The following is a 57,118-nucleotide window of genomic DNA, read 5'->3' on the forward strand; positions in this document are numbered from 1 at the left end:
GCTGTCCACCTCCAGCACGCCCCAGACGACGCCGTCCAGCGAGATGGGCACGTTCAGCAACGACACGATGCCGTGCTCCTGCAAGACGTGCAGGTAGCGGAACTCCGTGCTGGCGGGCAGGTCGTCGATGCGCACGGGCTGGCGGGACTGGAAGGCGCGCCCGGCGGGCGACGCGATGTCGGCCCCCAGGGCCAGCCGGCCGACCACCCCGGGCTTCCAGCCGATTCCGGCCTCGACCAGCAGGTCGCCCTTGGTCAGGCGGTACCGCATCGCCTTGCTGTGCCCGATGCCGATCCCGCGCGCCGCCTGGACGCACGCCACCTGGAGCAGGGCGGTGAGTTCCCGCGTTTCACCCGCCATGCGGCTGAAATCGTTCAGGATGCCCTGATAGCGCCGGATCCGAGCGGCGTCCGGTTCCTTGGACGCGGGATCGCGGTCCTGGGCTGTGTCATCCGGTGTGGTCATGGTGCTGTACAACCCCGGCCGTGGGCGGCTGTTCCGGCGGCGGACGATCCCTAGCCCGGCCCCATGTCCAGCGGATACTCGCGCAGAGCCTCGTACACGGCGGCCCCCTTGCCCAGGTGGCTGCGGTACAGCGTGAAATGCTCCATCCGGATCGGGCCGGCGCGGAACAGGCCGCGTTCCTCGATGAAGCGGCCGATGCGGTCCTTGGGCGCGTCCTTCAGGCGGGCGAGCGTGATGTGGGGCGAGAACTTGCGCTCCTCCGCCGGCAGGCCGCAGCGGACCAGCGCCGATTCGACCTTGGACTGCAGGTGCGACAGGGCGTCGCTGCGCTCCACCCTGGCCCAGAGGACGCGGGCGTTCCGGCCGCTGCCGAACACGCCCACCCCGTCCAGCGTCACGTCAAAGGCCGGGGCCGAGATCTGCGACAGGGCGTCGTCGATCTCGGCCGCCTGGTCCTCCGGCACCTCGCCGATGAAGCGCAGGGTCAGGTGCAGGTTCTCCGCCTCGGTCCAGCGCGCGCCGGGGACGCCGCCGCCCAGCCCCGCGAGCCGCTGGCGGACATCCTCCGGAAAATCGAGCGCGACGAAGAGACGGATCATGGGGCCAGCGTGCCTTCAGGGGCCAGTCTTCAAGGGCATGGGTCGGGGTAACGCTCGTTCACGGCGTTCAGGTCCTTCAGCACCTCCTCCGACAGGGTGACGTCGATGGCGGCGATGTTGGACTTCAGGTCCGCCATGGTGGTCGCGCCGATCAGCGACGAAGCGACGAAGGGCTGGTGCAGCGTGAAGGCGATGGCCATCTGCGTCGGCGACAGGCCGTGGCGCCGCGCGACCTCCAGGTATTCGCGGGTCGCCGCGTCGGCGTTGATGGTGGCGTAGCGCGACTTGCGGTGGTCGATGGCGCGGCGGGTGCCCGGCGGCACTGCGCCGTCCAGATACTTGCCGGTCAGCGTCGCGGCCCCCAGCGGGGAGTAGGCCAGCAGCCCGACGTCCTCGCGCATCGCCACCTCGGCCAGGCCCTGCTCGAACGTCCGGTTCAGCAGGTTGTAGGCGTTCTGGATGGAGGCGACGCGCGGCAGGCCCTTCTGCTCCGACAGCTTCAGGAACTGCATCACGCCCCAGGGCGACTCGTTGGACAGGCCGACGTGGCGCACCTTGCCGGACTTTACCAGCTCGTCCAGCGCCGACAGCGTCTCCTCGATGGGCGTGCCGTCCTTCTCCGGCCGGTGGACGTAGGTGCGCGCGCCGAAGCGGTTGGTGGCGCGGTCGGGCCAGTGCAGCTGGTACAGGTCGATGTAGTCGGTCTTCAGCCGGCGCAGGCTCGCCTCGGCCGCGGCGAAGATGTTGGCGCGGTCCAGCTTCGACTGGCCGCCGCGGATCCAGGCGAAGCCGCCGTCGGCGCCGCCGATGATCTTGGTCGCCAGGACGACCTTGTCGCGCTTGCCGCGCGCCTGGAACCAGCTGCCGATCACCTCCTCCGTACGCCCGTACGTGTCGGCGGTCGGGGGGATGGCGTACATCTCCGCCGTGTCCCAGAAGGTCACGCCCTGGTCGAGCGCGTAGTCCATCTGTTCGTGGCCTTCGGCCTCGGTGTTCTGGCGGCCCCAGGTCATGGTGCCCAGGCCGATGGCGCTGACCGACAGGCCGGTGCGGCCGAGCGGACGGTATTGCATCAGTGTGAAGTCCTCAAGGAATCGGGGCTCAAAGAAACAGGGTCAGCACGCCCGTGTACCCGTACAGGCGATTGTGGGAAATCTCGCCGCTGGCGAAGAAACCGGCGAGCGGGATGTCGCCGAAGGTCTCGCGGATCATCGCCACCTCCTGGCTGCCGTCGCCGAACAGGCTCGGGCCGCGGGCGATGCAGCTGACGTAGATGGCCCCCTTGGGCGTGGTCTTCACGCGCTTTTTCAGGTTGGCGAGCATGCGCCGCATGTCGGCCTCGGCGCTCTGCTGGTCGCGGCGGGTGAACAGGATGGGCTGGCCGCTCTGCACCCGGTGGGCGATGGAGATCCAGCCGGCGCGCGGGTCGATGGCGATCAGGTCGCGGACCAGATAGTCGGCGGTGTCCGACCCCCGGATCGGCAGGCCGGCGAAGATGTAGCCGGACACGCGGCGCAGGTCGCGGGCCAGGATCTCCCCGATGTCCTCCTTGAAGACCTCCAGCGCCGGGCGGCCGTCGATCTCCAGGATCACGTTCTCCTCGGCCGCGGTGATGGTGCGGATCGGGCCGATGGGCGTGCAGCCCTGGCTGAGGCCGGTGGCGACCGCCAGCGTCGGCGCGAACAGCACGCCGGACACGCCGCCGTCACCGACGGGGCCGCTCACCATGGTGGCGGTGTTGCCGGGGATGGTGAACTGCGGGAACTCCGACCGGGAGGCGCTGAGCCCGCCCACCAGGAAGCCGGAGGTCGAGTCGGCCAGCGTGGTGACGAGCCCCGCGAGGTCCTGGTGCCGCGGGTCGGCGTGCACCAGCGCCAGCGACGCGCCGTGCTTGTCCAGCCAGCCGCCGGCCATGCGGCGCAGCGGCTCCAGGTCGCCGCTGATCACCGGGAACAGGCGGAAGCTGTCGGGCGGCAGGCGCGCGGCCATCACGGATATCGCCGGCTGGTCGAAGAACTCCTCGTCGTTGGCGCAGACGCCGATGCCGACGGTGCCGGCCCAGTCGCGGATGCCGGTCACCCCGCGCAACAGCGTGACGATGCTGGTCGCGTGCTCCGCCAGCGCGTCGGTGATGTAGAGGAAGCCGAGGTTGCAGCCCTCAACCGGCCCAAGCTCGTCCAGGCAGGCCTTGACCAGCGGTCCCCAGTCGGCGCCGGTGGGGTCATTGCCGGTGGCGGAAGCCGCCTTGAAAAAAACGTCAGGAACTGTGTCGCCGGCCAGGGTCGCCATGTCAGCCTCCGGGTTTCGATGCGGTGTCGAGGAGGCGGGCGACGTAGGGCGTGATGCGCTCCACGATCGCCTTCACCCCGGCCGGGTTGGGATGGATGCCGTCGCCCTGGTTCAGCGCGGCGTCGGCCGCCACGCCGTCCAGGAAGAAGGGATAAAGCTGTACGTCGTACGTGCGGGCGAGGTCCGGGTAGATGGCGTTGAACTTTTCGCCGTACGCGCGGCCCAGGCTGGGCGACGCGTACATCCCGGCGAGCAGCACGGGCAGCTTTGCCGCCGTCAGCCGCTTCAGGATGGCGTCCAGGTTGTTGCGCGCCGCCGCGGGGTCGAGCCCGCGCAGCATGTCGTTGGCGCCCAGCTCCACCAGCACGGCGTCCGGCTTGTCGGCCAGCGCCCAGTCGAGTCGCGACAGCCCGCCCGCCGTGGTGTCGCCCGACACGCCGGCGTTGACGATCGTGACGTCGTAGCCCTTGGCGCGCAGCGCGCCTTGCAGCTGCGGGACGAAGCCCTGCGGTTCCGGCAGGCCATAGCCGGCGGTCAGGCTGTCGCCCAGCGCCAGCAGCTTCAGCGGGCCGTTCGCGGCCCGGGCAGGACCCGTCATGCCCAGCCCCGCTGCGACGATAAGGGCAGCCAGCGCCGCGTTGAAAGTGCGGCGCTCCATGCCATATGGCGAAAGGCTGTCCCGCCCGCTTTTCCGCCCGTAAGTGAGACGCATGCCAATGTCCCGACCCGATTCCGTGGCAACTCCCATCGTCGCCCTCGACGAGGTGCACTTGAGATTGGACAGCGCGGCCGGACCCGTCAACATCCTGAGGGGACTGAATCTCCGCGTCGATGCCGGCGAACGGGTCGGCGTCGTCGGGCCATCGGGCTCCGGCAAGTCGACGATGATGATGGTGATGGCCGGGCTGGAACGGCCCACCGGCGGCTCCGTCCGGGTCGCCGACCAGGACCTCGGCGCGCTGGACGAGGACGGGCTTGCGCGCTTTCGCCGCGACCATGTCGGCATCGTCTTCCAGGCCTTCCATCTCGTCCCGACCATGACGGCGCTGGAAAACGTGGCGATCCCGCTGGAATTCGCCGGGGCCGCCGACGCCTTCGACCGCGCGCGGGAAGGGCTGGTCGCGGTCGGGCTCGGCCACCGGCTCACCCACTACCCGGGCCAGCTGTCGGGCGGCGAGCAGCAGCGCGTGGCGCTGGCCCGCGCCTTCGTCGCCGAGCCCTCCCTCCTGCTGGCCGACGAGCCCACCGGCAACCTGGACATCGACACCGGCTCCACCATCGTGGAACTGCTGTTCGATCTGGCGGAACGGCGCGGCACGACCCTGGTCCTGATCACCCACGACCCCGCGCTGGCCGAGCGCTGCGACCGCACGGTGCGCCTGATGGACGGCCGCATCGCCGACGACGGCCACGCCGCCCGCGCCGAGCGCGTGAGGGTCGCGGGGGATTGAGGATGCGTGGGGTGAGTGGTCGCGTTGGGCCCCCACGAGTTGTCGTATTGGGCCCCCACCCTGACCCTCCCCCATCTTCGACGGGGGAGGGAACTAACTCCTCCCCCCGCGAAGTGGGGGGAGGTTGGGAGGGGGGCCCAGCTCCCGCACTTCAGCAGAAGACATGATGACCAACCTGTCCCTCGCCATCCGCCTTGCCCGCCGCGAGCTGCGCGGGGGCCTCAAGGGCTTCCGGATATTCCTGGCCTGCCTGACGCTCGGCGTCGCGGCCATCGCCGCGGTGCAGTCGGTGTCCGGCGGCATCCTCGACGGGCTGCGGTCCGACGGGCGCGCGATCCTCGGCGGGGACGTGTCGGTGCGGCAGATCTACGCGCCGCCCACGGCGGAGCAGCGCGCCTTCCTGGACCAGTCCGGCCGCGTGTCCCGCTCGGTCGAGATGCGGGCGATGCTGCGGTCGGACGACGACCAGCGCTCCACCCTGATCGAGCTGAAGGCGGTGGACGGGCTCTACCCGCTCTATGGCGAGGCGACCCTGCGTCCGCCGGGCGACCTGCAAAGCGCGCTGACCAGCAAGGACGGGCCCAACAAGGACGGTGGGTGGGGCGCGGTGGTCGAGGAAAGCGTGCTCGACCGGCTGAACGCCAAGGTCGGCGACCAGGTGCGACTCGGAGACGGGACCGTCACCATCCGCGGCGTCCTGACGCGGGAGCCGGACCGCGCCGCCTCCGGCGCCTTCACGCTGGGGCCGCGGCTGATGGTCGCCCTGCCGGCGCTGGAGGGCACCGGCCTGCTCCAGCCCGGCAGCATCGTCTATTGGACCGACAAGGTCGCGCTGAAGCCGGGCACCGACCCCGCGGCGTGGCAGGCGGCGCTGAAGGCGCGCTTCCCCGACGCCGGCTGGCGGGTGCGCGACTTCACCAACGCGTCGCCCCAGGTGGAGCGCTTCATCGAGCGCATGACCCTGTTCCTGACGCTGGTCGGGTTGACCGCGTTGCTGGTCGGCGGAGTCGGGGTGGGCAACGCGGTGCGCAGCCACCTCGATTCGCGGGCGCGCACGGTCGCCACGCTGAAATGCCTGGGCGCGCCGGGGCCGCTCGTCTTCCAGGTCTATCTGCTGCAAATCCTGGCGCTGGCGGCGCTGGGCATCCTGTTCGGGCTGGTGCTGGGGGCGGTGGCGCCGATCGGGCTCGGCAAGCTGCTGGAGGATCTGCTGCCCGTCTCGGCGCGCATCGGCGTCTACCCCGGCGCGCTCGCGCTGGCGGCGCTCTACGGCGTGCTGACCGCGCTGGCCTTCTCGCTCTGGCCCTTGGGGCGCGCGCGGGAAGTGCCGGCGGCGGCGCAGTTCCGCGACGTGGTGGCCCCGGCCGGCGGCCGGCCGCGCGCGGTCTACGTCCTCGCCACGGTGCTGACCGTGGCGGCGCTGGCCGCACTCGCCATACTGACGGCGCAGAATCGCGGCTTCGCGGCGTGGTTCGTCGGCGGCTCCATCGCCACCTTCGCCGCCTTCCGCGTGGCGGCCTGGCTGGTGACCAAGGCGGCCGCGGCGGCCGGGCGGCCGCGTCGTCCGGGGATCCGGCTGGCCCTGTCCAACCTGCACCGGCCGGGCAATCCGACCGGGACGGTTGTCCTGTCGCTCGGCCTCGGCCTCACCGTGCTGGTCGCCATCGCGCTGATCGAGGGCAACTTCTCCCGCCGGGTGAATGAGACGATCCCGAAGGACGCGCCCAGCTTCTTCTTCGTGGACATCCAGCCGGACCAGTTCGACCCGCTGAAGCAGCTGGTCACCGGCGTGCCCGGCACCCGCGACTTCGAGGCGGTGCCGTCCCTGCGCGGCCGGATCGAGACGGTGAACGGCAAGCCGGCGGAGCAGGCGCTGTCCAACCCCGACCAGGCCTGGGTGCTGTCCAACGACCGCGGCCTGACCTACTCCGCCAAGCTGCCGGAGCATTCGGAGATCGTCGCCGGGTCCTGGTGGGCGGAGGACTACACAGGCCCGCCGCTGATCTCCATCCACCAGAACGTGGCGGCCGCTTTCGGCATCGGGCCGGGCGCCAAGATGGGCGTCAACATCCTGGGCCGCACCATCGAGGCGACCGTCGCCAACGTGCGCGCCGCCGACTTCTCCACGCTGGCCATCAACTTCACCCTGGTCTTCGCGCCGGGCACGCTGGAAAAGGCGCCGCAGACCTGGATCGCCACCGTCCGCAGCACCCCGGCGGCGGAGGCGGAGGTGCAGCGCGCCGTGCTCCAGCGCTTTCCCAACGTCACGCTGGTGCGGGTGAAGGACGCGCTGGACACCGTCAACGGCATGCTGACCAACATCGGCACCGCCGTGCGCCTGACCGCCGGCATCACGCTGGCCGCCGGCACGCTGGTGCTGGCCGGGGCGGTGGCCGCCGGGCACCGCCGCCGCGTCTACGACGCCGTGGTGCTGAAGGTGCTGGGCGCCACGCGGGGCGACGTGCTGAAGGCCTTCCTGCTGGAATACGGGCTGCTGGGCATCCTGACCGCCGTCATCGCCGGGATCATCGGTACGGTGACCGCCTGGGCGGTGCTGACCCGGCTGATGCATTGGGAGTGGACCTTCATCCCGTCGGCGGTGGTGACCACGGCGCTGCTCAGCACCGCGATCACGCTGGCCTTCGGCTTCTTCGGGACATGGCGCGCGCTGGGCCAGCCGGCCGCACCCCTTCTGCGCAACGAATAGGGACTGACGCAAAGAGTTGCGCTTGGCTGAAAGAGTGGGCCGAAAAAGTAGGGTGACAGTCGCGTGAAAGCTTTGTCATGCCACGGCCGCGCTTCCGATTCCTGTTGAACGGAAGGGGTCTTTCGCCAATATGTTCGGTTAAAGGAAATAACATTGGTTCGAGGACGACCCATGGCTGATCCAACCTTTAACCGGTACGCGACCGCGGACCGCGCGTTCGACCGGGGTTACTTCGACGAGGGCCTGCGCCAGCACATGCTGCGCGTGTTCAACTATATGGGCGCCGGCCTGGTCCTGACCGGCCTGGTCGCCTTCATGGTGTCGAGCAGCCCGGCGCTGATGCAGACGATCTTCATGACCCCGCTGAAGTGGGTGGTCATGCTGGCGCCGCTGGCCTTCGTGATGGTGCTGTCCTTCGGCATCAACCGGCTGTCCTTCGCGTCGGCCCAGGCGGTGTTCTGGGCCTACTGCGCGGCGATGGGCCTGTCGCTGTCGGCGATCTTCCTGGTCTTCACCGGGGCCAGCATCGCGCTGACCTTCTTCGTCACGTCCGCGACCTTCCTGGCGATGAGCCTCTACGGCTACACCACGAAGACCGACCTGACGAAGATGGGCTCCTTCCTGATGATGGGCGTGTTCGGCATCATCATCGCGGGCCTGGCGAACCTGTTCTTCCAGTCGTCGGCCCTGCAGTTCGCCATCTCGGCCATCGGCGTGGTGATCTTCACCGGCCTGACCGCCTACGACACCCAGGCGATCAAGGAGCAGTACGCGGAAGGCTACGACCGCGAAAGCCAGGGCAAGCTGGCCGTGATGGGCGCCCTGACGCTGTACCTGGACTTCATCAACCTGTTCCAGTTCCTGCTGCAGTTCCTGGGACAGCGCGACGAGTAAACATCCTGTCCATGGATGAACGAACCGCCCGGAGGCCTGCGCTTCCGGGCGGTTTTGTTTTGGGGCGTCGGTCAGTCGTCCAGTTTGTCGATGTTAACGGCACCAACGATTCACTTGGATAAGATCGCCATAGTGCGTCGATAGCGCTGAGTAAAGGCGCGTCCCGCCGCCATAGCACGGTTGTAGATATCGTCCGCTTTCGTGATTTCGATGCGCCCGTTGTGCACGTCGACAGTCATTTCGACGCCGCGGTCGAGGTTACCCATCTTTGTAAGCTTGGTCGTGCGCACGCCGGTGCCCTCGTCTATGGCGCTAGGATGTATAACGGGCATTCTCACCTAAGGCCGGCAACTCCACTCCCAGCCCCAGCTCACTCCGCCGGTTCCAGCACCCGGTCGGTCGCGACGATGCGGTCCTTGCCGCTCTGCTTGGCCATGTACATGCGGTGGTCGGCCAGTTCGACCAGCGCTTCCCAGTCGGTGGGGCGGCGGTCGGCGGTGTATTCGGCGATGCCGACGCTGGCCGTCTGGGTGGAGCCGTCCGGGCGGGCGCCGAAGCCCTTGACGCGCAGCCGCTCCACGGCAATCAGGGCGCCGTCGCGCGGGGTGTTCGGCATGATGACCAGGAACTCCTCCCCGCCCCAGCGCACCAGCACGTCGGACTGGCGCAGCATGGCGCGAATCGACTCGGCGGCGCGGCCCAGCACCTTGTCGCCCTGGTCGTGGCCGTGCCGGTCGTTGATGGCCTTGAAGTTGTCCAAATCGACGAAGACCAGCGACAGCGGCAGGTCCGACCGCTGGGCGTGGGCGAACTGCACGCGCAGAAGCTCCTCCCCGATGCGGCGGGAGAAGGCGCCGGTCAGCCCGTCGTGCGAGGCTTGGTCGACCAGGGCCATCATGAAATGCAGCTGGCTCATCGCCGCCAGCGCCGCCACCGCCATGATCAGCAGCAGCAGCCACATCGCGCCGAGGTATGAGGGGAAGGGGAAGACCAGCGATCCGTAGACACCCGCCACCATATGGGCCGACAGCAGGGGCAGGGCGAACAGGATGCCCTCCACCGCCGTCAGCGGAAAGACGCTGAGCCCGGCCACCATGACGAAGGGCAGGAAGGCGTAGCCGGCCGCCACGGCGGCGGCGCTGCCGGCGATCACCCCCTCGTTCAGCATGGGGTGGGAGGCGAGGAAGAAGGCCGTGGGCACCGCCAGCAGCAGCGCCAGCCCCCGCCACGCGCTGCCCATGTCGTCGCTGACCCGGTATCCCAGCGCCAACGCGCCGAAGGCCAGGCTCGCCACGAAGCGCAGGCCGGCCAGCCAGCCCCACAGCGGCCAGGGAAAGATCACCACGTCGATCACCACCCACAGCGGCGTCAGCACGGCGAAGGCCGCCGCCACCATGCGCACGCGCGAATGGATCAGGATGGCGCGGCGGCGCTGGATGATCGGCGTGTGGCGGGCCGGATGCATCAGGTCGCGCAACTGATCGAGGGAGAATTCGCCACTCACGGCCTGGAACGCCCGCCTTGCACCTTGCTTCAGGAGATCATAGGCCTTTTGTTGCACGCGGGGGTGCTTCCGGGCAACGCCAATTCCTATCGGAACCCACGGTGCGTCCGTATGTGGCAGGGGGCACGAAAAAGGCCCGGCGGAGACCACCGGGCCTGTTCGGAAACCGCGGGCGCGCGACGGGCGCCCTCAGTCCTTCAGATCCTCCCACAGCTCCTTGACCTTGGCGAAGAAGCCTTCGGACTGCGGGTGGGAGCCTTCCTTGCCGGCCTTGTCGAACTCGCGCAGCAGTTCCTGCTGCTTCTTGGTCAGGTTGACCGGGGTTTCGACGACGGCCTGGATGTACATGTCGCCGCGCTGCTGGCTGCGCAGCACCGACATGCCCTTGCCCTTGATGCGGAACTGGTGGCCGGACTGGGTGCCGGGGGGGACCGTCACCTTGGTGCGGCTGCCCTCGATGGTCGGCACCTCCACCGTGCCGCCCAGCGCCGCGGTGGTCATGGGGATCGGCACGCGGCAGTGGATGTTGGCGGTGTCACGCTGGAAGATCGGGTGGGGCGCGATGGCCAGGAAGATGTACAGGTCGCCCGGCGGCGCGCCGCGCAGGCCGGCCTCGCCCTCTCCGGCCAGGCGGATGCGCGTGCCGTCCTCCACGCCCGCGGGGATGTTGACCTGGAGGGTCTTCTCCTTGCGCAGGCGGCCCTGGCCGCCGCAGGTCTTGCAGGCGTCCTTGATCACGCGGCCCTGGCCGTGGCAGCCGGGGCAGGTGCGCTCGATCGTGAAGAAGCCCTGCTGCGCGCGCACCTTGCCGTGGCCCTGGCAGGTCGGGCAGGTGACGGGCTGGGTGCCCGCCGCGGCGCCGGAGCCGTTGCAGCCATCGCAGGCGACCGTGGTGGGAACCCGGACCGTGGCCTGGGTGCCCTTGAAGGCCTCCTCCAGGCTGATCTCCAGGTTGTAGCGCAGGTCCTGGCCGCGGCCCGATGCGGCACCGCCGCCGCGCCGGCCGCCCATGAACTCCCCGAACATCTCGTCGAAGATGTCGGCGAAGCCGCCGCCGCCGCCGAAGTCGAAGCCCCCGAAACCGGGACCGCCGCCGCCGAAGCCGCCGCCCCCGCCGCGCCCGTTCTCGAAGGCGGCGTGGCCGAAGCGGTCGTAGGCCGCGCGCTTCTGCTCGTCCTTCAGGATCTCGTAGGCTTCGCTGACTTCCTTGAACTTGTGCTCGGCGTCCTTGTCACCCTGGTTGCGGTCCGGGTGATACTGCATCGCCATCTTGCGGTACGCTTTTTTGATCTCGTCCGCGCTGGCGCCCTTTGCCACCCCGAGCAGCTCGTAATAGTCCTGTTTCGCCATGGGCCCCGACCGCCTTCAACTGCACCAAGAAAACTGGCACCAAGAAAACCAACAACCAACCCAGCATATCTCCGGCCCGCCACCGCTGGAAGGATGACGGGCCGGACGATACTGCCTGGGACCGGGTTTCCCCGGCTGTGACACCCCGTGTCCGCCGATGCCCGTCCATCAATGGACACAAGCCATCAATGGACACGAGGTCCGAACGCTTACGCCGACTTCTTCTTGTCGTCGTCCACTTCCTCGAAGTCGGCGTCGACCACGCCCGGCTCGTTCGGGGCGGCACCCGCACCCGCGGCGCCGGCGGCACCGGCGCCCGGGGCCTCGCCCTGGCCGGCCTTGTACATGGCCTCGCCCAGCTTCATGGAGACCTGGGCCAGCGCCTCGGTCTTCGACTTCACGGCCTCAAGGTTGTCGCCGTCCAGGACGGACTTCAGCTCGGCGATGGCCGACTCGGCGGCGGTCTTGTCCGCGGCCGGGATCTTGTCGCCGTTCTCCTTGATCGTCCGCTCGGTCGTGTGGATCAGCGCGTCCGCGTGGTTGCGGGCGTCGACCAGCTCGCGCCGCTTCTTGTCCTCGGCGGCGTGCGACTCGGCGTCCTTCACCATCTTGTTGATGTCGGCGTCCGACAGGCCGCCGGAGGCCTGGATGCGGATCTGCTGCTCCTTGCCGGTGGCCTTGTCCTTCGCCGTGACGCTGACGATGCCGTTGGCGTCGATGTCGAAGGTCACCTCCACCTGCGGCACGCCGCGCGGGGCCGGCGGGATGCCGACCAGGTCGAACTGGCCGAGCAGCTTGTTGTCCGCGGCCATCTCGCGCTCGCCCTGGAAGACGCGGATGGTCACCGCGTTCTGGTTGTCCTCGGCGGTCGAGAAGGTCTGGGACTTCTTGGTCGGGATCGTGGTGTTGCGGTCGATCAGGCGGGTGAACACGCCGCCCAGCGTCTCGATGCCCAGCGACAGCGGGGTCACGTCGAGCAGCAGGACGTCCTTCACCTCGCCCTTCAGCACGCCGCCCTGGATGGCGGCGCCGATGGCGACCACCTCGTCCGGGTTCACGCCGCGGTGCGGCTCACGGCCGAAGAACTGCTTCACCGCCTCGATGACCTTGGGCATGCGGGTCATGCCGCCGACCAGGATCACCTCGTCGATCTCGTTGGCCTTCAGGCCGGCGTCGCGCAGAGCGGCCTTGCAGGGCTCGATCGTGCGCTGGACCAGCTCGTCGACCAGGGCTTCCAGCTTGGCGCGGGTCAGCTTGACGTTCAGGTGCTTCGGGCCGGACTGGTCGGCGGTGATGAAGGGCAGGTTCACCTCGGTCTGCATGGCCGAGGACAGCTCGATCTTCGCCTTCTCCGCCGCTTCCTTCAGGCGCTGCAGGGCCAGACGGTCCTTGCGCAGGTCGATGCCCTGCTCCTTCTGGAACTCGTCGGCGAGGTAGTCGATGATGCGGGCGTCGAAGTCCTCACCGCCCAGGAAGGTGTCGCCGTTGGTCGACTTCACCTCGAACACGCCGTCGCCGATCTCCAGCACGGAGATGTCGAAGGTGCCGCCGCCGAGGTCGTAGACCGCGATGGTGCCCGCACCCTTCTTCTCCATGCCGTAGGCGAGCGCCGCGGCCGTCGGCTCGTTGATGATGCGCAGGACTTCCAGGCCGGCGATCTTGCCGGCGTCCTTGGTGGCCTGGCGCTGGCTGTCGTTGAAGTAGGCCGGGACGGTGATGACCGCCTGGGTCACCTTCTCGCCCAGGTAATTCTCGGCCGTCTCCTTCATCTTCTGCAGGATGAAGGCGCTGATCTGCGACGGGCTGTACTTCTTCCCGACCGCTTCCACCCAGGCGTCGCCGTTGTCGCCGGGAATGATCTTGTACGGGACGAGGCCCTGGTCCTTCTTGGTCAGCGGATCGTCGTAGCGACGGCCGATCAGACGCTTGATCGCGAAGAGGGTGTTCTCGGGGTTCGTCACCGCCTGACGCTTGGCCGGCTGGCCGACCAGGCGCTCACCATTCTGCGCGAAGGCGACCATGGACGGGGTGGTCCGGGCGCCCTCGGCGTTTTCGATCACCTTGGCGGCGGAGCCTTCCATGACGGCCACGCAGGAGTTCGTGGTGCCGAGGTCGATGCCAATGACTTTGCTCATGTTCAGCCTCTGTTGTTCGGCAGATTCGTGGCGGCCCGTCTGTTCCGGCACCGCCGCGATCCCCATGGGGTCAGTGGATACGGGTGGGTCAGATCACGACTGTCGCCGGAGATATAGGCAGGTGCGTTTCGGGCTGCAACGCCCCGGTCACCCACTCAACCGTCAAAAGGAGAATTCGTATCCGGCACGCCGGGGCATATTGTCGCGCCGGTCCACTCGCGTCGCAAGAGAATACACTCGTATTCAAAGAACTCCGACGTATATACCCGGATATTCATCCCACCCCAGCGGCGCATGCCGTTGTGTTACAAGACTTTAACAGGGGATTGCCGGGGTCAACTGCGCTGTTAACTTTTCATTAACAAGTAACGGTGTGCATTCTTCGCGCCGATCAATTGGCGGTTGCTCCTTTTATTTGATGTCGCAAGAATCTAATAGTGAACAGGCCGATGGACTATGCTATATCCGTTCGGAGTAGGCCGCCGTTCTTGTTCGCAGGCGGAGCGGCCGATCGCGGGGACTCACACCGGTATTTCAAGGGGGATCAACATGATGGACGACCGTCGCGACGTGGCCCTGGCCATCAAGTCTTGCCTCGACAGCCTGATGGACGATGCGACGAAGTGCGATCTGGATGATCTGGCCCGCTTCATCAGCCTGGCGGCCATGGCGGCCGAGGAAGCGGCCATGACCTTCGACCCGAAGGCCATGCAGCTGAAGGCGCTGATGGCCGGCGGCGCCGGCCACTGCTGACGCCCCCCGCAAAGCCGCCCCCACCGGGCGGCTTTGCCGTTTCTCATGGGGGCAATCTCTAAAGAATCTCCGCCGACTTGATGGCCTTGTCCAGCAACGCCAAGGTCTCGGCGCAGGATTCGTCACCATCCATAATCGCCGGCAGGCCGTAGCTGAACATGGCCACCGCCGCCATTCCCGCGCGCTCGGCGCCGACCAACCACAGGTAGTGGGCGTCGGTCCGGCCGTCCTCCTCCGTCACCATCACCGCCTGGGCGAGCACACCTTCTTCGCCCCAGGGCTCGACCGTGCGGTCGCTGGCGCGCTGGTCGTCCGGGCGCACGAAGCGCAGCGCCATCTCGCGCAGCACCGCCGTCACCCCGTCCGGCCCGTCCTTGGGCGCGACCCGGTCGGTGACGAGCCGCAGCGTGCCGCCGGCCGGGGCCGGCGGGTGGAAGGCGGCCACGGGATGCCCCTCATGCTCCTCCACATCCGGGCGCCAATCGGCCGGCAGCCGGAAGCGCACCACCTCGTTCCATTCGAAAACGCGATCCTGTTCGCCGGTCACGGCGCCCTCCTGTCTCTTTCGCCGGCACTTTAGGCCGACTCGGCGCGGGATCCATCCTTGATCGCCGTCAGGTGGATCCCCATCGTTCGCCGATGATCATCTCCGCCAGTTACAAGACTGACATTCCCGCCTTCTACGGCCGTTGGTTCCTCAACCGTCTGGAGGCCGGATTCTGCCGCATGGTGAATCCCTACGGCGGGCAAACCTACCGGATCGACCTAACGCGCCCGGCCGTGGACGGCTTCGTCTTCTGGACGAAGAACCTCGGCCCCTTCCTCGACGCGCTCGACGTGGTGGCGGAGCGCGGCTTCCCCTTCGTCGTGCAGCACAGCGCCACCGGCCTGCCCAGGGCGCTGGAACGCTCCGTCCCCGACTGGGAGCGGGCGGCGGAGCACATGGCCTGGGTGCGCGACCGCTGGGGGCCGCGCGCCGTGGTCTGGCGCTACGACCCCATCCTCATCAGCGACTCGACGCCGCCGTCCTGGCACCAGGAGACCTTCGCCCGCATGGCCGCCCGCCTGCGCGGCGTGACGGACGAGGCGGTGGTGTCCTTCCTCCAGCCCTACCGCAAGACCGCCCGCAACCTGGACGCCGCCGGCCAGCCTTGGCGCGACCCGGACCCGGAGGAGAAACGTACCCTGCTCGGCACGCTCGCGGCGATCGCCGCCGACCAGGGCATGGCGCTGACCCTCTGCACCCAGCCGGAACTTGCGGACGTGCCCGGCGTGGCGGCCGCCGCTTGCGTGGACGCGCAGCGCCTGTCCGACGTCGCCGGACGTCCGGTCGCAGCAAAGGAGAAGGGCAACCGCCCCGGCTGCCTCTGCGCCGAAAGCCGCGACATCGGCGATTACGACAGCTGCCCGCATGGCTGCCTCTACTGCTACGCCGTCGCCAACCGCGCCACCGCGCAGAAGCGGTTTACGGTGCATGACCCGAAGGGGGAGTTCCTGGTGGCGCGGGGAGGGGCGAGTGGGACGTACTAAGTCTTCACGGATTTCGGGGATTTGAGCGCGGATTTCAGGGTTGAAGATCGATGATCGCGCTGCGCTCGGGCAAGCGTATGAAAAATCCGGTCATCCGCGGCAAAATCCGCGAAATCCGTGAAGATGAAGCGCCTTGCCGACGGAGTGACCGCGTAGGTTGGGTGGAGCGCCAGCGCAACCCAACACACTCCGCGTCGCGACGATGTTGGGTTGCGCTGGCGCTCCACCCAACCTACGCAACTGTCGTTTTACGGGCAGACCTTCTTCACCGTTTCGACCAGCTTGTCCGGATTGAAGGGCTTGACCAGCCAGCCGGTGGCGCCGGCCTCGCGGCCCGCGGTCTTCTTGGCCGGGTCGGCCTCGGTCGTCAGCAGCAGCACCGGGGTGGCGCGGTTCAGGGCGCTGCCGCGGATGGCCTTGGTCAGGGCCAGACCATCCAGGCCCGGCATGTTCAGGTCGGTGATGATGCAGTCGAACTTCTGCTTGTTGACCTGCGCCAGCCCCGCCGAGCCGTCCGCCGCCTCCGTGACGGCGTAGCCGGCCTTCTGCAGCGTGAAGGAGACCATGTCGCGGATGGTCTTGGAGTCGTCGACGGTCAGGATGCTCTTGGGCACGGATCCGGTTCCCTAAGAATCAATGTTTGGGTTCGCGCGTGCGGTAAGAAGGATGCCATAGCATCTTGCGCCGCTGCGTCAACGCGGGGAAGGACGAACCGCGGCAATGCGCCGCGCCAAGCGCTAAAACGCAAAGGGCCCGCGCGATGGCGGGCCCCCGGTCGTATCGTCGTGCAATCAGGCCTTGGTGTCGACGTGCTGGCCGCCGGCCTCGTTCGGGCCGCCCTTGGCGACGCCCACCATGGCCTCGCGCAGCAGGCGGCCGTGGATGGTGTAGCCGGGCTGGAGCACCTGCACGACCGTGCCGGCCGGCTTGCCGGTGTGCTCGATCTCGAACATCACCTGGTGGAAGTTCGGGTCGAACAGCTCCCCGGTCGGGTCGATCTTCTTGATGCCGGCGCGGTCGAAGGCGGCGAACAGCTGGCGCTCGGTCGCCTCGACGCCGACGGCCAGGCCCTTCAGCATCTCGTCCTTCTCGCGGCCTTCCGCCGGCACCGCCTCCAGGGCGCGGCGCAGGTTGTCGGCCACGGTGACCAACTCCTTGGCGAAGCTGGACACGGCATACTTGCTGGCGTCCTCGCGGTCGCGCTGGGCGCGGCGGCGGGTGTTCTCCACCTCGGCCATCTGGCGCAGCAGCTGGTCCTTCAGGCCGGCGACCTCGGCCTCCAGCTTGGCGACGCGGTCACCGGCATCGCCGGCGGCGCCAGCGGTTTGGGCGGTGCCTTCAGGGGCCTGATCGGCGGTCTCGGTCGTATCCACCTCGGCTTCGGCGGGCTTGTTCTGCTCTTCGCTCATGGTTCTCTCGCAATGCTCTTCTGGTCGTTCGAAGCGTGGGGAAGCGGCCGTCAGCGAACCTCGCTATCCGACGAGGCGGCTGATGACCTTCGCTGTATAATCCACCAGCGGGATGATGCGGGCATAATTGATGCGGGTCGGGCCGATCACGCCGATGGCGCCGATGACCTGCTCGCGGCTGTTCTGGAACGGCGAGATGATCAGCGAACAGCCGGAGTGGTTGAACAGCACGTTTTCCGCACCGATGAAGATCTGGACCCCGTCGCCCTGGCCGGTGGCGTCCAGCAGGCGCAGCATGGTCTCCTTGGTCTCCAGCGCCTCGAACAGGGAGCGCACGCGCTCCAGGTCCGACAGCGCCGTGACGTCCTCCAGCAGCTTGGCCTGGCCGCGCACGATCAGGTGCCCGCCGTCCTGGCTGCTGCTGCCGGCCCAGGTGGCGAGCCCGGCGGCGACCACCCGGCGCGACAATTCGTCCAGCTCGGTCTTCTGCTCCTCGATCTCGCGCAGGACGGCCTGCCGTGCCTCGTCCAGCGTGCGGCCGACGAGCTTCGCGCTGAGGAAGTTGGACACCATCTGGAGCGTGGAGGCCGGCACGCCGACCGGCACCTCGATGACGCGGTTCTCGACCAGCCCGTCCTCGTTGACCAGCACGACCAGCGCCCGGCCGGGGGCGAGCGACACGAACTCGATGTGCTTCAGCGGCCGGTCGGTCTTCGGCGCCAGCACCAGCCCGGCGCAGTGCGACAGGCCCGACAGCATGCCGGACGCCTCCCGCATCACGTCCTGCAAGGACCGGCCGGAGGAGGAGACCTTCGCCTCGATCGACTCGCGCTCGTCCTCCGTCAGGCTGCCGATCTCCAGCAGGCCGTTGACGAACAGGCGCAGGCCGGCCTCCGTCGGGATGCGGCCGGCCGACGTGTGGGGGGCGTAAAGCAGCCCCTGCTCCTCCAGGTCGGCCATGACGTTGCGGATGGTCGCGGGGGACAGGGCCATGCCGAGCCTCCGCGAGATCGTGCGCGAGCCCACCGGCTCGCCGGTCGCCACATAGGCGTCGACGATCAGCCGGAAGATCTCGCGGGACCGTTGGTTCAGCTCGGTGATCATGGGTCGGATGGTAACCGGACGGCATGAAGGGTTGCGGCGTCCCGAATTTAGGCAGGTATCCCCCCCGAATCAACGTGCGCCCCGGTTGCGCGCTGGACGGACGGCGCTTCGGGCGTTAGCTTGCCGGCCGTTTTCAACAGACCTGCGGATATGCCCGATGCGTCCCTCCGGCCGCGCCCCCGACCAGCTGCGCACCGTGTCCCTTGAGCCTCACTTCAGCAAATACGCCGAGGGCTCCTGCCTGGTGCGCTTCGGCGACACGCACGTGCTGTGCACCGCCAGCGTGGACGAGGGCGTGCCGCGCTTCCTGAAGAACACCGGGCTCGGCTGGGTTACCGCCGAATACGGCATGCTGCCGCGCTCCACCCACAGCCGCACCGACCGCGAGGCGGCGAAGGGCAAGCAGTCCGGCCGCACGCAGGAAATCCAGCGCCTGATCGGCCGCGCGCTGCGCGCCGTCACCGACCGCGCCGCCATGGGCGAGAAGCAGATCAAGGTGGACTGCGACGTCATCCAGGCCGACGGCGGCACCCGCACCGCGGCGATCACCGGCAGCTTCGTCGCCCTGCACCTGGCCTTCCAGCACCTGCTGGAGATCGGCGCCATCAAGACCATGCCGCTGACCGACCACGTCGCGGCGGTGTCCTGCGGCATCTACAAGGGAGCCAGCGTGCTCGACCTCGACTACGCCGAGGACTCCAGCGCCCAGGCCGACGCCAACTTCGTGCTGACCGGCAACGGCGGCATCGTCGAGGTCCAGGGCACCGCCGAGGAGAAGCCCTTCGCCGAGCCGCAGTTCATGGAACTGCTGGCGCTCGCCCGCAAGGGCATCGACGAGCTGGTCGCCCTGCAGAAGGACGCCGTGCGGAAGAAGTAACGGCCGCGTTTTCCCCCACCCTCCCACGCTGGCGCGCGGGTCCCTCCCTCCCCCGCTTCGCGGGAGAGGGTAGACATGCGATGCGGCGGCAGTCCCCTCTCCCGCGAGAGCGGGGGAGGGTTAAGGTGGGGGCAAGCGTCCGCAACACGAAGGACACCCCATGACCACCCCCCGCCGCTTCACCGGCGACACGCTCGTGATCGCCAGCCACAACAAGGGCAAGGTGCGCGAGATCGCCGACCTGCTCGGCCCCTACGTCGCCACCTTCACGTCAGCCGGCGACCTCGGCCTGCCGGAGCCGGAGGAGACGGGCACGAGCTTCGTCGCCAACGCGGAGCTGAAGGCGCTGGCCGCGGCCGGGGCCGGGCATGTGGCGCTGGCCGACGACAGCGGGCTGGTGGTGCCGGCGCTGAACGGCGATCCCGGCATCTACTCCGCCCGCTGGGCCGGCCCGTCCAAGGACTTCGCCATGGCGATGCGCAAGGTGGAGGACGGCCTCGGCGCAAACGCCGACCGCTCCGCCTACTTCGTCTGCGCCCTGTCGCTCGCCTGGCCGGACGGCCATGTGGAGACGGTGGAGGGCCGCTGCTACGGCACGCTGGTCTGGCCGCCGCGCGGCGAGCAGGGCTTCGGCTACGATCCGATGTTTAAACCGGACGGGCACGGCATCACATTCGGCGAGATGGACCCGGCCAAGAAGCACGAGATGAGCCACCGGGCCGACGCCTTCCGCCAGCTTGTGGAGCGATGCTTCAAGTGACCCCTGATCCTGGCTTCGGGATCTACATCCACTGGCCCTTCTGCAAGTCGAAGTGCCCCTATTGCGACTTCAACAGCCACGTCCGCGAGCGGATCGAGCACGACCGCTGGCGCGCCGCGCTGTTGCGGGAGCTTGACCATTACGCAGACGCAACGGCTGGCCGAAAGGTTACGTCCGTCTTCTTCGGCGGCGGCACGCCCTCGCTGATGGAGCCGGCGACGGTCGCCGCGGTGCTGGAGCGCATCGCCGCGCGCTGGCCGGTCGCCGACGGGCTGGAGGTGACGCTGGAGGCCAACCCGACCTCCGTGGAGGCCGACAAGTTCCGCGCCTTCCGCGCCGCCGGGATCAACCGCGTCTCGCTTGGCATCCAGGCGCTGGACGACGCGTCGCTGAAGTTCCTCGGCCGCCAGCACAACGCCGCGGAGGCCACGGGCGCCATCGCGCTGGCCGCGAAGACCTTCGATCGTTTCAGCTTCGATCTGATCTACGCCCGCCCCGGCCAGACCGTCGCGGCGTGGGAGGCGGAACTGACCCGCGCGCTGGACTACGCCGTCGGCCACCTGTCGGTCTACCAGCTGACCATCGAGGAGGGCACCGCCTTCTTCCCCCTGCACGCGCGGGGCGAGCTGGTCCTGCCCGACGAGGATCTGGCCGGCGACCTCTACGAGGCGACCCACAGCCTGCTGAACCGCGCCGGACTCCCGGCTTACGAGATCTCCAACCACGCCCGGCCGGGCGAGGAGAGCCGCCACAACCTGACCTATTGGCGCTACGGCGACTACGTCGGCGTCGGCCCCGGCGCGCACGGCCGCCTGACGCTGGACGGGGAGAAGTTCGCCACCCGCGCCCACCGCGCCCCGGAAATCTGGTTGGAGCGCGTGGAGCGGGATGGTTTCGGCGCCGCCACCCCCGATGCCATCGACCGCGACGCCCGCGGGTCGGAGCTTCTGATGATGGGCCTGCGCCTTCGCGAAGGCGTCGCCCGCGCCCGCCTGATCGAGGAGACGGGGCGCGACCTGCCCGACCTCGTGGACGCCCGCGCGCTCGACCGGCTGGTCTCCGGCGGCTTCCTGGAGGTGACCGACGCCACCCTGCGCGCCACGCACGAGGGCCGGCAACGACTGAATGCGGTGCTAGGTGCTCTGCTCGCCTGACGGGTGCCGCCAGGCGACAAACCCCCAAGCCGCCTGTGACATTCTGTCCTGTGCGGTATTGGGATACGATTCGTCAACATACGTTTAAAGTTTGTACGCAAAAGCTCTGTCCTGTGACGTCGTCCGGCCGCAAAGCCGGCCGCGGGAAAAGACAGAGCAAACCCCATGATCCTGACCAAGCTTTCCATCCGGGCCAAGCTGTGGAGCCTCGTGGCCGCAGCCTCCGTTGCCGCCTTTGCCATCGCCGGCGCCGGCCTTTACCTCAACTATGACCGCATGGTCCGGGACCGGCTCGACACGCTGAAGGCGGTCGTGGAGTTGGGCGTCACGCTGGCCACCACGCTGGAGGCCGACGCCGCGTCGGGCAAGATCACCCGCGACGAGGCGCAGGCGCGCTTCCGGGCCGCGGTGGCCGGCATCCGCTACGAAGGCGGCAAGGAATACATCTTCGCCCACACGATGGACGGCTTCGGCTTCGCCCACATCAACCCGAAGATGATCGGCGCCGACGTCAAGCCGCTGAAGTCGGCCAACGGCGTCCACATGATCGAAGAGTTCATCCGCATGGTCCGCGCGAAGGGCGAGGGCGTGCTGGAATACGACTGGCCGCGCACGGTCGGCGGCACCGACCTCTCCGTCAAGGTCGGCTACGTCCGCGGCTTCGCGCCGTGGAACATCTTCATCGGCAGCGGCACCTTCGTCGACGACATCCGGGGCGCCTTCCTCGACCAGCTCTGGACGCTGGCGGCGGTCATCGCGGTGCTGGCCCTGCCGGCCATCGGCCTGATCGCCTGGGTCGGCGCCGACCTCAGCCGCGTGCTGCGTGGGCTGGGCGCCAAGATGCGCGCGCTCGCCGACGGCGACCTCGCCACCCGCTTCCCGGAGGCGGAGCGCGGCGACGAGATCGGCGCCATGGCCCAGGCGGCGCTGGTCTTCCAGAACAACGCCGAGGAGAAGCGGCGCCTGGAAGGCGAGCAGGCCGAATCCGCCCGCCGCGCGGAGGAGGAGAAGCGCCAGTCCATGCTGGCCCTGGCCGCCCGGTTCGAGCAGAGCGTCGGCGCGGTGGTCCGCACCGTCTCCGACTCGGCGGCGACCATGGAGGCCCGCGCGGCGGAGATGTCCCGCGCCGCCAGCCAGACCGACCAGCTGGCGACCACCGTCGCCGCGGCGACGGAGCAGACCTCCGCCAACGTGCAGACCGTGGCCGCCGCGTCGGAGGAGCTGTCCAGCTCCATCCACGAGATCAGCCGCCAGGTCGCCGAGTCGTCGCGCATCGCGGCGGAGGCGGTCGGGCTCAGCGGCCGCGCCAACGACAAGGTCGGTGGCCTGGCCGAGGCGGTGCAGAAGATCGGCGCGGTCGTGCAGCTGATCAACGACATCGCCAGCCAGACCAACCTCCTGGCGCTCAACGCCACCATCGAGGCGGCGCGCGCGGGGGAGGCCGGCAAGGGCTTCGCGGTGGTCGCGTCGGAGGTGAAGGCGCTCGCCAACCAGACCGCCAAGGCGACGGAGGAGATCGCCGCCCAGGTTTCCAACATCCAGACGGTCACCGGCGAGGCGGTCGGCGAGATCCACGGCGTCACCCAGGTGATCGTCCGCGTGAACGAGATCGCGACCTCCATCGCGTCCGCTGTTGAACAGCAAGGGGCGGCGACCCGCGAGATCAGCCGCAACGTCCAGGAGGCCGCCAGCGGCACGCAGGAGGTGTCGGCCAACATCTCCGGCGTCACCGGCGCGGCGACCCAGAGCGGCGAGACCGCCCGTGACGTGCTGGAAATGTCGCGCCAGCTCGGCCACCAGCTCGACACGCTGCACCGCCAGGTCGGCGTCTTCCTGGAACAGCTGCGCGCGGCGTAAGGTTGGTTTGAACAACGAAAGAGGGCAGGGGATGCGGATCAGTCTTGTGGTGGCGGTGGCGCGCAACGGCGTGATCGGCCGCAACGGCACCCTGCCCTGGCACCTGCCCGGCGACCTGAAGCGCTTCCGGGAGCTGACGATGGGCAAACCCATCCTGATGGGCCGCCGCACCTGGGAGTCGCTCCCCCGCAAACCACTCCCCGGCCGCGACAACCTCGTCGTCAGCCGCAGCGTCCCGGCGGGGGAGCGCAACGGCGCCGTCTGGTTCAGCGGCCTCGCCCCGGCCCTGTCCTGGTGCCGCGACCGCAGCGTCCCCGAGGTCAGCGTGATCGGCGGCGCCGAACTCTTCCGCGAAACCCTGCCGCTCGCCGACATCCTCCACCTGACCCGCGTGGAGCAAGACGTCGACGGCGACACCCACATGCCCCCCCTCGGCCCGGATTGGGTGGAGACGCAATACGGCCCGCTCCAGACCGAAAACGGCCTCCCCTACCGCTACGTCGATTGCGTGCGTCGTCCACACCCCGCCACTTGATCCCCTCTCCCCTCCGGGGAGAGGGTAGGGTGAGGGGGTCCCGCACCTTTCAGTGCTTCCCACGACGCCGACACTACGCACACCCCCTCTCCCGCCCCGGGAGAGGGAAGGGGCCCACGAAGTGGGAAGGGTGAGGGTACCGCCAAGGATCAAGGCGCTGATCCTTGGCTTCACCCTCACCCGGCGCTGCGCGCCATCGGTCGCTCGCAAGTCTCGCGACCGCGCTCCACCTACGGTCGCCTTTGGCGCCCGTCCGGCCTTCGGCCGTCGGTTCCGCGCCTCTCCCGGGACGGGAGAGGGGACCCACGAACTCCTCGGCTCCGTGCCACGTCCGGCACGCGCGCATCCCCCTCACCCTAACCCTCTCCCCGGAGGGGAGAGGGAAGATGTTCCTTGCGGCGTGCGTGATGAGGCGACTGTGTTGCCACGTCGCCAACCGCCATGATAGGCTTATTTTCCTTCAATAAGCCCAGGCCGAAACCACGATGCACCACGCCGCCGCAACCAACCCCGCTCTCGGGAATGGTCTGCGCACGGCGAATGAAACATCACGCGTTTTCGTGTTTCACAGCGTTTCAAACGTCGCATTCGGAGCAGCGCGAGGGGACACCATCCCCTCGCCTACGCCCCACCCCTCAGCCCGCCTTGTTCTCGCGATACCGCCGCTCGATGGCGTCCCACAGCGTGGCTTCCAGCGCCGAGCCATTCAGCCGGTTGATCTCCTGGATGCCGGTCGGCGAGGTCACGTTGATTTCGGTCATGTAGTCGCCGATCACGTCGATGCCGACGAACAGCAGACCCTTCTTGCGCAGGACCGGGCCGATGGCCTTGCAGATCTCCTGCTCGCGCGGGGTCAGGTCGGTCTTCTTGGCGCTGCCGCCGGCGTGGAAGTTGGCGCGCGCCTCGCCGTCCTGGGGCATGCGGCTGACGGCACCGGCCGGCTCGCCGTCGATCAGGATGATGCGCTTGTCGCCCTGGCGGATCTCCGGCAGGTACTTCTGCACGATCACCGGCTCGCGGTAGAGCTGGGTGAAGAGTTCCAGGAGCGAGCCGAGGTTCTCGTCATCCGGCTTCAGGTGGAAGACGCCGGCGCCGCCGTTGCCGAACAGCGGCTTGACGATGATGTCCTTGTACTGGGCGCGGAAATCCAGGATGGCCTGCTTGTCGCTGGTGATCAGCGTCGGTGGCATCAGGTCGGGGAAGTGGGTGACGAACAGCTTCTCCGGCGCGTTGCGCACCTCGGCCGGGTCGTTCAGCACCAGGACCTTGGGCTGGATGTGCTCCAGCAGGTGGGTGGCGGTGATGTAGGCCATGTCGAAGGGCGGGTCCTGGCGCATCAGCACCACGTCCATGGTCGACAGGTCCACCAGCTTGGCCTCGCCCAGCGTGTAGTGGGCGCCCTTCTGCCGGACGACGGTCATCTCCCGCACGCGGGCGGTCAGCGTGTTGCCGGTCAGGCTGAGGTCGCGCGGGTGGTAGTGGTACAGCGTGTGCCCGCGCTTCTGCGCCTCCAGCGCCATCATGAAGCTCGAGTCCGTGTCGATGTTGATGGACTCGATGGGGTCCATCTGGAAGGCGACGGCAAGGCTCATGCGGGCAATCTCCGAAACGGGCGTCGTTGGGATTCAGGAAAACGGGCGTTAGTTCAGGCGGTTCTTCAACTGCTGGATCAGCGTGGCGGTCTGGTGGCGGTGCCGGTCGCTGTCGGTCAGCTCCATGAAGGTTTCCAGCGCCGCGATGGCGGCGCCCAGGTTGTTGCTGTGCGCCTCCAGAAGGCCGGTCTCGCGCCACAGCGACGGCTCCCGGGGAGCGAACAGGCGCATGGCCTCCAGCACCTCCAGCGCCTTGGGCACGTCGTGGGCGGAGAGGTGGCGCAGCTTGATGTTGTTCTGAAGCCGCAGCAGCACGTCGCGGTTCGACACGGGCTGGTAATGGCCGGGCTCCAGCTCCGCCGCACTCCCGGCGGTGGCCTTCAGCAGGTCGCGCAGGTCCACGGCGGTGCGCACCTGCCCCTCGTTGAAGGGGTCCAGGATGGCGCGGGCGCCGTCGGCGTCCATGCGGACGAGGAAATGGCCGGGGAAGTTCAGGCCCATGATCGGCCAGCCCTGCGACCGGGCGGCGTGCATGAACAGGATGCCCAGCGCCACCGGCAGCCCGCGGCGGCGGTCGATGACGCGCAGCAGGTTGGCGTTCTGCAAATCGTCGTAGGTGTCGTGGTCGCCGCCGTAGCCGTGCCGCTCCACGATCACCTCGTGCAGCAGGGCGATTCGGGTCTCCAGGCTGTCGACGGCGGGGTTGGTGCGCTGGGCCAAGTCGTCCACGATGGTCGCGATGTGCCGGCGGTAATCCTCCAGCGCGACGTTCGGCAGTTCCAGACTGCCGAGCGCCAGGGCGGCCTCCGCCAGGTCGATCTCGTCGTCCGGCTGCTGCCCCACGCGGCGCAGGATCTCGCGGGCTTCGGCGCGGCTGGTCAAAAGGGCGTCCCTCTCGATGAAACGGGGCCAGAAAGGATGGGCCTTCCGGTCCTAAACGCGCCAGGCGTCCTCAAGGTGGCGCGGCCAGGACCAAGGGGTAACGAGCATGACGTCGAAGCGCAAGGCATAGCCCGCATATTGGGGGTGCGCGGCCAGATAGACATGCGCGGCGCGCGCAAGCCTGCCGCGCTGCCGGGCGCTGACCGCCTCGCTGGCGCTGGCCCAGTCGGCGCGCGCCTTCACCTCCACGACGGCCAGCGTCGTGCCGCGCCGGGCCACGATGTCGATCTCGCCCATGGGCGTGCGCAGGCGGCTGTCCAGGATGCGGTATCCCTTCAGCCGCAGGGCCAGCCGGCACAGCTGCTCGGCGAAGCGCCCGAAGCCCTCGGCCCGGCGGCGCAGCGCGGTGGGGGCCGTCACGGCTTCTCCCCCCTCTCCTCCCGCGCCAGCTCCAGCGCGCGGGCGTACACGGCGCGCTTGTGCTGGCCGGTGCGGGCGGCCACGTCGGCGGCGGCGTCGCGCACCGACAGGCGGGTCAGCGCCTCGCGCAGCAGGGCGTCCACGTCGGCCTCGGTCGGGGCGGCCTCCTCGCCGGGCGGGCCGATGACCAGCACGACCTCTCCTTTGGGTGGCCCATGCTCCGCGTAATGGGCCGCCAGCTCCGGCAGGGTGCCGCGCCGCACCTCCTCGTACAGCTTGGTCAGCTCGCGGGCCACGGCAGCCTCGCGCGGCCCCAGGATGTCGGCGAGGTCGGCCAGCGACTCAGGGAGTCGCTGCGGCGACTCGAAGAAGACCAGCGTGGCCGGCACGCCCTTCAGCTCCCCGGCGGCGGCGCGGCGGGCGCTGCTCTTGTTGGGGAGGAACCCCGCGAACAGGAAGCGGTCGGTCGGCAGGCCGGACAGCACCAGCGCGGCCAGCGGGGCCGAGGCGCCGGGCAGGGTGGTGACCGCCACGCCTTCCGCCACGCACTCCCGCACCAGCTTGTAGCCGGGGTCGGAGACCAGCGGCGTGCCGGCGTCGGTGACCAGCGCGATGGATTCGCCCGCCTTCATGCGGCCGATCAGGACCGGACGCATCTTGGCCGCGTTGTGTTCATGGTAGGAGACGAAGGGCGTGTGGATGCCGTGGATGCCCATCAGCTTGGCCGTCACCCGCGTGTCCTCGCAGGCGATGGCGTCGGCGCGCTTCAGCACATCGAGCGCGCGCAGCGTGATGTCGGCGGCGTTGCCGATGGGGGTCGCGACGACATAAAGGCCGGCGCCGAGTTTACTTGCGGCCCTCGGCTCGCTACCTTCAGCGTCACTAGAGGCCTGGGGTCCCCGGACGGGATCCTGCGCCGGACCGGATGTGGAGATCGTCGGTGGCACGCTTGACAACACCTTTCTCGCGCGCTCGGGGGCGGCACGCTGCCGCCGCACTGTTGGTTGTTGGCATGCTTTCGGCCTGCTCGTCGAATGTAAAGGCCCCGGCGCCCGTGACTCAAGCGCCTCCAGCCGCCCCGGTCGTTCCCGTCGAACCGCAGGTTGCCAAGGTGGCGATCCTGCTGCCGCTGTCCGGCCCCAACGCGCAGATTGGCCAGTCCCTGCTGGAGGCGGCGCAAATGGCGCTGTTCGACCTCGCCGGCGACCGGTTCGAGCTGCTGCCCCGCGACACCAAGGGGACGCCGAACGGCGCCGCCGACGCCGCCCGGCAGGCGGTTTCGGAGGGGGCGCGCCTGATCCTCGGCCCGCTGTTCGCCGCCGACGTGGCGGCGGTGCGGCCCATCGCCCAGAACGCGAACGTGGAGGTGCTGGCCTTCACCAACGACTGGACCCAGGCCGGCAACGGCACCTACGTCATGGGCTTCGTGCCCGGCGACCAGGTGAACCGCGTGGTCGGCTTCGCCAAGTCCCGCGGGGTCACCCGCTATGTGGCGCTCGCCCCGCGCAACGCCTACGGCGACGCGGTGGTCACCGCGCTCCAGAACACGACCCGGCAGCTCGGCGGGCAGGTGGCGCAGGTGGAGCGCTACGACCCGGCGGTGACCGACCTCAGCCTGCCGGCCAAGCAGGTGACCCAGGCGGGCGTGCAGCCGCAGGCGGTGATGCTGGCCGAAGGCGGCCCGCGCGCCCAGGGGCTGGCCAACGCGCTGGCCGCCAACGGTGTCAACCCGCAGCAGGTGCGGCTGCTCGGCACCGGCCTGTGGGACGACCCGACCCTGGGGCAGGAGCCGGCGCTGAACGGCGCCTGGTTCGCCGCCCCGGCGCCGCAGACCCGCGCCGACTTCGAGCAGCGCTTCGAGCAGACCTACGGGCACAAGCCGCCGCGCATCGCGACGCTGTCCTACGACGCGACGGCGATCGCCGCGGTGCTGACCAAGATGAACGCCGCGGCCCCGTTCGACCGCACGGCGCTGACCAACCCCAGCGGTTTCGAGGGCATGGACGGCCTGTTCCGCCTGCGCCCGAACGGGCAGGTGGAGCGCGCGCTGGCCGTGCTGGAGGTCGCCCCCAATGGCGCCCGCGTCCTCGACCCGGCGCCGTCCAGCTTCGAACTGCTGGGGCAGTGAGGGAAAGCCCTTCCCCTGGCGGGGGAAGGGCGGAACTTGCTAGGAGTTCGCCCGCGCCAGACGGCGGGCGTTGGCCCGGACGGTGCGGTAGGCCGGGGTCATGCCGGCGTGGGTCAAGTCGGCGGCCGACTCGACCAGGTAGATGGCGGCGTGCAGGCCGGCCTCGAAGGACTCGGTCAGGGCGCGGCGCTGAAGCTCGATGAGGTCGGCGGGGGAGCGGCACTGGCCGAGACCGGTGACCAGATGCATCGCCGTCTGCAACTGGCCCTGGACCAGGGTGAACCAGGCCTGGTGCGCCTCGCCCACGCCCTTGGCGACGGCGTGGGTGGCCTCCACCATCGCCTCCACCTTTTCCGAGCCCATGCGGATGAACTCCGGGTTGGCGAGGTCGATGGGATTGCCGAGCGCTGCGGCCATCATGGCGGTGCGGTAGCCGATGGTCTGGGCGGCGGCCACGCCCATTTCCCCGGTCTTGACGCTGGTGCGGGTCAAGTCCCCCGCCACCGCGAGCAGGCGTTCCGTCGGTTCGCCGTTGCCGGCCTTGCGTCTCGCCATAACCCTGCACCTCATCCGGAAAAGAAAAGACCCGGAGCCAACGCTGCACTGCAGCATTTGGTTCCGGGTCGATCCTTACAATGAGATGCGCCCACGCGTCCAGCGCGCGGTTGGGCCATCAGATCGCGGCCATCAGATCGCGGCCAGGGCGCGGTCCAGGTCCTCGATGATGTCCTGGGCGTCCTCCAGCCCGACGGACAGGCGCAGCAGGTTCGGCGTGATGTTCGCCGCCACCTTCTCCTCCGGCGTCAGCTTGGAGTGGGTGGTGGTGTCCGGGTGGGTGATCAGGCTCTTCGCGTCGCCCAGGTTGTTGGAGATCATCACCATCTGGAGGTCGTTCAGCGCCCGGAAGGCTTCCGCCTTGCCGCCCTTCAGGAAGATGGACAGCATGGTGCCGCCGCCGGTCATCTGGCTGCGGACGAGGTCGTGCTGGGGGTGACTGACCAGGCCCGGGTAGAGCACGCGCTCGACCTTCGCGTGGCCTTCCAGGAACTCCGCGACCTTCAGGGCGGACGCGCTCTGCGCCGCGACGCGCAGCTCCAGCGTCTCCAGCCCCTTCAGCAGGATCCAGGCGTTGAAGGGCGAAATGGTCGGGCCGGTGTGGCGCAGGTAAGGATGGATCACCTCCGCCCCGTACTTCTTGTCGTTGGTCAGGATGACGCCGCCCAGACAGCGACCCTGGCCGTCGATGTGCTTGGTGGCCGAATAGACGACCACGTCGGCGCCCATTTCGAACGGGCGCTGGAGAACCGGCGTGGCGAAGGCATTGTCCACCACCACCTTGGCCCCGGCCTTGTGGGCGAGCGCGCTGACGGCGCGCAGATCCACGACCTCAAGGCCCGGGTTGCTCGGCGTCTCCAGGAACACGGCCTGGGTCGGCTTGGACAGGGCGGCCTCCCACTGGGAAAGGTCGGTGCCGTCGACGAACACCGCTTCCACGCCGAAGCGGGCCGACAGCTCCTTGATCACCCAGTAGCAAGAGATGAACAGCGAGCGCGGCGCCACGATGCGGTCGCCGTGGCGCAGGTTGCACCAGAGTGCCGCGTGCACAGCGGCCATGCCGGTGGTGGTGGCGTAGGCCCATTCCGCGCCCTCGTACTCCGCCAGCCGGTCCTCGAACATGGCGGTGGTCGGGTTGCGGAAGCGCGAATAGACATGGCGGCTGCCGTCGTTGGCGAAGGCGTGCTCCGCCTCCTCGGCCGAGCCGTAGACGTAGCCGGAGGTCTGGAACAGCGCCTCGGAGGTCTCGTCGAAGCCGGAGCGGCGGATGCCGCCGTGGACCAGCTTGGAACGGGGACGGAGCCCGGCGACGTTCGGAGTGCGATGATCGGTGCGTGCCATGACCGCTTGATTCCCTTTGTCCGCCGGCGGGGCCGACCGGCCAAACAAAAAACGCCCCGACCGTTCGGGTCGAGGCGCGGATGCGGCTCGGACCTTTTTAGCGGGTTGTTTTACGTGGCCCGCAAGCCGGTCGACCAAATCACCACGTGCACCGCTTTTAGGACCCGCGGCGTCCCCCCGTCAAGACCGAAGCGCGGGTCTTGGCGCGCATGGCTGCGTCAACAACCCGCAGGCGTATGCGCCCGGCGTCCCTTGCCCGGTGCGGGTTGCGGTTGGATCATAAGGCCAGCCGACCAGGGACCGCCGGCCGGGGCTCACCGACCAGGAAGTGCGCAACGATGCAGTATCGCCTGGACAACGAGGAACACTTCGCCCGCCTCGTGCTGACCGGCCGCTTCACCGGCCTAGACGCCGACCCGGTGCGCCGGGTGATCGCCGACCTGAAGCAGGGGCAGGGGCGGCATTGCCTGCTCGACCTCACGGGGCTGGAGTTCATCGACAGCGCCGGCATCGGCATGCTTCTGGTCATCAACGGGGAGGCCGCGTCGGCCGGCAAGCATCTGGCGATGCTGTCGGGCAGTGGGCAGGTGCGGAAAACCGTCGAGCTGACCCGGATCGCCATGATCATCCCGGTCTTCGAAACGGTCGGCGACTATCTCACCGTCCAAGTGCCGGAGGCCGTGCTGGCCGCGGCCCACCCCTGCGCTCCCGGCGAGGATCCGCTGGCCGTCGCCGCCCGCGCGCTGAAGGTCACCGCCGGTCGGTAGCCGGGCCTTCCGGATAGGGGACTCGCGCCGGGGTGGCGTGGTCCCCATGTCCGGACATGTCCGTTCCATGCGGGGGAGGCACAGGATGGTTCATCTTCGGGACACGCTGAAATCGGAGGCCGCGAAGGCCGCCGCGCGCGAGGGCCGCTCGCTCGACCAGTTCGTGAACGAGGCCGTCGAGGAAAAGCTTCGCCACACGCGCCACGTCACCACCATCCAGGATCGCGGCGCGCCCCTGGAGGACGACGGAGTCGAAGCGGCGCGGTAAAGAAAATCACCACAGAGACACGGAGACACAGAGATATCCGCCCCTCTGTGTCTCCGTGTCTCTGTGGTGAAAACCAGCGTCATCCCTTCCGCAGTCCGGCCTGACGCAGGCAGCGGTCGATCCATTGCGCGGTCAGCTTTTCCTGCACGGCGTTCTGCTGAAGCCGCTGGTTCAGGTTCGTGAAGTCCACGCGGTCCAGGTTCTGGTCCTGGTTGAAGCAGGAGAAGACCACCTCTTCCTTCCCCGTCGCCGGGTCCGTGTGCCGTTGCAGGCACTGGGCGCAGATCTCCTTCATCATGCATTGCATGGGGGAGTTGATGGAGCCGATGCCGATGTGGCCCGGCTTCAGGAAGGGTTTCAGCACCCCGTGCCGTGCCGCGCCCACCGCCGCCATCATGCGGTCGGAGCCGATGGCGACGATGCGGTCCACATCCTCCAGCCGCACATCCACCAGCCCCAGCTCGCCCGCCGCATAGGCGCGCATCGCCTCCACGATGTTGCCGACGATGGCCTTGTCGCCGGGGCGGGTGGGGGTGAAGCCCGGGGCCTCGTCGCAGCACCAGATAACGCGGTCGGCGGCGGCCTCGATCTGGTCCACCTTGTAGCGGTCCTCGATCCGCTTGTAGCCGGCGAAATAGACGACCTTGCTACCCCGCGCCCGGCAGGCCTGCCCGATGGAGAACAGCACCGCGTTGCCCAGCCCGCCGCCGACAAGGCAAACGGTTTCCCCCTCCGGAATCTCGGTCGGCGTGCCGGTCGGCCCCATGACGACCACCGGGTCGCCGGGCTTGAGAACCGCGCAGAGGTCGGACGATCCGCCCATCTCCAGCACGATCATCGACAGCAGCCCGGCCTCCCGGTCCACCCAGGCGCCGGTCAGGGCAAGGCCTTCCATGGCGAGTGTGGTCCCATCAATCCGCTGCGACAGCGTTTCGAAATTTTGCAGGCGATAGAACTGTCCGGGTTCGAAACGACGCGCGGCGGCCGGGGCTTTCACCACCACCTCCACGATGGTCGGGGTCAGGCGGGCCACATGGTGCACGGTCGGCCGCAGGTCGGCGTTCAGCCGCCGGACGAGATCGGCGGCCTGCACGGGCGAAGGCGCGCGGCGGGCCAGCGCGCGGCTGACCACCGGGTAGCCTTGCTTTGCCCCGCCCATCGCCTTCACCACGTTGCCGGAGAAGGACGGGTGCAGGTCGCCGAAGAAGCTGAGGAAGCGGCCGTCCGGCGCGCGGGCCATCAGCACGCGGGCCTCGGCCGGCTTGCACAGCCGCTCCGGCGTCACCGGGTTGCCGTCCTCGTCGATGGCGCGGAAGGTGCGGCCGTCCAGCTCCACCCACTCCGGCTCCTCGCGGGCCAGCACGGTGTTGGGCTGGGTGCCGGCGGCGACCAGGATGGTGCGGGCGGGGATGCGCGCGTCCACCGCGGCCGGCGCCACCACCCCGTCCGGCCCGACCGGGTTGAGGGCGAGGTGGATGGCCTGGGCTGCTCCTGTCCCGTCGATCTCCACGCCGCGCGGGGTGGCGCATTCCAGGAAGCGGATGCCCTCGGCCAGCCCATGCGCCACCTCCTCGTGGTTCAGGGTGTAGCTGGGGCTGTCGATCAGGCGGCGGCGGTAGGCGATGGTCGAGCCGCCCCAGCCTTGCAGCAGAGCCAGCACGCGCGCCTCCCGCCCCTCCGCTGCCGCAGCGGAGCGCTCGGCACGGATCGCGCGGGCGTGGGCCAGGAACTCGTCGGCCGTCTCCGCCTCGACCGGGGTCCAGCGCGCGCGGGCGGCGTCCTCGCCCTTCTCCGCGGCCAAAGTTTCGTAGCGGGCCAGGAACTTCTCGACCTGCACGGGGTAGTAGGCCAGCGCCTCCGTCGCCGTGTCGATGGCGGTCAGGCCGCCGCCGATGACGACAATGGGAAGCCGGACCTGCAGGTTGGCGACGCTGTCCGCCTTGGCCGCCCCGGTCAGCTGCAGGGCCATCAGGAAGTCCGAGGCCTGCCGCACCCCGCGCGCCAGCCCGTTCGCCATGGGGATGACCGTCGGCTTTCCGGCGCCCATGCACAGCGCGACGTGGTCGAAGCCCATCGCCAGCGCGTCGTCGATGGTGAGCGTCCCGCCGAACCGCACGCCGCCGATGATCGACATGCGCGACCGCCGTTCCAGCAGCAGCCGGATGACCTTCAGGAAGTTCTTGTTCCAGCGCACGGTGATGCCGTATTCGGCCACCCCGCCGAAGCCGGCCATCACCCGCTCGTCCAGCCGGTCGAACAGGTCGTGCACGTCGCGGATCGGGCGGAAGGGCACGCGCGTGCCGCCGGGCAGCACGCCGGACAGGCCGGCGGGCAGCGGTTCGATTTTCAGCCCGTCGACGCCGACCACCGTGTGGCCGTCGTTCATCAGGTGGTGCGCCAGCGTGAAGCCGGCCGGCCCCAGCCCGACCACCAGCACCTTGTACCCGCTGTCCGGCCGCATCAGCGGGCGGCGCAGGTCCAGCGGGTTCCAGCGCGTCAGCAGGCTGTAGATCTCGAAGCCCCAGGGCAGCTCCAGCACATCCTTCAGCGTGCGGGTTTCCGCCTGCGGGATGTCCACGGGCTCCTGCCGCTGGTAGATGCAGGCCTTCATGCAGTCGTTGCAGATGCGATGGCCGGTGCCGGCGCACATGGGGTTGTCCACCACCACCATGGCCAGCGCCCCGATCGGCACACCCCCCGCCTTGAGGGTGTGCATCTCCGAGATTTTTTCCTCCAGCGGGCAGCCGTTCAGCGGCACGCCGAAGGCGCTCTTCTGGAATTCCCCTGTCTTGCGGTCGCGCAGGCCCTTGGAGCAGCTGTCCTTGCCCTGGTTGTGGCACCAGATGCAGTAGTTGGCCTCGTCCAGCGCCCCGGCCAGGTCAGTGCCGGGATCGGTGAGATGAAAGCCTTGTCGGTCATGAAGGGCCTGCTCCGGCAGGCGCATCATGGTGACGCCGTGCAACTCCACCGTCTCCACGGGCACGAGATGCTGCGGGTCGGTCTTGTGCGGCAGCTGGAACAGCACGCCGGCCCCGTGCTTGGCGCGCCCGGCCTCGGTGAACAGCGCCCAGGCGGCGTAGCGGGCGGCGGTGTCCAGCTGGGCGGCGTGCGCCGCTTCGTCCTCCATCCAGGCGTTCAGCTGGCGGGCGAGGCCAATCTCGGTCAGCGGCGCGCCCAGCCAGTCCTCCAGCCGGGCGGCCAGCTCCGCCCCGTCCAGTCCCGCCACGGCGTCCGGCTTCACCGCCTTGGCGGCCCGGCGCTGCACGAACAGGCGCTTGGCGCTGTAGAGCGGCGCCAGGTCCGTGTGGCGCGCCCGCAGCTCCTCCAACTCGGCCCGGATGCCGAACAGGGTGGCGAGGAAATCCTCCAGATGGGGGCCGAGCGCGATCAGCAGGTCGCTTTCGGACTTGCCGTCCAGCGTGTTGGGCTCGGCACGGGCGGCCAGCAGGCGGTTGGCCAAGTCCCGGTCGGCCTCCGCCAGCCAATCCAGGAAGGCGCGGTCGAGTCGCGCCAAGCCGCCGTGGTCGTACAGGTCCTCGAAGACCAAACCAAAGGCCAGGGAAAGGTCCGCCATCGCCGCTCCGCATCCGAAGCTGTTGGGAACACTAACATTCACAGCGTTGGGCATTTGTAACACCGGGACCACCGCCCTTCACCCGAATCCGGGCCTCCGGTGCCGGTGGTACCCCGTGTCCGTTTGACGCAGCCGGCGACCTTCCCCACATTCCCGGAAGACGCCCGCCCCTTCATCCGGAATACCCCGTCTTGACCGCCATCACCGCTTCCGAAGACGTCCGTTCCCCCGCCTCAACCCGGCCCATTGCCTGGTGGCTGCTGCTTTGCTGCGCCATGGTGCTCGCCATGGCGGTCATCGGCGCGATCACGCGTCTGACCGAATCCGGCCTGTCGATGGTCGAATGGAAGCCGCTGATCGGCATCCTGCCGCCCCTGTCGGAGACGGAGTGGAACCGGGTCTTCGACCTCTACAAGGCCACGCCCGAATACCGGGTCTACAATTCCGCCATGGATCTCGCGGCCTTCAAGAGCATCTTCTGGTGGGAGTGGTTCCACCGCCTCTGGGGCCAGCTGATCGGCTTCGTCTTCCTGATCCCCTTCCTGCGCTTCTGGGTGCAGGGGCGGATCCCGAAGGATCTGTGGCCGAAGCTGGCCGGGCTGTTCCTGCTCGGCGGTCTCCAGGGCGTGATCGGCTGGTACATGGTGAGGAGCGGTCTGGTGAACAGCCCGGAGGTCAGCCACTACCGGCTGGCCCTGCACCTGTCCACGGCGATCCTGATCTACGGGCTGCTGCTGCGCACGGCGCTCGGCATCCTCGACCCGCTGCCGCTCGCCGGCTGGGCCACCGAGTCGCGGCGCCTGCGCCGCCATACCCGCATCGCGCTGGGGCTGGTCGGGGTGACCATCGTCTGGGGCGCCTTCGTCGCGGGGACGGACGCGGGCTTCGCCTACAACAGCTTCCCCCTCATGAACGGCCACGTGATCCCGCCGGAGGTCGGCAACCTGTCGCCCTGGTGGATCAACCCGCTGGAGAACACGGCGGCGATCCAGCTGACCCACCGCGCGCTGGCGCTGCTGACCGGGCTTGTGGTGCTGGCGCTGGTGTTGCGCGTGTGGCTGGCCCGCCTGCCGGGGCGGGCGTACCGGGCGGCGCTGGCGACCGGCGGGCTGGTGCTGGCGCAGATCGCGCTCGGCATCGCCACGCTGCTCAGCGTCGTGTGGATCCCCATCGCCGCCGCCCATCAGGCCGGCGCGATCCTGGTGGTGTCGGGGCTGGTCTGGCTGCTGCACGAACTCCGCCCCATCGTCGCCAAGCCGCCGCGCTGGCGCTGAGCGGGGATTCACCACAGAGACACGGAGACACAGAGGGACTGGTTTCTCTGTGCCTCCGTGTCTCTGTGGTGAAAAACCCTTACTGGGACACAGCCAGCACGCCCTCGCGCTCCAGCACCGTGACGAAGGCGTCCACCACGCGCGGGTCGAAGTGCTTGCCCGACTCGCCGCGGATCAGTTCCAGCACCGCGGTCAGCTCCCACGCCTCCTTGTAGGGGCGGCGGTGGAGCAGGGCGTCGTAGACGTCGGCAACCGCGACGATGCGGCCGGACAGCGGGATGGCGTCGCCGGCCAGCCCGCCGGGATAGCCGGTCCCGTCGAACTTCTCGTGGTGGCTCTCCGCGATCTCCGCCCCCAGCGTCAGGTAGCTGCGCCCGCCGACGAGGCCGGAGGCGTCGCGCAGGATGCGCCCGCCCATGGCGGCGTGCTCGCGCATCTGCCGCATCTCCTCGGCGTCCAGCTTGCCCGGCTTGCGCAGGATGCTGTCGGGGATGCCCACCTTGCCCACGTCGTGCAGCATGCTGGCCATGCCGATCAGCTCGCAGAACCGGTCGTCGACGAGGCCGGGGAAGCTGCCGCGCCCCTGAAGCTCCCGCGCGATGGCGGTGGCCCAGCGGCCGATGCGCTTGACGTGGTCGCCGGTGACCTCGTCCTTGTATTCCGCCAGCTTGCCGAGCGCGTGCACGGTCGCCAGCTGTGCCAGCCGCAGCTGCTCGTACAGGAAGACGTTGTCGAAGCTGATCGCGGCCTTCTTGCAGAAGATTTCGACCATCCGCCGGTCCATGTCCGACAAGGGCTCGTGGCCGCAGAGGCAGAGTGCGCTGGCCGCGTGGTCGCGCCCGCGCAGCGCGATCACGCTGTGCCGGCCGCCGAAGACGCTGGCCCCGTCCCGCAGCGCCGTTGCGACGTCGGCGGCCACGCCCGCCTCCACCGCCCCGTCGACCGGACGGCCCGCCATGTCGGCGAAGCGGCCGGAGCCGGCGAGGATTTCGGCCTCCGCGCTTTCGCCCGGCAGGGCGCACAGGATCGCCCCGTCCAGCTCCGGCAGCAGTCCGGCCGCCTGCCGCACGATCCCCTCGGCCAACCCTGGCAGGGAGCGCTGCTTGAACAGCGTGTCGGCGGCCTGCACCACCGTCTCCAGGCCGCGGCGGCTCTGGTCGATGGTCGAGATGTGCTGGAAGGAGCGGAGCGCCGCCACCGTGGTGGTGAACAGCTTCTGCGCGGTCAGCTCGCTCTTCGCCTTGTAGTCGTTGATGTCGTAGGCGACGATCACCTGCCGCTCCGGCGCTTGGCCGGGCTGGCCGGTGCGCAGGATGATGCGCACCTGGCGGTTGCCCATCTCCTCCCGGATGAAGCGGACGAGCTTCAGGCCGGCGTCGTCGGTCTCCATCACCACGTCCAGCAGCACGGCGGCGATGTCGTCGTGTTCGTGCAGGATCGCGCGCGCCTCCGCCCCGGAATGGGCGGACAGGAAGCGCAAAGGCCGGTCGTCGAACCTCACGTCGCCCAGCACCACGCGGGTGATCGCGTGCACCTCCGTGTCGTCGTCGACGATCAGGATCTTCCAGGGCTTCACCGCCCGCGCGGCGCGGGCGGCGGCAATGTCGGGAGGATCTTCGTCGGCGAACAACAGGTCGTCGCCGTCCAGGGCGCCGTCGTCCAGGGCGCCGTCGTCCAGGGCGCCGTCGTCCAGGGGGTCCGCCATCGCCGTCGCTCCCGCAAAATCCGCCGAAAACACACAATTTGTCTCAAGAGCCATTTCTCCGCTTGCTAAGCGGGCCTTGTCAACTGCGCCGGGGTGCGACACAGAGGGTGCGACACAGCGGAACCGCAACGGGCACGCGCGCCCGAATTACCGATTCGGGGTACCGCGAACGCCCATGGAGGGATGCGGGTTGGGGGGTTGCGGCCCTTCGGCAATGGGCAGTCAATCGGGAGCAAATCGGGGAGACGCAACCGCCAGCGAAGGGGGACGCCATGATACCGGATGCCTGGGACATCGAACTGCGCGAAGGGGCCCTCACTGTGGCCCGCCATCTGATCGAGACCGGCTGCGTCCGGTACGATCCGCACCATCTCTGCCGCCACGGCTCGGGGCTGGTCAGCCCGGTCCATCTGGAAGGACGCCGCCTGCTCTCCTACCCCGCGGCGCGCAATGAGATCCTGGATTTCGCCGTGCGCATGATCGAACAGGAGGTCGGCGGGCGCGAGCTGGACGCCATTGCGGCGGGGGAAGGGGCGGGCGTGCCCTGGGCGACGCTGATCGCCGACCGGCTCGACCTGCCCTTCGTTTTCGTGCGCAAGGAGGCACCAGAGGGGGAGCAGGAGTACAAGCACCGCATCGAGGGGCGGGTGGAGCCCGGCTGGCGAGTCCTGCTGGTGGAGCAGCTGGCCGCCGACGGCCACCGCAAGGCCCGCTTCGCCCAGCCGCTGAAGGAGGCCGGCTGCGACGTGCGCGACGTCTTCGTGCTGTTCCAGTACGGGATCTTCGACGAGATCCACGAACACCTCGCCCCGCTGGGCATCACCATGCACGCGCTGGCGACCTGGTGGGACGTGCTGGAGGTGGTGAACCGCGGCCACTACCTGGACGGCGAGGCCCAGGGCGAGATCCACGCCTTCCTCCACGACCCCAAGCGCTGGACCGCCGAACACCAGGAGAAGCGGGGCCGCCACAAGGTGGCGTGATCCTTGAAATCCCCTCTCCCGCCAGCGGCGGGAGAGGGGGGACGTGTCACTCCCCGGCGACCCGCACCCACTGACCGGCGCGGGCCGGTTCGCGGACGCGGGCGGACAGGACCGCCGCGCCGTAGGGGACCGCCAGCAGAAGCTGCAACGCGGCCCAGGCCAGCGCCTCCAGGTTCGGCTGCGCCCAGTCGACCTCGTGCAGCGCCTCCAGGAACGGAAGCTGCCCATAGATCAGCGACTCCAGCGGGACGAAGCCCTCGGCGATCACAGTCAGGACCGCGCCCAGCACCAGCAGGCCGGCCAGCGCGGCCTCCACCGGCATGCGGCGGACGGCGGCGCACAGGCTGCGGGCCGGGCTGTCGGCGACCGGGACGGCCGGCCGGAACAGCGCGCCGACGCCGTAGGCGGCGAGCCACCCGGTGCCCGGCGGCCGGCGCACGGCGCGCACCGCGCCCAGCACCAGCAGGCCGAGCGCCGGCAGGGCGAAGTACGGGTTCGGGAAGTCGCGGTAGCGGCCGTCGAACACGATCAGGAAGGACCAGACCAGCGCCAACGCCGTCAGCGCCAGGGTGGCGGCGCGTCCCACCCGCTCCGTACGCGTCAGGGCCGGGCGGCCGCGCAGGGACGCCAGCGGCTCCAGCGCCAGCTCCCCGCTGTTCAGCGTGCGCCACACGGCCAGCAGCACGGTCAGCGACAGCAGGCCGGTCAGCGCCAGCATGCCGCCGGCCAGCGTCACGTCCTGCCAATAATGCTTGCCGTGCATGGCCGCGTACACCGCGTGGACGTACAGGCCGGACAGCGCCTGCGCCAGGAATGCCAGCGCCGCGTACGCCCCAAAGCTCAGCGTACGCCCGCGCAGGCCCAGCCCGGCGACCAGCACCACCGCCAGCGCCGTGGAGATGCCGAACAGCAGCGGCCAGCGCTTGTTCTCCACCACCGGCCCGGCCAGCGAGAACTTGGCCTCGCGGTCCGCGCCGTAGAGCCCCCAGTGGCCGCCGACCGTGCCCTCCAGCTTGGCCTTCCACCCCTGGTCGAAGGCCTCGATCACGTTGTAGTCGAAGCCCTCCTGCTGGGCGAGGCGGACGAAGCCGTTGACGAACTTCGCCTTGTTGACCAGCCCGGTGACGGCGGCCCCGCGCGACCGGCCGGCGGTCGGCCAGCCCGTCTCGCCGACCAGGATCGGCTTGCCGGGGAAGCGCTGCGCGATGGTGCGGTAGCTGCTGCGGATGCGCTCCTGCGCGCCGGCGACGTCGGTCGGCACATCCTCCCAATAGGGCAGCAGGTGGATGGTCAGGTAATCGACATGGTCCGCGATCTGCGGGTACTTCAGCCACCATTCCCACACGTCGGCGTAGGACACGGGCTGCTTCACCGCCGCCTTCACGCGGTCGATGTAGCCGGCGACCTGCTCCGCCGTCAGCTCGCGGCGCAGCAGCACCTCGTTGCCGACGATCACGCGCGTGATCACGTCCGGGTAGCGGTTGGCGAGGTCGATGAGGGACGCGACCTCCGCCTCGTTCTTGTCCAGCTTGGACGACAGCCAGGCGCCCATGGTGACGGTCATGCCGTGCTTGCGCGCCAGCTCCGGCACCACCTCCAGCCCTTCCAGCGAGGTGTAGGTGCGCACGCCCGCCACCTGCGGGGCGAGTGCCGCCAGATCCTCATCGATCTGTTCCGTCGTGGGAAAGACCTGCGTCAGCGGACTCTGCCCGTCGCGGAAGGGCGCGAAGGACACGCTTTTCAGCTTGCCGCCGGGCGGCGGGTCGAGCGGGACCGGCTGGTTGGACAGCGACCAGACGGCAAGGTTCGCGAGGCCGGCCAGCACGAGCACGGCGAGGAGCTTGATGATTCGCATGGAGGGGATGTCTACACGAAAGTGCGGTGTGGCGGAACAGCGTGGGTCGGAACAAGCATCGGCCGGAACCCCTGCCATGAAATGAAAAGGGCGCGCCCCCGGGTGGGAGGCGCGCCCGTCAAGGTCCGGTCAAGGATTGATGACGTGCCATCGTCACGTCGACACCAACACCATCCCCTTCCGGCTTATTCCATGGAATTCACCACCAAGACACCAAGGCACCAAGATCATCGAACCCGATCCAGCGTGGCTGCCGGTCCGCTCGCAAGCCCGGCGCGCTTCACCTTGGTGTCTTGGTGCCTTGGTGGTGAAAATCCTGGTTCCTTACCGCTCCACAAAGGCTTTTTCGATCACGTAATGACCGGGTTCGCCGTTGTGGCCCATCTTGAAGCCCATGCCGTCCATGATCGAGGCGGTTTCGTCCAGCATCGCCGGGCTGCCGCAGATCATCACGCGGTCGGCCTCGCGGTCGAAGGGCGTCAGGCCGACGTCGCTGAACAGCTTGCCGCTGCGGATCAGGTCGGTGATGCGGCCCTGGTTGCGGAAGGGCTCGCGCGTCACGGTCGGGTAATAGATCAGCTTCTGCTTCACGTCCTCGCCGAAGAACTCGTTCTCCGGCAGGACGTTGCCGATCAGGTCGTTGTAGGCCAGCTCGCCCACCGTGCGGGTCGTGTGGGTCAGCACCACCTTGTCGAACCGGGCGTACATCTCCGGGTCCTTGATGATGCTGAGGAACGGGGCGAGGCCCGTGCCGGTGCTGAGCAGGTACAGGTTGCGGCCCGGCAGCAGGTTGTCGGTCACCAGCGTGCCCGTCGCCTTGCGGTTGACCAGCAGCGTGTCGCCTTCCTTCAGGTGCTGGAGGCGCGAGGTCAGCGGGCCGTCCTGCACCTTGATGGAGAAGAACTCCAGCGTCTCCTCATAGCTGGCGCTGACCATGCTGTAGGCGCGCAGCAGGGGCCGGCCGTTCACCTCCAGGCCGATCATGGTGAACTGTCCGGGATCGAAACGGAACGAGGGATCGCGCGTGGTGGTGAAGCTGAACAGCGTGTCCGTCCAGTGGTGAACGCGCAGCACGCGTTCGTGAAGAATGTTGCTCATGTGATCCGCAGGTCCGTTTCGCCAAGTCCGGTTTCGCCAAGTCCGATTCGGTGGCCGGCTCGCCCGTGGCTTTCAGGGGCCGGTGTTCAGAAGCCCAATGGTGAGAAGTAAGCCATGCCGCAATGCGGCATGCGTCATTAACAGGGAAATAGTCAACAAGCCACTAATTTATACCTACAATTATGTTGTGGTTTTTCCCTAACCACAAAGTGTTATTGCGGAATACGCGCCCTCACTCGCCGGCCGGCGGGGCGAACAGGTAGGGGGACAGGCCGCGCAGGTTCTCGTCCACGATCAGCCGGTGATTCAAGGGCGGGAAGGCCCGTTGCGAGCAGTCCAGGCGCGGGCAGAGCCGGCAATTCACGCCGATCGGAGTCGCGGCTTCGGTGTTTTCCAGGTCGAACCCGTCGGCGTAGGTGATCTGCCCTGCGTGCTGCACATCGCAGCCAAGCGCGATGGCGAACTGTTGCGGCGGGCTGCGGAAGCCGCCGCCGGCCTTCACCACCGTCCGCGCGATGGAGAAGTAGGTCGTGCCGTCCGGCATCTGCGCCAACTGGCTGTGGATTTTTCCGGGCGTGCGGAAGGCGTCGTAGACGATCCAGCGCGGGCAGCCGCCGCCGAAGCGCGCGAAGTGGAAGCCGGCGCCGGAAAAGCGCTTCGACACGTTGCCGGCGCTGTCCACCCGCATCAGGAAGAAGGGAACGCCCTTGGCGCCCGACCGCTGCAAGGTGGTCAGCCGCTGGCACACCTGCTCGAACGAGGCATCGAACCGGCGCCGCAATATTTCGATGTCGTAACGGATTTGCTTCGCCGCGTCCCAGAAGCGGTCATAGGGCATCAGCACCGCCGCCGCGAAATAGTTGGCGAGGCCGATGCGGGCCAGCCGCCGCGCCTCGTCGCCCGACAGGCTGGACCCGTCCACGATGCGGTTCAGCAGGTCGCGGTGGCGCAGCAGGGCGATCTGGCAGGCGAGCTGGAAGTTGCGCCCGGACGGGGCCAGCATCTCCGACAGCAGGATGCGCCGGCCGTGCCGGTCGAATCGGCGCACCGCGTAGCCCATGACGTTCGACGGCAGCAGCCGGACGCGGACGCTGTGGTTGTTCGACAGGTAATCGACCAGCCCGCGGTAGAGGTCGCCTTTCTCCAGCCGGCCCTCTCGCCACAGCTCCTCCGCGGCGGATTCCAGCTCGGGGAAGTGGTTGTTGTTGGCCTGGAACAGGTCGCGCACCTCCTCCTGCGGGAAGGAGGCGTTCTGGACGAGGTGCAGCTTCTCGCGGTCGGCCATCTTCTCGGCCAGCGCCTGCAGGTCGTCGCGGCTGGTGCGGAAGGAGCGGTAGAGCGCCACCACCGCCTGCCCCAGGGTCGGGGCGACCGCCGCCAGCTCCCGGAAGTCCTGGTTCTTGATGTCGGAGCCGTCGAACAGCGGGTCGGCGAAGACCTCCCGCAGGCCGGCGACCAGCCGGCTCTCCTCGTCCTCGGCGAAGGACTGGAGGTCGACGCCGAAGTTCTGGCCCAGCTTCAACAGAAGCGGCACGGTGACCGGGCGCTGGTTGTGCTCGATCAGGTTCAGGTAGCTGGGGGAGATGCCCAGCTGCTCGGCCATCTGCGCCTGGGTCAGCCCGTGGTCGCGGCGCAGCCGCCGCACCTTCGGGCCCAGCATCGCCTTCTTGTCCATCGCCGTCTGGACCCCGTGTCACCGCATCGGTGAATTTACAAGATTTACTGATTTACAGAGATTTTCTGACGGCAGTTTACAAGGTGACCCTTTTACAAACAAGGGCTTGTTGCAAGGCAGCGAAGGCCGTTTTAACTGTCAAGGCATGGACGCGCTGTAAAGCAGCGCCACCTGACGACCAAAAAGGAACCGGACTATGTCGCTCGACGAAAAGACCAAGGCCGCCCTCCGCGCCGCGCGCTACGAAGGCATCAAGCGCGACTACACCATGGACGACGTGAAGCGTCTCAGCGGCTCGGTCAAGATCGAGTACACGCTGGCCGAGCTGGGCGCGCAGCGCCTGTGGGAGCTGCTGAACACCGAGCCCTACATCAACACGCTGGGCGCCCTGACCGGCAACCAGGCCATGCAGGCGGTGAAGGCCGGCCTGAAGGCCATCTACCTGTCGGGCTGGCAGGTCGCCGGCGACGCCAACCTGGCCGGCCAGATGTACCCGGACCAGAGCCTGTACCCGGCCAACTCGGTGCCGGCGGTGGTCGAGCGCATCAACAACACCTTCAAGCGCGCGGACGAGATCCAGACGGCCGAGGGCAAGGGCGACACCTACTGGTTCGCGCCGATCATCGCCGACGCGGAAGCCGGCTTCGGCGGCCCGCTGAACGCCTTCGAGCTGATGAAGGCCATGATCAAGGCCGGTGCTGCCGGCGTGCACTGGGAAGACCAGCTGGCGTCCGAGAAGAAGTGCGGCCACCTCGGCGGCAAGGTGCTGATCCCGACGCAGCAGCACATCCGCACGCTGAACGCCGCCCGCATGGGCGCCGACGTCTGCGGCACCTCGACCCTGGTGATCGCCCGCACCGACGCCGAGTCGGCGCAGCTCATCACCTCGGACATCGACGAGCGTGACCATCCCTTCATCGACTTCGACGCCGGCCGCACCTCGGAAGGCTTCTACCGCCTGAAGACCGGCATGGGTGTCGACCATTGCATCGCCCGCGGCCTGTCCTACGCGCCCTACTCCGACCTGCTGTGGTGGGAGACCTCCAAGCCGAACCTCGACGACGCCCGCAAGTTCGCCGAAGCGATCCGCAAGGAGTTCCCGAACAAGCTGCTGGCCTACAACTGCTCGCCGTCCTTCAACTGGAAGGCCAACCTGGACGACGCGACGATCGCGAAGTACCAGCAGGAGCTGGGCGCCATGGGCTACAAGTTCCAGTTCGTCACGCTGGCGGGCTTCCACTCGCTGAACTACTCGGCCTTCAAGCTGGCCAAGGGCTACGCGGCGCGCGGCATGGCCGCCTACTCGGAGCTGCAGCAGGCGGAATTTGCGGCGGAGGCCGAGGGCTACACCGCGACCAAGCACCAGCGCGAGGTCGGCACCGGCTACTTCGACCTGGTGGCGACCGCGGTGTCGGGCGGCCAGTCCTCCACCACCGCCTACAAGGACTCCACCGAGGCCGACCAGTTCCATTGATCGGCTCGGGCCGATCAGCAGATTGATCGGCTCGGGCCGATCAGCAGGCTGATCGGTTGGTGTTCGCCGGTCACCGGGCGGCTGTTTCACGCCAGCCGCCCAACCCGACCGGTGTTTTGCCGGACGCCGCGGCGGCGCCCCGAGCCCGCCACGACGACCGGTTGGTTCCCGATCCGGTGTGCGAGCCGGATCTCTTCGAACGGCTGACGCTATCGACTCATCACCGGCCGGGGGCTCTCCCCCGGCCGTTTTTTCGTCCCCGGTTTTCGTCCCCGGTTTTTGTCACCGGCCAGGGTGGAGCCGCAGCCGCGCCGTCGCGGCATGGCTGACCTGCGCAGCACCACCCCTCACATCGGGAAATCCTTGCTTAAGTCTTGAGCGCAGCCGCAAAAACGCCTTATCCGCCGGCATGGCCCCAGGTGCCCAGGCGTTGGTTGCGGTGCGGAATAAGGCATTGACTTGGGACCTCTTTGGGGCCACTTGTGTTCCATGCTCACAACAAACCGATCAGGGGCCTGAACGCCCCAGCGCCGGACTTCTCAGCATTGAGGACCGGCTGCGGGTCCCGTCGCCGTGCAAACACTTGCGCGGCGAGCGCCGTTTCTTTTTCCTCCCGGCGGCCCGCGCACCTAGGTTGAACGATGAAAGGACTGGACAGTATGGATCAACCCCTCGCAGGAAAGAGCATTGCCATTCTCGTGGCCAACGGTTTTGAGGAACTTGAGATGACGGAGCCGCAGCGTGCTCTGCTCAAGACCGGGGCTGCTCTGCGTACGATTTCTCCCGAACAGGGTCTGGTGAACGGCTGGCACGGCAAGTCCTGGGGCCATTACTTCCCGGTTGACAAGCAGGTCGGCGAAGTTCTGGGTGCGGACTACGACATGCTGCTGCTGCCGGGTGGCGAGCGCAGCGTCGCCAAGCTCCAGCAGAGCGCCCACACCCGCCGCATCGTCGGTCACTTCCTGGACGCCGGCAAGCCGATCGCCGCGATCGACCAGGGCATCCAGCTCCTCGCCATCGCGGGCAAGCTGAAGGGCCGCCAGGTGGCTGCTCCCGAGGCCATCCGCGCCGAACTGGAAGCCGCCGGCGCCCAGCCGAGCGACGAGCCGCTGGTGGTGGACAACGTGACGATCACGGCGCTCGGCCACGACCAGCTGGCCGACTTCGTCGAGCAGGTGGTGAAGGTCTTCTCGGACGCCGCCGCCGTTCGCAAGGCCGCCTGACCGGTCCGCGCCTCGCCTTCGAGGAACCCGTCTTTCCTGCGGGTGGACGGCCGCCGCACTCCCCGTGCGCGCGGCCGTTTCGCGTTTCGGGGGATGGGGAGCCGTGGCGTTGATGTCTTTTCCAGGCGACTTTCTGAACGGGATGGTCGACCCAGTGTAATATCAATGAATAATTCGTGTAATCCGTGCTCGGATCCGTGAAATCCGTGTCAAGTCTTGCTCGGCGACACGCGGCTTACCTTACAGCGGAAGGCAGTCGCTCTCGCACACCCGCGACGCCGGGAATTTCAGGAACACCGTCGTCCCGACCCCCGGCGCGCTGTCGATCCGGAAGGATCCGCCGTGCAGCGCGATTAGGGCGCGGGTGAGCGGCAGGCCCAGGCCGGAACCGCGCTCCGTCGCGAGGTCCCGCTGGTGCACCTGGCCGAAGGTGTCGAGCGCGGCCGGAATCTGCTCCGGCCGCATGCCGATGCCGTTGTCGGCGACGCTCAACAGAAGCCCACCGTCGTCGGTTCGCATGGCGCGCACGGTCACGCGGCGCTCGGGGGCCGTCCCGGGCGGCCGGGCAAACTTGATGGCGTTGCCGACCAGATTGGTCAGCATCTGCCGGATCAGCGACGCGTCGCCGTGCACGCCCGGCAGATCGTCGGGGATGTCCATGACCAGCCGGACCGCCGCCTCGGCCGCCCGCGGGTGCATCATGCCGAAGGTCAGGTCGACCAGCAGGGCGAGGTTGCAGGCCTCCTCGTGCAGGTCCATCCGGCCGGCCTCGATCTTCGCGAGGTCGAGCAGGTTGTTGATGAGGTCCAGCATATAGACGCCGGCCGCCGTGATCTGCCCGGCATAGTCCCGGTAGCGCGGGTTGTTCGGCCCCATCATCTCGTCGCGGATGATCTCGGAAAAGCCCAGCACGGCGTTCAGCGGCGTGCGCAGCTCGTGGCTCAGATGGTGGACATAGTCGGACTTGCGCCGGTTGGCCTGCTCCGCCTCGTCGCGGGCGGCGCGCAGGTCGGCCTCGCGCGTCTTCAGGTCGGTGATGTCGGCGCGGATGCCGACGGTGCCGCCTTCCTTCGTCCGCCACTCCTCGATGCGGAGCCAGCGGCCGGTCGCCAGCTGCACCTCCATCGGCGGCCCGCCGGTGCGGTGCTGGTCGAGGCGCCGCGCGATCCAGCCTTCCAGCTCTTCGGCGGGGATCCGGTAGACGCCGCGCGCCGCGCCGACCCGCAGCACCGTCTCGAAGGGCGTGCCGGGGGTCATCAGGTCCGTGCTGTCGGAAAACAGGTCGCGGTAGCGCGAATTGCACAGCACCAGACGGTCGTCCGGGTCGTAGAGGACGAAGCCCTCGGTGATGCATTCGATGGCGTCCAGCAGCCGGTCGTGGGCGCGCCGCGCCTCACGCTCGGCCCGCACCCGCTCGGTGACGTTGCGGATGCTGCACAGGATGCGGTCGCCGTCCATCAGCGCGACCAGCTGCGCCTCGAAGGACTTGTCGCCGGCCTCCCGGCTGTTGGGCAGGGCCGGCAGGGTGAAGTCCAGCGCGGTGGACAGCTCGCCCCCGTTCAGCCGGTCCAGTGCGGCGACCATCAGGCCGGCCGCGGGCTCGGGCAGCACCTCCTGCACGCGCTGGTTCAGGAAGCGCTCGGCCGGGACGTTCAGGTCGCCCGGGCTGGCCGCGGCGAAGTCCAGGATGGTGCCGTCGCGCCGCAGCTCGAACCGGATGTCCGGGTAGGCATAGGACAGGGCGACCAGCTGTTCGTTCAGCCGCATCGCCTCGCGCCGTGCGCCGCCGTCGGCCGGAGCCTCCACCAGGACCAGATCGCCGGGGCAGGGCGCGGGGGCCAGCAGGGCGTCCACCTCCGCCGGGATGCCGTCCTCCCATGGGCCGCCGCACCGGAAGCGGATGCGCGCCGAAGCGCGGTGGCCGGCCGCGACGGCGTCCAGCGCGCGCCGCGCCTCCGCCGTTTCATCCAGACGCAGCAGGGACGCCGGGCTCTCCGGCGGCAGGTCGAGCGCCGCGCGGGCGGACGCGTTCAGCCAGACCGTCCCGCCGTCCCGGCGGATGAGCCACAACGGCGTGGCGAGCCCTTCCAGGAATTCCAGCCCGGCAATCTCCGCTTCGGCGAGCGGAAGGGCGGTCATGGGGAAGGAAGCGCGGTTGATGGCATGGCAAGCAATCTAGCAGAGACGGGGGCGGCCTGAACAGGGGCGCCCCCGCCCAAGCCCCTGCGCCCGGTTGTCCCATCCGTCTCCCGGCAAGCCCCCGCCAATTCCCGTAAAGAGGCCGTCACGCCGCCCGGACAGTGCCGAGGAAGCCGTCCACCCGGTCGCGCAGCGTGCGGGACTGGCTCATCAGGTCGTCGGCGGCCGACAGCACCTGCTCCGCGGTGCGGCCGGTCTCGCTGGCCGCGTCCTCGACCCCGGCGATGTTGCTCGACACCTCCTGGGTGCCGCTGGCGGCCTCCTGGACGTTGCGGGCGATCTCCCGCGTGGCGGATCCCTGCTCCTCCACCGCGCTGCTGATGCCGGCGGCGATGCCGTTGATCTGGCCGATGATGCCGGTGATCCCGTCGATGGCGGAGACGGCCGCCTCCGTCGCCGTCTGCACCGCGCCCACCTGGGTCGCGATGTCGTCGGTGGCCTTGGCGGTCTGGTTGGCGAGGCTCTTCACCTCGTTGGCGACCACCGCAAACCCCTTTCCGGCCTCCCCCGCGCGCGCGGCCTCGATGGTGGCGTTCAGCGCCAGCAGGTTGGTCTGGGCGGCGATGGCATTGATCAGCTGCACCACCTCGCCGATGCGGCGGGCGGCCTCGGCCAGGTTGCGGATGGTGGCGGAGACGCGGTCGGCCTCCTGCTCGGCCTGCGCGGCGATGTCCGCGGAGGTCGAGACCTGCCGGGCGATGTCGTGGATCGACGCGCTCAGCTGCTCCGCCGCGGTCGCCACCGTCTGCACGTTGCTGGTCGCCTGGGCGGACGCGGCCGACACGGTGGCCGCGCGCTCGCTGGCGCGGATGGCGGTGGCGGTCATCTGCTCGGCCGAGCTGCGCGTCTGCGTCGCCGCGTTGACGACGCCCTCCACGATGGCGTTGACGCTCTCCTCGAAGTCGTCGGCCAGCCGGGTCAGCATGCGGCGCTTCTCCGCCTCGGCGGCGGCGCGGTTCTTCTCCTGCTCGGCGCGGAGTCGTTCGTTGTCGGCCGCCCCCGCCTTGAACACCTCCAGCGTGCGGGCCATCCGGCCGATCTCGTCGCGGCGGTCCAGCGCCGGCACGGTGGTGTCCAGGTCGTTGGCGGCAATCGCCTGCATGGCGACGCTCATGCGGCCGAGCGGCCCGGCGATGCTCTGCCCCAGGACGACGCTGGCCAGGCCGGCCAGCAAGGCCGTGGCGATGATGGACCAGACCATCAGCGTGACCGTCTCGTCGCGGTTGGCCGCCATGGCGTCGCGGGCGCTGTCGGCCTCCGCGTTCATCAGGGCGATCAGCGCCTCCAGCGGCGGCACCATCGCCGCCCCGCCCGCGCGGACCGCTTCCTTCTGCGGAACCTGCGACAGGTAGGTGTCGGCGAAGGCGATGAACGCCTGCTCATACCGGGCGCGCAGCCCCTCCACGACCTTCAGCTCCGACGGGTCGAGCTTCGCCGCGGCCAGCTGCTGGCCGAAATCCTTCAGGCTCCGCAGCAGCCGGTCGCGGTCGATCGGCTTGGAGCGCAGCAGCAGGTCGCTCTCGTACCGGCGCACCTGGAGGATCAGCACCTGGAGGCGGGAGAGGGTGGCGTCGTCGGGCGTCAGCTCGTAATTCTCCTGAAGCCGCAGCTCCAGGTCCATCGCCGCCTTGTTCAGCGCGGCCTGCAGGCCCTCGGCCTCGGTCAGCCCGACCTTGCGCATGGTGGCGACCAGCGTGTCGAACTGCCCGTTCCAGACGACGACCGCCTGCTTCAGCGTGGCCAGCTTGGCGCGCGCGTTGTCGCCGGTCAGCGTCTCGGCCAGCTTGTCGATGCCGGCGAGCGCGCTCGCCATGTCGCGGCTGCGGCGGTCGACCGGGTCCTGGGTGCGGCTGTCCAGGAAGATGTTCGTCTGCACCCGCGCCGAGGCGAGATGGTCGCCCACCTTCTCCGCCGCGTCGGACGCGGCGCTGGCCGCCCGGTCGATGCCCGCCATGCGGTTCTGCACCGTTCGGCTTTCCCAGAACACCGCAAGCACGACCAGCAGCCCGGCAATGCCGAGCGCCGCGATGGTCATGATCTGGAAACGGACGGAGAACCGAGAGAGAAAGGTGGTCATGCAACCTCCGAGGAGCAAAAGTCTCCGCGGACGGCGGGAAAGGGCCGAGCCGGAGCGTCGGGGTGCATGGATAAATTGTGCAGATGCGAAGCGTCAAACCGAATGAAATATATCTGTGGGCCGATGCGCTCCTATGACGCACCCTGACTGTTCGTCTCCCAGTAGTGACAGGCGATGCGGTGGCTGGTCGCCGCGCCTTCCAGCGCGGGGGGCTCCTGGGCGCAGTGATCGCGCGCCAGCGGGCAGCGGAGGCGCAGCGCGCAGCCGGACGGCGGGGCAAGGGCGGAGGGCGGATCGCCCGGCAGCCCGGACCCGAATTCACCACCGCTTCCGCCACCCTTGGCGCCCTGCGCCACGGCCAGCATCGCGCGGGTGAGCGGGTGGCGCGCCCCTTCAACAAGGGCGGCGCTGTCCGCCGCCTCGACGATCCGGCCGAGCAGCAGGACGAGCGCGCGCCGCCCCACCCTCAGGGCGTCGCTCGCGTCCTGGGTGGCGTAGACCAGGGCGAGCCGGCGGCGGCGGCGCACCTCCATCAGCCGCGCCAGGAAGGCCGCGCGGTCCGCCCCCGCCAGCGTGGCGGCGGGCTCGTCGCAGACCAGAAGGCGCGGCTCCGGCAGCAGCGCGCGGGCGAGCCCGGCGTGCGCGGCTTCCGCGGCGTCCAGGGCGGCGGGGTGCAGCGCCGCGACGGCCTCGTGCAGCCCCACCTCGCGCAGGGCGTCGGCGATGCGGGGGCCGCGGTCGGCGGCGGGGATGTCCGGGCGCAGCGTTTCCAGCAGCTCGGCCATCTGCGCGCCCACGGTCATGCCCGGGTCGAGCGCCGCGGCGGGGTCGGGGAACAGCATCTGCAGGTCGCGGCGCGCCCGGCGCAGCGCGTCCGGCGGCGCGCCGGCGAGGTCGCGGCCGAGCCAGGCGACCTGCCCGCCGGACGGTGGCACCAGCCGCAGCAGGGCGCGTGCCAGCACCGACTTGCCGCTGCCCGACTCGCCGACCAGAGCCAGCGTGTCGCCCTCGGCCAGGTCGAAGCCGACGCCGTCGACCACGGTCAGCCAGCGATCCTCCCCCGTCCAGGTCCGGCCCAGGCGGAAGGCGACGCGCAGGTCGCGCACCGACAGGGCCGGGGCGCCGGCCGGCGGCGGTTCGCGGTTCACGTCCCCGTCAGCGGCCAGACCCGGCGGGGGCGGCGCCGGGCGCAGCCGGTCCGCCTCCAGCAGCAGCCTGCGGTCGGCGGGGCCGGCGACGCCCTCCTCCGCCCGCCCGGCGATCAGCAGGGCCGCCCCGTTTTCCCGCGCCCAGCCGGCCAGGCGGTCCAGCATCCAGGCCCGCTGAGTCGGGTCCAGCGCCGCGGCCGGAGCGTCGGCCAGCAGCACCGCCGGCTGCGCCGCCACGGCCAACGCCAGAACTGCGCGCCAGCGCTGCGCCTCCGACAGCTCGTGGGGGTAGAGCGACAGCCGGCGCGCGGCGGCGGGCATCCGGAACCACTCCAGCGCCTCCACCGCCCGGCGCAGGGCCATGTGCTCGTCGAGGCCCAGGTGATGGTGCAGCAGCTCGACGAACTGCGCCCCCAGCGTCCGGTGCGGGAACAGGGTCCCGTCCGCGGTGACCAGGATGCGGCGGCCCACCGTCCGGACGGTCCCGTCGCAGGTCAGGTCGGGCGGCGCCAGCCCGGCCAAGGCTTTCAACAGCAGGCTCTTGCCCGACCCCGCCGCGCCGGTGACGGCCAGCACCTCCCCCGCACCGACCGCGAAGGTCAGGCGGTCGAGCAGGACGGCGTCGCCGGCGAGAAGCGAGAACCCCTCGACGGATAGGAGTGGCGTTGTCACGGCCGGCCTCCGCCCGCGGTGCGCGGGGTCTCGCCGCTTGCGGCGGCGGCGCGCAGGCCGTCCCCGACCGCGTGCAGCGCCCACAGGCTCAGGGCCAGCAGCAGCGCCGGGGCGGCGAGCGCCGCCGGATCGCCGGCCCGGACCGCCGCGGCGAGCGCCGCGCCCCAGCTCGGCACCGAGCCGGGCAGGCCAAGGCCGAGCAGCCCGGCGAAGCTCTCCGCCGCGAGCGCGCGGGGCAGCGCGGTCCAGGCCGCCGCGGCCAGCGGCAGCGCGGCGTTGGGGATCAGGTGGCGGCGCAGGATGCGTCCCGGCGGCACCCCCGCCGCCTGGGCGGCGGCCAGGAACTCGCGGCGCAGCAGGGCGCGCAGCTCCGCCCGCGTGACCAGGGCGATGAAGGGCGCCGCGGTCAGGGCGGCGGCCGGGGCCAGCACCCCCGGCCCGCGCCCGGCCAGCCCGGCGGCGAGCGGCAGGGCCAGCGCCAACGGCAGCCCGGCCAGCCGCTCCGCCAGCCCCATCAGGCTGCGTTCCGCGCGCGGTCCCAGCGCCGTGGCCGCGATGCCCCAGGCCAGCCCCGCCGCGGCGCCAAGCAGCCCGCCGAGCAGCGCGAAGGACAGGCTGCCCTGCCCAGCGGCCAACGCCCGCTCCAGCGGGCCGTTGCCGAGCAGGGGGGCAGTCGGCACGCAGAACAGCAAGGTGATCAGCACGACGAGTCCCACCGATGCGGAGGGACGCTCGACCAGCCGCCGGCCGGCAGCCCGCCAGGGGGATTCGGGCCAGAGGGATTTGGGGGTCGCGGCCGTGCCGCGGGTGCGATCCATGCTTTTCCGATCCACCATCACGGGCGCCGCGCCCGCGGGTCGAGCCAGCCGTGCAGCACCGCACCGCCGGCCCCCAGCAGAACCGCCAGCCCGCACAGCGCGGCCAGCGCCGGAATGGCGGTCCCGGCGTTGCCAGTGCTGGCTGCGGTGGTGAACAGGCGGCCGGCGCCGGGCAGGCCGAACAGGCTTTCCGCGGCGACGGCCCCGGTCACCGTCGCGACCGCCGCGATCCGCAGGCCGCCCGCCACCGCCGCGACGCCCAGCGGCACCGCATGGTGCCACACCACCGCCCGCTCGCCGAGGCCGCGCCCGCGCGCCGCCATCAGCGCCACGCTGCCCGGCGCCCTGGGAAGCTCATCCCCGAAACCGTCGCCGGAGGGGCCGTGCAATTCGTCGTCCAGCGCCTCCCGCGCCAGCCGGGCCGTCTGCGCGGCCGGGGGGACGGCCAGCGCCAGCCAGACGAGCGGCAGCGCCGCCAGGGCGCTCCGCCCTTCCATGGCAAAGGACGCGGCGAAGACCGCGGCGAGCAGGAAGCCCGGCAGTCCCGGTCCCAGCGCGCCGAGCGTCCGGCCGGCGCCCCCGGCGAGCGAGCGCGGGCGCAGGCTGGCCGCCAGCCCGAGCAGCGCGCCGAGCAGGGTGCCCGCCGCCAGCGGCGGCACGACCAGCGCGCCGGTCACCGGCAGCCCGACCAAGGCGGCCCGCAGCGCGCCACTCCAGTCGTGGGCGTAAGCCGCCGCGGCCAGCGCGGCGCACAGGGCGAAGACGAGCAGGGCGGGCACCACGGCGGCAAGCCGGCGTAGGGCGAAGCTCAGCATCGGCGGTGCGGCGTCATGGCGTTGGAAGGGTCGTCAGCGGACAGTTCAAAAGTACGGCTCGGGGTGCTGGCCGAAAGGGTTGGCCCCGACGGTACGCGGGATGTTGCCGGTCGGGCAACGAAATTTCGCCTGACGGCGTGGGCTGGGAGGGATCGCGTCCCCAGGTGTTGTTCGTGGCAGCGACTCCGCTTGCCCACGCCCGCCCAACCCCGTCCGACACCCGGCCACACCGCATGCTCGCACCCCGTCCCGATCCCACCCGTCACCCCCTCGGCCAGCCGGAGCCGGCCGTTCCCGTCCAGGGGCCCTCCCCGATCCTGGTCCCCGGCCACACGGTCTGGCGGGTGGAACAGGCGGCGCGCGTCGGCGTGATCATCGACGCGGAGGATTATTTCGCCATCGCCAAGGCTGCCATGCGGCGGGCGCGGCGCAGCATCTACCTGACCGCCTGGGATTTCGACGCGCGCATCCGGCTGACGCCGCAGCTGCGCCGCCCGCGCCGTCCGGACCGGCTGGGCAACCTGCTGAACTGGCTGGCCGCGACCCGGCCCGACCTGAGCATCCACGTGCTGAAGTGGGACTATGCGGAGCTGTTCGACCTCGCCCGCTGGTCGAAGCCGCTGTTCCTGCGCAACTGGCTGAGCCACCCGCGCCTGCACTATCGGCTGGACAGCGACCACCCCGCGGGCGCCTGCCACCACCAGAAGATCCTGGTCATCGACGACCAACTGGCCTTTTGCGGCGGGCTGGACATCACCGCCAACCGCTGGGACACGCGCGCCCACCGCGCCGACGAGCCGCTGCGCCGCCAGCCGGACGGCAACCCGTACGAGCCCTTCCACGACGTGATGATGGCGGTGGACGGCGACGCCGCCCGCGCCATGGCGGAGCTGTTCCGCGAGCGCTGGCACCGCGCCACCGGCACGCGGCTGGAGCCGCCGCCCCCGCCGGCGTCGTTCCGGTCGCGCCCGCACCGCCTCAGCATCAACGCCAAGCGCGCCGCCGTCCACAGCCTGGATCCCTGGCCGCCGACCCTGACCCCGCTGCTGCGCGACATGCCCATCGGCATCGCCCGCACCAACCCCGCCTGGAACGGCCGCGACGAGGTGCGCGAGGTGGAGGCGCTGTATGTGGAGGCCATTCGCTCCGCCCAGCGCTTCATCTATCTGGAAAGCCAGTATTTCGCCTCCACTGCGGTGGCCGACGCGCTGAAGGCGCGGCTGGCCGAGCCCGACGGGCCGGAGGTGGTGATCGTCAACCCGGTGCGCACGACCAGTTGGCTGGAGAACACCGTCATGCTGGGATCCCGCGCCCGCCTGACGCGGGAGCTGCGGGAAACGGACAAGCACGGCCGCTTCCGCCTGTACGTCGCCCTCACCGACGGCGGGGCCTGCATCACCGTGCACGCCAAGGTGATGGTGGTGGACGACCGGCTGCTGCGCATCGGCTCCGCCAACCTGAACAACCGCTCCATGGGGCTGGACACCGAATGCGATTTGGCGCTGGAGGCGCCGGCTGGCCGGGAGGAGGGACGGCAGGCCCGCCGGGCCATCGGGGACGTGCGCAACTCCCTGGTGGCGGAGCATCTCGGCGTCGCCCCGGAAAGCGTGGCGGCGGAGCTGCGCCGCAGCGGCTCGCTCGTCCGCACCATCGAGGCGCTGCGCCGTCCCGACGGCCGCACCTTGCAGCCGATGGAGGACCAGGAGCCCGGCGCGCTCGCCGCGGCCGTCGCCGAGGCGCGGGTGTTCGACCCGGAACGGCCGGTCGGGGCGGTGGAGATCGTGCGCCGGGTCCTGCCCTCCAGCATCCCGCGCCGGCACCATTGGATCGCGCTGTTCGCCGTCCTGCTGCTGGTCGGCGGCATGTGGGGCCTGTGGAACCACACCCCCTTGCAGGAATGGGCGACGCTCGACGGCGTGCTCGCCGCCATCGCGCGGGTGCGGGAGGTCGCCTTCGGCCCGCTCTGGCTCGTGCTGCTCTACGTCGCCGGCGGATTCGTGATGTTCCCGGTGATGCTGCTGGTCGCCGCGACGGCCATCGCGCTGGGCCCCTGGCTGGGCTTCCCCACCGCGCTGGCCGGGGTCCTGGCCTCGGCCACGGCGCTGTTCTGGGCCGGCCGCGCCGCCGGGCAGAAGCCGCTGGAACGCTACGGCGGCCCGGCGGTGACCAAGATCAGCGAGCGGCTGGGCGACAGCGGCGTGCTGGCCGTCGCCGCCGTGCGGGTGGTGCCGCTGGCGCCATTCACCGTGGTCAATCTTGTCGCGGGGGCTTCCCGGATCCGCTTCCTCGACTATCTGTTCGGAACGGTGCTGGGGATGGCGCCGGGCATCCTCGTCTTCAACCTGCTGGGCAACCAGCTGGAACGGACGATGCGGGATCCCTCGGCGGCCGACATGGCCCTGCTGGCTCTCGTGGCCCTGGTCGCGCTGTCGCTCGGCTGGGTCGGCAACCGATTTGTGAAGAAGACGGCCAAGACGGCAAAAGCAGGGAAGGGGGAGCAAGACCGGTGATCCGATTCAGCCAAGAGCGCGTCGAGCGGATCGCCGCCGCGCTGCGCGCCGCGCGTGCCCGCCGTCCGCGGCGCCGTCTCGACGGGCGCGCCGGACCGGTGCCCGAGGGCATGGCGGCGCTGCGCATCGCGACCTGGAACATCCACAGCTGTGTCGGGCTGGACGCGCGCTTCGCCCCCGACCGCATCGCCGAGGTGATCAAGGAGCTGGACGTCGACCTCGTCGGCCTCCAGGAGGTCGGCTGGCACCACCGCGGGGAGGCCGGGCTCGACCAGTTCGCCTTCCTGGAGAAGGCCACCGGCCTGAAGGCCCACGCCGGCCCGACCAAGCACAACGCGCGCGCCCATTACGGCAACGCCATCCTGACACGCCTGCCCGTGCGCGACTGCGCCCACATCGACCTCAGCGTCGGCCGGCGGGAGCCGCGCGGCGGGCTCGACTGCGTGGTGGAGGTGCAGGGGCGCCCGGTGCGCGTCATCGTCGCCCACCTCGGCCTCGACCCGTGGGAGCGTGCCAAGCAGGTGGAGACCATCATCGGCCGGGTGGCGGAGCGGCCGGACCTGCCGACGCTGTTCATGGGCGACCTGAACGAGTGGACGCCCAACTCGCCGCGGCTGAAGCGGCTGGGCCAGGCCTTCCCCGACTGCGCCAACCCGCGCAGCTTCCACGCGCGCATGCCCACGCTTCGGCTC

Annotated in this window: 48 protein-coding genes and 1 riboswitch (2 of these 49 running past the window's edge); of the genes, 19 read left to right on the forward strand and 29 right to left on the reverse strand. The window is 69.6% G+C overall.

Going from position 1 to position 57,118, the window contains the following annotated elements; genetic code table 11:
* The 5 genes in view from J2851_RS18400 to J2851_RS18420 are tightly spaced (at most 50 nt apart) and all read right to left on the reverse strand, a layout consistent with a single transcriptional unit that may run on beyond the window.
* On the reverse strand, positions 1-465 hold the beginning of the coding sequence (locus tag J2851_RS18400) for a sensor histidine kinase (protein ID WP_209767849.1). Its footprint begins 726 nt before the window's first position; the window shows 465 of its 1,191 coding nt (coding positions 1-465); the start codon lies at positions 463-465; its stop codon lies beyond the left edge, outside the window.
* Positions 466-515: 50 nt separating this feature from the next.
* Positions 516-1,064 carry an RNA 2',3'-cyclic phosphodiesterase gene (gene thpR, locus J2851_RS18405; RefSeq protein ID WP_209767850.1) on the reverse strand — a complete coding sequence of 183 codons (549 nt, stop codon included), beginning with the start codon at positions 1,062-1,064 and terminating at the stop codon, positions 516-518.
* Positions 1,065-1,093: 29 nt separating this feature from the next.
* Positions 1,094-2,137 (reverse strand): NADP(H)-dependent aldo-keto reductase, encoded by a 1,044-nt coding sequence (locus J2851_RS18410; protein WP_209767851.1) that lies wholly within the window; start codon positions 2,135-2,137, stop codon positions 1,094-1,096.
* Positions 2,138-2,165: 28 nt separating this feature from the next.
* Entirely contained in the window at positions 2,166-3,353 is a 1,188-nt protein-coding gene (locus J2851_RS18415; protein WP_209767853.1) for an FIST signal transduction protein, read from the reverse strand.
* A gap of 1 nt (position 3,354) precedes the next feature.
* Positions 3,355-3,951 (reverse strand): arylesterase, encoded by a 597-nt coding sequence (locus J2851_RS18420; RefSeq protein WP_246500754.1) that lies wholly within the window; start codon positions 3,949-3,951, stop codon positions 3,355-3,357.
* Between the two features lie 118 nt (positions 3,952-4,069).
* On the opposite strand from J2851_RS18420, the gene J2851_RS18425 reads away from it, so the two are divergent.
* From J2851_RS18425 to J2851_RS18435, 3 genes are all read left to right on the forward strand, one after another.
* Positions 4,070-4,804 (forward strand): ABC transporter ATP-binding protein, encoded by a 735-nt coding sequence (locus J2851_RS18425; protein WP_209767857.1) that lies wholly within the window; start codon positions 4,070-4,072, stop codon positions 4,802-4,804.
* A gap of 166 nt (positions 4,805-4,970) precedes the next feature.
* Entirely contained in the window at positions 4,971-7,511 is a 2,541-nt protein-coding gene (locus J2851_RS18430) for an ABC transporter permease (protein ID WP_209767859.1), read from the forward strand.
* 171 nt (positions 7,512-7,682) lie between these two features.
* On the forward strand, positions 7,683-8,405 hold the full coding sequence (locus J2851_RS18435; protein WP_209767860.1) for a Bax inhibitor-1/YccA family protein: 723 nt from the start codon (positions 7,683-7,685) through the stop codon (positions 8,403-8,405).
* A gap of 110 nt (positions 8,406-8,515) precedes the next feature.
* On the opposite strand, the gene J2851_RS18440 is transcribed toward J2851_RS18435, so the two are convergent.
* From J2851_RS18440 to dnaK, 4 genes are all read right to left on the reverse strand, one after another.
* Positions 8,516-8,695 carry an AbrB/MazE/SpoVT family DNA-binding domain-containing protein gene (locus J2851_RS18440; RefSeq protein ID WP_209767861.1) on the reverse strand — a complete coding sequence of 60 codons (180 nt, stop codon included), beginning with the start codon at positions 8,693-8,695 and terminating at the stop codon, positions 8,516-8,518.
* Positions 8,696-8,775: 80 nt separating this feature from the next.
* Positions 8,776-9,909: a GGDEF domain-containing protein gene (locus J2851_RS18445; RefSeq protein ID WP_307419692.1), complete on the reverse strand. Its 1,134-nt coding sequence runs from the start codon at positions 9,907-9,909 to the stop codon at positions 8,776-8,778.
* A 189-nt stretch (positions 9,910-10,098) separates the two neighbouring features.
* Positions 10,099-11,259 carry a molecular chaperone DnaJ gene (gene dnaJ / locus J2851_RS18450; protein WP_209767862.1) on the reverse strand — a complete coding sequence of 387 codons (1,161 nt, stop codon included), beginning with the start codon at positions 11,257-11,259 and terminating at the stop codon, positions 10,099-10,101.
* Between the two features lie 209 nt (positions 11,260-11,468).
* On the reverse strand, positions 11,469-13,394 hold the full coding sequence (gene dnaK, locus J2851_RS18455) for a molecular chaperone DnaK (protein WP_209767863.1): 1,926 nt from the start codon (positions 13,392-13,394) through the stop codon (positions 11,469-11,471).
* Positions 13,395-13,943: 549 nt separating this feature from the next.
* Between dnaK and J2851_RS18460 the strand changes: the two genes are divergently transcribed.
* Entirely contained in the window at positions 13,944-14,147 is a 204-nt protein-coding gene (locus J2851_RS18460; protein ID WP_209767864.1) for a hypothetical protein, read from the forward strand.
* A 58-nt stretch (positions 14,148-14,205) separates the two neighbouring features.
* Here the strand turns inward: J2851_RS18460 and J2851_RS18465 are convergent, their stop codons facing one another.
* Positions 14,206-14,694: a hypothetical protein gene (locus J2851_RS18465; RefSeq protein WP_209767865.1), complete on the reverse strand. Its 489-nt coding sequence runs from the start codon at positions 14,692-14,694 to the stop codon at positions 14,206-14,208.
* A 92-nt stretch (positions 14,695-14,786) separates the two neighbouring features.
* Between J2851_RS18465 and J2851_RS18470 the strand changes: the two genes are divergently transcribed.
* On the forward strand, positions 14,787-15,677 hold the full coding sequence (locus J2851_RS18470; protein WP_209767866.1) for a DUF1848 domain-containing protein: 891 nt from the start codon (positions 14,787-14,789) through the stop codon (positions 15,675-15,677).
* Positions 15,678-15,925: 248 nt separating this feature from the next.
* On the opposite strand, the gene J2851_RS18475 is transcribed toward J2851_RS18470, so the two are convergent.
* The 3 genes from J2851_RS18475 to hrcA form a co-directional block, all read right to left on the reverse strand.
* Positions 15,926-16,291 (reverse strand): response regulator, encoded by a 366-nt coding sequence (locus tag J2851_RS18475; protein WP_209767868.1) that lies wholly within the window; start codon positions 16,289-16,291, stop codon positions 15,926-15,928.
* Between the two features lie 177 nt (positions 16,292-16,468).
* Positions 16,469-17,086, reverse strand: coding sequence for a nucleotide exchange factor GrpE (gene grpE / locus J2851_RS18480; RefSeq protein ID WP_209767869.1), 618 nt, complete (start codon positions 17,084-17,086; stop codon positions 16,469-16,471).
* Between the two features lie 63 nt (positions 17,087-17,149).
* Positions 17,150-18,190 (reverse strand): heat-inducible transcriptional repressor HrcA, encoded by a 1,041-nt coding sequence (gene hrcA, locus J2851_RS18485; RefSeq protein WP_209767870.1) that lies wholly within the window; start codon positions 18,188-18,190, stop codon positions 17,150-17,152.
* A gap of 157 nt (positions 18,191-18,347) precedes the next feature.
* Between hrcA and rph the strand changes: the two genes are divergently transcribed.
* The 5 genes from rph to J2851_RS18510 all read left to right on the forward strand — a co-directional run bounded on the left by rph (position 18,348) and on the right by J2851_RS18510 (position 23,373).
* Positions 18,348-19,067 (forward strand): ribonuclease PH, encoded by a 720-nt coding sequence (gene rph, locus J2851_RS18490; protein WP_209767871.1) that lies wholly within the window; start codon positions 18,348-18,350, stop codon positions 19,065-19,067.
* A 160-nt stretch (positions 19,068-19,227) separates the two neighbouring features.
* Positions 19,228-19,827 carry an RdgB/HAM1 family non-canonical purine NTP pyrophosphatase gene (rdgB, locus tag J2851_RS18495; protein WP_209767872.1) on the forward strand — a complete coding sequence of 200 codons (600 nt, stop codon included), beginning with the start codon at positions 19,228-19,230 and terminating at the stop codon, positions 19,825-19,827.
* Positions 19,815-20,981, forward strand: a complete 1,167-nt coding sequence (gene hemW, locus J2851_RS18500) for a radical SAM family heme chaperone HemW (RefSeq protein WP_209767873.1) — start codon at positions 19,815-19,817, stop codon at positions 20,979-20,981. Before rdgB ends, hemW begins: the two co-directional genes overlap by 13 nt.
* Before the next feature lie 165 nt (positions 20,982-21,146).
* Entirely contained in the window at positions 21,147-22,838 is a 1,692-nt protein-coding gene (locus J2851_RS18505; protein ID WP_209767874.1) for a methyl-accepting chemotaxis protein, read from the forward strand.
* 31 nt (positions 22,839-22,869) lie between these two features.
* Positions 22,870-23,373, forward strand: a complete 504-nt coding sequence (locus J2851_RS18510) for a dihydrofolate reductase (protein ID WP_209767875.1) — start codon at positions 22,870-22,872, stop codon at positions 23,371-23,373.
* A 635-nt stretch (positions 23,374-24,008) separates the two neighbouring features.
* On the opposite strand, the gene gshB is transcribed toward J2851_RS18510, so the two are convergent.
* The 4 genes from gshB to rsmI are packed head-to-tail and all read right to left on the reverse strand — an operon-like array spanning position 24,009 to position 27,214.
* A complete protein-coding gene (gene gshB / locus J2851_RS18515) occupies positions 24,009-24,965 on the reverse strand; it encodes a glutathione synthase (protein WP_209767876.1) in 957 nt (318 codons plus the stop codon).
* Positions 24,966-25,013: 48 nt separating this feature from the next.
* A complete protein-coding gene (locus J2851_RS18520) occupies positions 25,014-25,847 on the reverse strand; it encodes a SirB1 family protein (protein WP_209767878.1) in 834 nt (277 codons plus the stop codon).
* A gap of 51 nt (positions 25,848-25,898) precedes the next feature.
* The gene (locus J2851_RS18525) at positions 25,899-26,267 is read right to left on the reverse strand and encodes a YraN family protein (protein ID WP_209767879.1); all 369 of its coding nucleotides are present in this window, start codon (positions 26,265-26,267) and stop codon (positions 25,899-25,901) included.
* On the reverse strand, positions 26,264-27,214 hold the full coding sequence (gene rsmI / locus J2851_RS18530) for a 16S rRNA (cytidine(1402)-2'-O)-methyltransferase (protein WP_307419685.1): 951 nt from the start codon (positions 27,212-27,214) through the stop codon (positions 26,264-26,266). Before rsmI ends, J2851_RS18525 begins: the two co-directional genes overlap by 4 nt.
* A gap of 107 nt (positions 27,215-27,321) precedes the next feature.
* Between rsmI and J2851_RS18535 the strand changes: the two genes are divergently transcribed.
* The gene (locus J2851_RS18535) at positions 27,322-28,395 is read left to right on the forward strand and encodes a penicillin-binding protein activator (protein WP_343206596.1); all 1,074 of its coding nucleotides are present in this window, start codon (positions 27,322-27,324) and stop codon (positions 28,393-28,395) included.
* A 39-nt stretch (positions 28,396-28,434) separates the two neighbouring features.
* Here the strand turns inward: J2851_RS18535 and J2851_RS18540 are convergent, their stop codons facing one another.
* A complete protein-coding gene (locus J2851_RS18540; RefSeq protein WP_209767881.1) occupies positions 28,435-28,950 on the reverse strand; it encodes a phasin family protein in 516 nt (171 codons plus the stop codon).
* A 132-nt stretch (positions 28,951-29,082) separates the two neighbouring features.
* Positions 29,083-30,291, reverse strand: a complete 1,209-nt coding sequence (metZ, locus tag J2851_RS18545) for an O-succinylhomoserine sulfhydrylase (protein ID WP_209767882.1) — start codon at positions 30,289-30,291, stop codon at positions 29,083-29,085.
* A gap of 76 nt (positions 30,292-30,367) precedes the next feature.
* A riboswitch (SAM riboswitch) is annotated at positions 30,368-30,447 on the reverse strand.
* A 182-nt stretch (positions 30,448-30,629) separates the two neighbouring features.
* Here metZ and J2851_RS18550 point away from each other — a divergent pair.
* Together J2851_RS18550 and J2851_RS18555 are read left to right on the forward strand one after the other, a co-directional pair.
* Entirely contained in the window at positions 30,630-31,058 is a 429-nt protein-coding gene (locus tag J2851_RS18550) for an STAS domain-containing protein (protein ID WP_209767883.1), read from the forward strand.
* Positions 31,059-31,143: 85 nt separating this feature from the next.
* On the forward strand, positions 31,144-31,326 hold the full coding sequence (locus J2851_RS18555; protein WP_209767884.1) for a hypothetical protein: 183 nt from the start codon (positions 31,144-31,146) through the stop codon (positions 31,324-31,326).
* A 79-nt stretch (positions 31,327-31,405) separates the two neighbouring features.
* Here J2851_RS18555 and J2851_RS18560 read toward each other — a convergent pair whose 3' ends face one another.
* On the reverse strand, positions 31,406-34,900 hold the full coding sequence (locus J2851_RS18560) for an FAD-dependent oxidoreductase (protein WP_209767886.1): 3,495 nt from the start codon (positions 34,898-34,900) through the stop codon (positions 31,406-31,408).
* A 191-nt stretch (positions 34,901-35,091) separates the two neighbouring features.
* Here J2851_RS18560 and J2851_RS18565 point away from each other — a divergent pair, with 191 nt between their 5' ends.
* Complete coding sequence (locus tag J2851_RS18565) at positions 35,092-36,174, forward strand: COX15/CtaA family protein (RefSeq protein ID WP_209767888.1); 1,083 nt, start codon at positions 35,092-35,094, stop codon at positions 36,172-36,174.
* Between the two features lie 79 nt (positions 36,175-36,253).
* Here J2851_RS18565 and J2851_RS18570 read toward each other — a convergent pair whose 3' ends face one another.
* Positions 36,254-37,879 (reverse strand): response regulator, encoded by a 1,626-nt coding sequence (locus J2851_RS18570; RefSeq protein ID WP_209767889.1) that lies wholly within the window; start codon positions 37,877-37,879, stop codon positions 36,254-36,256.
* A gap of 272 nt (positions 37,880-38,151) precedes the next feature.
* Between J2851_RS18570 and J2851_RS18575 the strand changes: the two genes are divergently transcribed.
* Positions 38,152-38,862, forward strand: coding sequence for an orotate phosphoribosyltransferase (locus J2851_RS18575; RefSeq protein WP_209767890.1), 711 nt, complete (start codon positions 38,152-38,154; stop codon positions 38,860-38,862).
* Positions 38,863-38,908: 46 nt separating this feature from the next.
* Here the strand turns inward: J2851_RS18575 and J2851_RS18580 are convergent, their stop codons facing one another.
* The 3 genes from J2851_RS18580 to J2851_RS18590 all read right to left on the reverse strand — a co-directional run bounded on the left by J2851_RS18580 (position 38,909) and on the right by J2851_RS18590 (position 43,490).
* Positions 38,909-40,717 (reverse strand): glycoside hydrolase family 17 protein, encoded by a 1,809-nt coding sequence (locus J2851_RS18580; RefSeq protein WP_209767891.1) that lies wholly within the window; start codon positions 40,715-40,717, stop codon positions 38,909-38,911.
* 324 nt (positions 40,718-41,041) lie between these two features.
* Positions 41,042-41,815 (reverse strand): ferredoxin--NADP reductase, encoded by a 774-nt coding sequence (locus J2851_RS18585; protein ID WP_209767892.1) that lies wholly within the window; start codon positions 41,813-41,815, stop codon positions 41,042-41,044.
* Positions 41,816-42,047: 232 nt separating this feature from the next.
* A complete protein-coding gene (locus tag J2851_RS18590; protein WP_209767893.1) occupies positions 42,048-43,490 on the reverse strand; it encodes a helix-turn-helix domain-containing protein in 1,443 nt (480 codons plus the stop codon).
* A gap of 196 nt (positions 43,491-43,686) precedes the next feature.
* Here J2851_RS18590 and aceA point away from each other — a divergent pair, with 196 nt between their 5' ends.
* Both aceA and J2851_RS18600 read left to right on the forward strand, forming a co-directional pair.
* On the forward strand, positions 43,687-44,964 hold the full coding sequence (gene aceA / locus J2851_RS18595) for an isocitrate lyase (RefSeq protein WP_209767894.1): 1,278 nt from the start codon (positions 43,687-43,689) through the stop codon (positions 44,962-44,964).
* 659 nt (positions 44,965-45,623) lie between these two features.
* On the forward strand, positions 45,624-46,187 hold the full coding sequence (locus J2851_RS18600) for a DJ-1/PfpI family protein (protein ID WP_209767896.1): 564 nt from the start codon (positions 45,624-45,626) through the stop codon (positions 46,185-46,187).
* A 240-nt stretch (positions 46,188-46,427) separates the two neighbouring features.
* On the opposite strand, the gene J2851_RS35835 is transcribed toward J2851_RS18600, so the two are convergent.
* From J2851_RS35835 to J2851_RS18625, 5 genes are all read right to left on the reverse strand, one after another.
* On the reverse strand, positions 46,428-48,326 hold the full coding sequence (locus tag J2851_RS35835) for a sensor histidine kinase (protein WP_246500757.1): 1,899 nt from the start codon (positions 48,324-48,326) through the stop codon (positions 46,428-46,430).
* Between the two features lie 145 nt (positions 48,327-48,471).
* A complete protein-coding gene (locus tag J2851_RS18610; protein WP_209767898.1) occupies positions 48,472-50,463 on the reverse strand; it encodes a methyl-accepting chemotaxis protein in 1,992 nt (663 codons plus the stop codon).
* Positions 50,464-50,594: 131 nt separating this feature from the next.
* On the reverse strand, positions 50,595-52,283 hold the full coding sequence (locus J2851_RS18615) for an oligopeptide/dipeptide ABC transporter ATP-binding protein (protein ID WP_209767899.1): 1,689 nt from the start codon (positions 52,281-52,283) through the stop codon (positions 50,595-50,597).
* Complete coding sequence (locus tag J2851_RS18620) at positions 52,280-53,101, reverse strand: ABC transporter permease subunit (RefSeq protein WP_209767901.1); 822 nt, start codon at positions 53,099-53,101, stop codon at positions 52,280-52,282. The genes J2851_RS18615 and J2851_RS18620 overlap by 4 nt, the downstream gene beginning before the upstream one ends.
* Positions 53,102-53,118: 17 nt before the next feature.
* A complete protein-coding gene (locus J2851_RS18625; protein ID WP_209767903.1) occupies positions 53,119-53,916 on the reverse strand; it encodes an ABC transporter permease subunit in 798 nt (265 codons plus the stop codon).
* A gap of 233 nt (positions 53,917-54,149) precedes the next feature.
* Here J2851_RS18625 and J2851_RS18630 point away from each other — a divergent pair, with 233 nt between their 5' ends.
* Both J2851_RS18630 and J2851_RS18635 read left to right on the forward strand, forming a co-directional pair.
* Positions 54,150-56,426: a VTT domain-containing protein gene (locus tag J2851_RS18630; protein ID WP_209767905.1), complete on the forward strand. Its 2,277-nt coding sequence runs from the start codon at positions 54,150-54,152 to the stop codon at positions 56,424-56,426.
* Positions 56,423-57,118 carry the 5' portion of an endonuclease/exonuclease/phosphatase family protein gene (locus J2851_RS18635; RefSeq protein ID WP_209767907.1) on the forward strand. 117 nt of this gene lie beyond the right edge of the window, so only the first 696 of its 813 coding nucleotides appear in the window; it begins with the start codon at positions 56,423-56,425; its stop codon lies beyond the right edge, outside the window. The genes J2851_RS18630 and J2851_RS18635 overlap by 4 nt, the downstream gene beginning before the upstream one ends.

The organism is Azospirillum rugosum (genome assembly GCF_017876155.1).
Taxonomy (GTDB): Bacteria; Pseudomonadota; Alphaproteobacteria; order Azospirillales; family Azospirillaceae; genus Azospirillum; species Azospirillum rugosum.

What these genes read in the sequence shown, in the direction of transcription:
- rph (WP_209767871.1), top strand. Translation starts at nt 18,348, where the DNA reads ATGCGTCCCTCCGGCCGCGCCCCCGACCAGCTGCGCACCGTGTCCCTT.
- J2851_RS18585 (WP_209767892.1), bottom strand. Translation starts at nt 41,815, where the DNA reads ATGAGCAACATTCTTCACGAACGCGTGCTGCGCGTTCACCACTGGACG.
- thpR (WP_209767850.1), bottom strand. Translation starts at nt 1,064, where the DNA reads ATGATCCGTCTCTTCGTCGCGCTCGATTTTCCGGAGGATGTCCGCCAG.
- aceA (WP_209767894.1), top strand. Translation starts at nt 43,687, where the DNA reads ATGTCGCTCGACGAAAAGACCAAGGCCGCCCTCCGCGCCGCGCGCTAC.
- J2851_RS18540 (WP_209767881.1), bottom strand. Translation starts at nt 28,950, where the DNA reads ATGGCGAGACGCAAGGCCGGCAACGGCGAACCGACGGAACGCCTGCTC.
- dnaJ (WP_209767862.1), bottom strand. Translation starts at nt 11,259, where the DNA reads ATGGCGAAACAGGACTATTACGAGCTGCTCGGGGTGGCAAAGGGCGCC.
- J2851_RS18630 (WP_209767905.1), top strand. Translation starts at nt 54,150, where the DNA reads ATGCTCGCACCCCGTCCCGATCCCACCCGTCACCCCCTCGGCCAGCCG.
- gshB (WP_209767876.1), bottom strand. Translation starts at nt 24,965, where the DNA reads ATGAGCCTTGCCGTCGCCTTCCAGATGGACCCCATCGAGTCCATCAAC.
- J2851_RS18425 (WP_209767857.1), top strand. Translation starts at nt 4,070, where the DNA reads ATGTCCCGACCCGATTCCGTGGCAACTCCCATCGTCGCCCTCGACGAG.
- J2851_RS18620 (WP_209767901.1), bottom strand. Translation starts at nt 53,101, where the DNA reads ATGGATCGCACCCGCGGCACGGCCGCGACCCCCAAATCCCTCTGGCCC.
- J2851_RS18410 (WP_209767851.1), bottom strand. Translation starts at nt 2,137, where the DNA reads ATGCAATACCGTCCGCTCGGCCGCACCGGCCTGTCGGTCAGCGCCATC.
- grpE (WP_209767869.1), bottom strand. Translation starts at nt 17,086, where the DNA reads ATGAGCGAAGAGCAGAACAAGCCCGCCGAAGCCGAGGTGGATACGACC.
- J2851_RS18550 (WP_209767883.1), top strand. Translation starts at nt 30,630, where the DNA reads ATGCAGTATCGCCTGGACAACGAGGAACACTTCGCCCGCCTCGTGCTG.
- J2851_RS18420 (WP_246500754.1), bottom strand. Translation starts at nt 3,951, where the DNA reads ATGACGGGTCCTGCCCGGGCCGCGAACGGCCCGCTGAAGCTGCTGGCG.
- J2851_RS18625 (WP_209767903.1), bottom strand. Translation starts at nt 53,916, where the DNA reads ATGCTGAGCTTCGCCCTACGCCGGCTTGCCGCCGTGGTGCCCGCCCTG.
- J2851_RS18570 (WP_209767889.1), bottom strand. Translation starts at nt 37,879, where the DNA reads ATGGCGGACCCCCTGGACGACGGCGCCCTGGACGACGGCGCCCTGGAC.
- J2851_RS18415 (WP_209767853.1), bottom strand. Translation starts at nt 3,353, where the DNA reads ATGGCGACCCTGGCCGGCGACACAGTTCCTGACGTTTTTTTCAAGGCG.
- J2851_RS18460 (WP_209767864.1), top strand. Translation starts at nt 13,944, where the DNA reads ATGATGGACGACCGTCGCGACGTGGCCCTGGCCATCAAGTCTTGCCTC.
- metZ (WP_209767882.1), bottom strand. Translation starts at nt 30,291, where the DNA reads ATGGCACGCACCGATCATCGCACTCCGAACGTCGCCGGGCTCCGTCCC.
- dnaK (WP_209767863.1), bottom strand. Translation starts at nt 13,394, where the DNA reads ATGAGCAAAGTCATTGGCATCGACCTCGGCACCACGAACTCCTGCGTG.
- J2851_RS18470 (WP_209767866.1), top strand. Translation starts at nt 14,787, where the DNA reads ATGATCATCTCCGCCAGTTACAAGACTGACATTCCCGCCTTCTACGGC.
- J2851_RS18600 (WP_209767896.1), top strand. Translation starts at nt 45,624, where the DNA reads ATGGATCAACCCCTCGCAGGAAAGAGCATTGCCATTCTCGTGGCCAAC.
- J2851_RS35835 (WP_246500757.1), bottom strand. Translation starts at nt 48,326, where the DNA reads ATGACCGCCCTTCCGCTCGCCGAAGCGGAGATTGCCGGGCTGGAATTC.
- hrcA (WP_209767870.1), bottom strand. Translation starts at nt 18,190, where the DNA reads ATGATCACCGAGCTGAACCAACGGTCCCGCGAGATCTTCCGGCTGATC.
- hemW (WP_209767873.1), top strand. Translation starts at nt 19,815, where the DNA reads ATGCTTCAAGTGACCCCTGATCCTGGCTTCGGGATCTACATCCACTGG.
- J2851_RS18610 (WP_209767898.1), bottom strand. Translation starts at nt 50,463, where the DNA reads ATGACCACCTTTCTCTCTCGGTTCTCCGTCCGTTTCCAGATCATGACC.
- J2851_RS18430 (WP_209767859.1), top strand. Translation starts at nt 4,971, where the DNA reads ATGACCAACCTGTCCCTCGCCATCCGCCTTGCCCGCCGCGAGCTGCGC.
- J2851_RS18555 (WP_209767884.1), top strand. Translation starts at nt 31,144, where the DNA reads ATGGTTCATCTTCGGGACACGCTGAAATCGGAGGCCGCGAAGGCCGCC.
- rdgB (WP_209767872.1), top strand. Translation starts at nt 19,228, where the DNA reads ATGACCACCCCCCGCCGCTTCACCGGCGACACGCTCGTGATCGCCAGC.
- J2851_RS18575 (WP_209767890.1), top strand. Translation starts at nt 38,152, where the DNA reads ATGATACCGGATGCCTGGGACATCGAACTGCGCGAAGGGGCCCTCACT.
- J2851_RS18505 (WP_209767874.1), top strand. Translation starts at nt 21,147, where the DNA reads ATGATCCTGACCAAGCTTTCCATCCGGGCCAAGCTGTGGAGCCTCGTG.
- J2851_RS18510 (WP_209767875.1), top strand. Translation starts at nt 22,870, where the DNA reads ATGCGGATCAGTCTTGTGGTGGCGGTGGCGCGCAACGGCGTGATCGGC.
- J2851_RS18560 (WP_209767886.1), bottom strand. Translation starts at nt 34,900, where the DNA reads ATGGCGGACCTTTCCCTGGCCTTTGGTTTGGTCTTCGAGGACCTGTAC.
- J2851_RS18590 (WP_209767893.1), bottom strand. Translation starts at nt 43,490, where the DNA reads ATGGACAAGAAGGCGATGCTGGGCCCGAAGGTGCGGCGGCTGCGCCGC.
- J2851_RS18580 (WP_209767891.1), bottom strand. Translation starts at nt 40,717, where the DNA reads ATGCGAATCATCAAGCTCCTCGCCGTGCTCGTGCTGGCCGGCCTCGCG.
- J2851_RS18435 (WP_209767860.1), top strand. Translation starts at nt 7,683, where the DNA reads ATGGCTGATCCAACCTTTAACCGGTACGCGACCGCGGACCGCGCGTTC.